At 74.3% G+C, this 55,947-nt stretch carries 54 protein-coding genes, 2 pseudogenes and 1 riboswitch (2 of these 57 running past the window's edge); of the genes and pseudogenes, 38 read left to right on the top strand and 18 right to left on the bottom strand.

The window, feature by feature from the left end; translation table 11 throughout:
- From secY to truA, 12 genes are all read left to right on the top strand, one after another.
- Window positions 1-661, top strand: partial view of a preprotein translocase subunit SecY gene (gene secY / locus ACFYPD_RS02725; protein ID WP_387108020.1) — the end only. The gene continues 665 nt to the left of window position 1, outside the view; the window shows 661 of its 1,326 coding nt (coding positions 666-1,326); its start codon lies off the left edge, out of view; its stop codon occupies window positions 659-661.
- Complete coding sequence (locus ACFYPD_RS02720; protein ID WP_151463666.1) at window positions 662-1,315, top strand: adenylate kinase; 654 nt, start codon at window positions 662-664, stop codon at window positions 1,313-1,315. It abuts the gene before it with no gap.
- 89 nt (window positions 1,316-1,404) lie between these two features.
- On the top strand, window positions 1,405-2,256 hold the full coding sequence (gene map, locus ACFYPD_RS02715) for a type I methionyl aminopeptidase (RefSeq protein WP_387108018.1): 852 nt from the start codon (window positions 1,405-1,407) through the stop codon (window positions 2,254-2,256).
- A 90-nt stretch (window positions 2,257-2,346) separates the two neighbouring features.
- Entirely contained in the window at window positions 2,347-2,850 is a 504-nt protein-coding gene (locus ACFYPD_RS02710; protein WP_387108015.1) for a DUF1707 domain-containing protein, read from the top strand.
- Between the two features lie 242 nt (window positions 2,851-3,092).
- Window positions 3,093-3,314, top strand: coding sequence for a translation initiation factor IF-1 (gene infA, locus ACFYPD_RS02705; protein ID WP_007073013.1), 222 nt, complete (start codon window positions 3,093-3,095; stop codon window positions 3,312-3,314).
- A gap of 92 nt (window positions 3,315-3,406) precedes the next feature.
- Entirely contained in the window at window positions 3,407-3,520 is a 114-nt protein-coding gene (gene rpmJ / locus ACFYPD_RS02700; protein ID WP_043965539.1) for a 50S ribosomal protein L36, read from the top strand.
- 262 nt (window positions 3,521-3,782) lie between these two features.
- Window positions 3,783-4,163, top strand: coding sequence for a 30S ribosomal protein S13 (gene rpsM / locus ACFYPD_RS02695; protein WP_148430068.1), 381 nt, complete (start codon window positions 3,783-3,785; stop codon window positions 4,161-4,163).
- A gap of 18 nt (window positions 4,164-4,181) precedes the next feature.
- On the top strand, window positions 4,182-4,589 hold the full coding sequence (rpsK, locus tag ACFYPD_RS02690) for a 30S ribosomal protein S11 (RefSeq protein WP_148430066.1): 408 nt from the start codon (window positions 4,182-4,184) through the stop codon (window positions 4,587-4,589).
- A gap of 13 nt (window positions 4,590-4,602) precedes the next feature.
- Complete coding sequence (rpsD, locus tag ACFYPD_RS02685; RefSeq protein WP_151463663.1) at window positions 4,603-5,229, top strand: 30S ribosomal protein S4; 627 nt, start codon at window positions 4,603-4,605, stop codon at window positions 5,227-5,229.
- Between the two features lie 96 nt (window positions 5,230-5,325).
- Entirely contained in the window at window positions 5,326-6,348 is a 1,023-nt protein-coding gene (locus ACFYPD_RS02680) for a DNA-directed RNA polymerase subunit alpha (protein WP_018784566.1), read from the top strand.
- A gap of 34 nt (window positions 6,349-6,382) precedes the next feature.
- Window positions 6,383-6,946, top strand: coding sequence for a 50S ribosomal protein L17 (gene rplQ, locus ACFYPD_RS02675; RefSeq protein WP_387108013.1), 564 nt, complete (start codon window positions 6,383-6,385; stop codon window positions 6,944-6,946).
- A 74-nt stretch (window positions 6,947-7,020) separates the two neighbouring features.
- Window positions 7,021-7,854 carry a tRNA pseudouridine(38-40) synthase TruA gene (gene truA, locus ACFYPD_RS02670; protein ID WP_387108010.1) on the top strand — a complete coding sequence of 278 codons (834 nt, stop codon included), beginning with the start codon at window positions 7,021-7,023 and terminating at the stop codon, window positions 7,852-7,854.
- Between the two features lie 58 nt (window positions 7,855-7,912).
- Here truA and ACFYPD_RS02665 read toward each other — a convergent pair whose 3' ends face one another.
- Window positions 7,913-9,097: a hypothetical protein gene (locus tag ACFYPD_RS02665; protein WP_387108008.1), complete on the bottom strand. Its 1,185-nt coding sequence runs from the start codon at window positions 9,095-9,097 to the stop codon at window positions 7,913-7,915.
- Between the two features lie 126 nt (window positions 9,098-9,223).
- Between ACFYPD_RS02665 and ACFYPD_RS02660 the strand changes: the two genes are divergently transcribed.
- From ACFYPD_RS02660 to thiC, 10 genes and pseudogenes are all read left to right on the top strand, one after another.
- A complete protein-coding gene (locus tag ACFYPD_RS02660) occupies window positions 9,224-9,829 on the top strand; it encodes a class I SAM-dependent methyltransferase (protein ID WP_387109158.1) in 606 nt (201 codons plus the stop codon).
- 41 nt (window positions 9,830-9,870) lie between these two features.
- On the top strand, window positions 9,871-11,550 hold the full coding sequence (locus ACFYPD_RS02655) for an ABC-F family ATP-binding cassette domain-containing protein (RefSeq protein ID WP_387108006.1): 1,680 nt from the start codon (window positions 9,871-9,873) through the stop codon (window positions 11,548-11,550).
- A 21-nt stretch (window positions 11,551-11,571) separates the two neighbouring features.
- Window positions 11,572-12,534 carry an aldo/keto reductase gene (locus ACFYPD_RS02650; RefSeq protein WP_387108004.1) on the top strand — a complete coding sequence of 321 codons (963 nt, stop codon included), beginning with the start codon at window positions 11,572-11,574 and terminating at the stop codon, window positions 12,532-12,534.
- Between the two features lie 200 nt (window positions 12,535-12,734).
- A riboswitch (TPP riboswitch) is annotated at window positions 12,735-12,844 on the top strand.
- Entirely contained in the window at window positions 12,839-13,465 is a 627-nt protein-coding gene (locus ACFYPD_RS02645; RefSeq protein ID WP_387108003.1) for a thiamine phosphate synthase, read from the top strand. (Overlaps the previous riboswitch by 6 nt.)
- Window positions 13,459-14,547 carry a glycine oxidase ThiO gene (gene thiO, locus ACFYPD_RS02640; RefSeq protein WP_387108000.1) on the top strand — a complete coding sequence of 363 codons (1,089 nt, stop codon included), beginning with the start codon at window positions 13,459-13,461 and terminating at the stop codon, window positions 14,545-14,547. The genes ACFYPD_RS02645 and thiO overlap by 7 nt, the downstream gene beginning before the upstream one ends.
- Window positions 14,538-14,738, top strand: coding sequence for a sulfur carrier protein ThiS (gene thiS, locus ACFYPD_RS02635; RefSeq protein ID WP_387107998.1), 201 nt, complete (start codon window positions 14,538-14,540; stop codon window positions 14,736-14,738). Before thiO ends, thiS begins: the two co-directional genes overlap by 10 nt.
- A complete protein-coding gene (locus tag ACFYPD_RS02630; RefSeq protein WP_387107996.1) occupies window positions 14,735-15,514 on the top strand; it encodes a thiazole synthase in 780 nt (259 codons plus the stop codon). Before thiS ends, ACFYPD_RS02630 begins: the two co-directional genes overlap by 4 nt.
- Before the next feature lie 74 nt (window positions 15,515-15,588).
- Window positions 15,589-16,182 (top strand): annotated as a pseudogene (locus ACFYPD_RS02625) (thiamine phosphate synthase); the annotation flags it as partial.
- Between the two features lie 200 nt (window positions 16,183-16,382).
- A complete protein-coding gene (gene thiD, locus ACFYPD_RS02620) occupies window positions 16,383-17,171 on the top strand; it encodes a bifunctional hydroxymethylpyrimidine kinase/phosphomethylpyrimidine kinase (RefSeq protein ID WP_387107993.1) in 789 nt (262 codons plus the stop codon).
- A 17-nt stretch (window positions 17,172-17,188) separates the two neighbouring features.
- Window positions 17,189-18,781: a phosphomethylpyrimidine synthase ThiC gene (thiC, locus tag ACFYPD_RS02615; protein WP_387107990.1), complete on the top strand. Its 1,593-nt coding sequence runs from the start codon at window positions 17,189-17,191 to the stop codon at window positions 18,779-18,781.
- Between the two features lie 45 nt (window positions 18,782-18,826).
- On the opposite strand, the gene ACFYPD_RS02610 is transcribed toward thiC, so the two are convergent.
- The 4 genes from ACFYPD_RS02610 to ACFYPD_RS02595 form a co-directional block, all read right to left on the bottom strand.
- Complete coding sequence (locus tag ACFYPD_RS02610; RefSeq protein ID WP_387107987.1) at window positions 18,827-22,480, bottom strand: hypothetical protein; 3,654 nt, start codon at window positions 22,478-22,480, stop codon at window positions 18,827-18,829.
- 75 nt (window positions 22,481-22,555) lie between these two features.
- Complete coding sequence (locus ACFYPD_RS02605) at window positions 22,556-22,864, bottom strand: cupin (protein WP_313724435.1); 309 nt, start codon at window positions 22,862-22,864, stop codon at window positions 22,556-22,558.
- The gene (locus ACFYPD_RS02600; protein WP_387107985.1) at window positions 22,861-23,811 is read right to left on the bottom strand and encodes an LLM class F420-dependent oxidoreductase; all 951 of its coding nucleotides are present in this window, start codon (window positions 23,809-23,811) and stop codon (window positions 22,861-22,863) included. The genes ACFYPD_RS02605 and ACFYPD_RS02600 overlap by 4 nt, the downstream gene beginning before the upstream one ends.
- Before the next feature lie 2 nt (window positions 23,812-23,813).
- Window positions 23,814-24,599 (bottom strand): ABC transporter ATP-binding protein, encoded by a 786-nt coding sequence (locus ACFYPD_RS02595; protein ID WP_387107982.1) that lies wholly within the window; start codon window positions 24,597-24,599, stop codon window positions 23,814-23,816.
- Window positions 24,600-24,886: 287 nt separating this feature from the next.
- On the opposite strand from ACFYPD_RS02595, the gene ACFYPD_RS02590 reads away from it, so the two are divergent.
- Together ACFYPD_RS02590 and ACFYPD_RS02585 are read left to right on the top strand one after the other, a co-directional pair.
- Window positions 24,887-25,918 carry an ABC transporter substrate-binding protein gene (locus ACFYPD_RS02590; protein WP_387107979.1) on the top strand — a complete coding sequence of 344 codons (1,032 nt, stop codon included), beginning with the start codon at window positions 24,887-24,889 and terminating at the stop codon, window positions 25,916-25,918.
- Window positions 25,919-26,018: 100 nt separating this feature from the next.
- Window positions 26,019-26,867: an ABC transporter permease gene (locus tag ACFYPD_RS02585; RefSeq protein ID WP_387107976.1), complete on the top strand. Its 849-nt coding sequence runs from the start codon at window positions 26,019-26,021 to the stop codon at window positions 26,865-26,867.
- 53 nt (window positions 26,868-26,920) lie between these two features.
- Here the strand turns inward: ACFYPD_RS02585 and ACFYPD_RS02580 are convergent, their stop codons facing one another.
- Window positions 26,921-28,102, bottom strand: coding sequence for an ABC transporter substrate-binding protein (locus ACFYPD_RS02580; RefSeq protein ID WP_387107974.1), 1,182 nt, complete (start codon window positions 28,100-28,102; stop codon window positions 26,921-26,923).
- Between the two features lie 448 nt (window positions 28,103-28,550).
- Between ACFYPD_RS02580 and ACFYPD_RS02575 the strand changes: the two genes are divergently transcribed.
- The 4 genes from ACFYPD_RS02575 to ACFYPD_RS02560 all read left to right on the top strand — a co-directional run bounded on the left by ACFYPD_RS02575 (window position 28,551) and on the right by ACFYPD_RS02560 (window position 33,014).
- Entirely contained in the window at window positions 28,551-31,583 is a 3,033-nt protein-coding gene (locus ACFYPD_RS02575) for a nitrate- and nitrite sensing domain-containing protein (protein WP_387107971.1), read from the top strand.
- Entirely contained in the window at window positions 31,580-31,987 is a 408-nt protein-coding gene (locus tag ACFYPD_RS02570) for a roadblock/LC7 domain-containing protein (protein WP_151463699.1), read from the top strand. The genes ACFYPD_RS02575 and ACFYPD_RS02570 overlap by 4 nt, the downstream gene beginning before the upstream one ends.
- A gap of 66 nt (window positions 31,988-32,053) precedes the next feature.
- Window positions 32,054-32,416 carry a DUF742 domain-containing protein gene (locus ACFYPD_RS02565; protein ID WP_091318039.1) on the top strand — a complete coding sequence of 121 codons (363 nt, stop codon included), beginning with the start codon at window positions 32,054-32,056 and terminating at the stop codon, window positions 32,414-32,416.
- Window positions 32,397-33,014 (top strand): ATP/GTP-binding protein, encoded by a 618-nt coding sequence (locus ACFYPD_RS02560; protein ID WP_151463698.1) that lies wholly within the window; start codon window positions 32,397-32,399, stop codon window positions 33,012-33,014. The genes ACFYPD_RS02565 and ACFYPD_RS02560 overlap by 20 nt, the downstream gene beginning before the upstream one ends.
- Before the next feature lie 21 nt (window positions 33,015-33,035).
- Here ACFYPD_RS02560 and ACFYPD_RS02555 read toward each other — a convergent pair whose 3' ends face one another.
- From ACFYPD_RS02555 to ACFYPD_RS02535, 5 genes are read right to left on the bottom strand one after another with little or no spacing between them, the layout of a single operon-like run.
- Window positions 33,036-34,124 carry a uroporphyrinogen-III synthase gene (locus ACFYPD_RS02555; protein ID WP_387107969.1) on the bottom strand — a complete coding sequence of 363 codons (1,089 nt, stop codon included), beginning with the start codon at window positions 34,122-34,124 and terminating at the stop codon, window positions 33,036-33,038.
- The gene (gene nirD / locus ACFYPD_RS02550; RefSeq protein WP_387107967.1) at window positions 34,124-34,462 is read right to left on the bottom strand and encodes a nitrite reductase small subunit NirD; all 339 of its coding nucleotides are present in this window, start codon (window positions 34,460-34,462) and stop codon (window positions 34,124-34,126) included. The genes ACFYPD_RS02555 and nirD overlap by 1 nt, the downstream gene beginning before the upstream one ends.
- Window positions 34,459-36,984 carry a nitrite reductase large subunit NirB gene (gene nirB / locus ACFYPD_RS02545; RefSeq protein ID WP_387109155.1) on the bottom strand — a complete coding sequence of 842 codons (2,526 nt, stop codon included), beginning with the start codon at window positions 36,982-36,984 and terminating at the stop codon, window positions 34,459-34,461. The genes nirD and nirB overlap by 4 nt, the downstream gene beginning before the upstream one ends.
- 56 nt (window positions 36,985-37,040) lie before the next feature.
- A complete protein-coding gene (locus ACFYPD_RS02540; protein WP_387107966.1) occupies window positions 37,041-38,534 on the bottom strand; it encodes an FAD-dependent oxidoreductase in 1,494 nt (497 codons plus the stop codon).
- The gene (locus ACFYPD_RS02535; RefSeq protein WP_387107964.1) at window positions 38,531-40,639 is read right to left on the bottom strand and encodes a molybdopterin oxidoreductase family protein; all 2,109 of its coding nucleotides are present in this window, start codon (window positions 40,637-40,639) and stop codon (window positions 38,531-38,533) included. Before ACFYPD_RS02535 ends, ACFYPD_RS02540 begins: the two co-directional genes overlap by 4 nt.
- A gap of 146 nt (window positions 40,640-40,785) precedes the next feature.
- On the opposite strand from ACFYPD_RS02535, the gene ACFYPD_RS02530 reads away from it, so the two are divergent.
- The 7 genes from ACFYPD_RS02530 to glmM all read left to right on the top strand — a co-directional run bounded on the left by ACFYPD_RS02530 (window position 40,786) and on the right by glmM (window position 46,211).
- On the top strand, window positions 40,786-41,481 hold the full coding sequence (locus tag ACFYPD_RS02530; RefSeq protein WP_387107962.1) for a class I SAM-dependent methyltransferase: 696 nt from the start codon (window positions 40,786-40,788) through the stop codon (window positions 41,479-41,481).
- Window positions 41,482-41,559: 78 nt separating this feature from the next.
- Window positions 41,560-41,820 (top strand): DUF6364 family protein, encoded by a 261-nt coding sequence (locus ACFYPD_RS02525; protein WP_387107959.1) that lies wholly within the window; start codon window positions 41,560-41,562, stop codon window positions 41,818-41,820.
- On the top strand, window positions 41,810-42,103 hold the full coding sequence (locus tag ACFYPD_RS02520) for a hypothetical protein (RefSeq protein WP_357938722.1): 294 nt from the start codon (window positions 41,810-41,812) through the stop codon (window positions 42,101-42,103). Before ACFYPD_RS02525 ends, ACFYPD_RS02520 begins: the two co-directional genes overlap by 11 nt.
- 123 nt (window positions 42,104-42,226) lie before the next feature.
- Complete coding sequence (locus ACFYPD_RS02515; RefSeq protein WP_387107957.1) at window positions 42,227-43,600, top strand: nitrate/nitrite transporter; 1,374 nt, start codon at window positions 42,227-42,229, stop codon at window positions 43,598-43,600.
- Window positions 43,601-43,810: 210 nt separating this feature from the next.
- Window positions 43,811-44,254, top strand: a complete 444-nt coding sequence (rplM, locus tag ACFYPD_RS02510; protein ID WP_387107955.1) for a 50S ribosomal protein L13 — start codon at window positions 43,811-43,813, stop codon at window positions 44,252-44,254.
- 20 nt (window positions 44,255-44,274) lie between these two features.
- The gene (rpsI, locus tag ACFYPD_RS02505) at window positions 44,275-44,739 is read left to right on the top strand and encodes a 30S ribosomal protein S9 (protein WP_387107954.1); all 465 of its coding nucleotides are present in this window, start codon (window positions 44,275-44,277) and stop codon (window positions 44,737-44,739) included.
- 116 nt (window positions 44,740-44,855) lie between these two features.
- On the top strand, window positions 44,856-46,211 hold the full coding sequence (glmM, locus tag ACFYPD_RS02500; RefSeq protein ID WP_387107951.1) for a phosphoglucosamine mutase: 1,356 nt from the start codon (window positions 44,856-44,858) through the stop codon (window positions 46,209-46,211).
- Between the two features lie 46 nt (window positions 46,212-46,257).
- Here the strand turns inward: glmM and ACFYPD_RS02495 are convergent.
- The 4 genes and pseudogenes from ACFYPD_RS02495 to ACFYPD_RS02480 form a co-directional block, all read right to left on the bottom strand.
- Window positions 46,258-46,614: pseudogene (locus ACFYPD_RS02495) on the bottom strand (ATP-binding cassette domain-containing protein); the annotation flags it as partial.
- Window positions 46,615-46,624: 10 nt separating this feature from the next.
- On the bottom strand, window positions 46,625-47,734 hold the full coding sequence (locus ACFYPD_RS02490) for a threonine aldolase family protein (protein WP_387107949.1): 1,110 nt from the start codon (window positions 47,732-47,734) through the stop codon (window positions 46,625-46,627).
- A complete protein-coding gene (locus ACFYPD_RS02485) occupies window positions 47,731-48,918 on the bottom strand; it encodes a pyridoxal phosphate-dependent aminotransferase (protein ID WP_387107947.1) in 1,188 nt (395 codons plus the stop codon). Before ACFYPD_RS02485 ends, ACFYPD_RS02490 begins: the two co-directional genes overlap by 4 nt.
- A gap of 60 nt (window positions 48,919-48,978) precedes the next feature.
- A complete protein-coding gene (locus ACFYPD_RS02480) occupies window positions 48,979-49,443 on the bottom strand; it encodes an MmpS family transport accessory protein (protein WP_387107944.1) in 465 nt (154 codons plus the stop codon).
- An 882-nt stretch (window positions 49,444-50,325) separates the two neighbouring features.
- Between ACFYPD_RS02480 and glmS the strand changes: the two genes are divergently transcribed.
- Entirely contained in the window at window positions 50,326-52,239 is a 1,914-nt protein-coding gene (gene glmS / locus ACFYPD_RS02475; RefSeq protein WP_387107943.1) for a glutamine--fructose-6-phosphate transaminase (isomerizing), read from the top strand.
- A 65-nt stretch (window positions 52,240-52,304) separates the two neighbouring features.
- On the opposite strand, the gene ACFYPD_RS02470 is transcribed toward glmS, so the two are convergent.
- From ACFYPD_RS02470 to ACFYPD_RS02460, 3 genes are read right to left on the bottom strand one after another with little or no spacing between them, the layout of a single operon-like run.
- The gene (locus ACFYPD_RS02470; RefSeq protein ID WP_387107941.1) at window positions 52,305-53,009 is read right to left on the bottom strand and encodes an alpha/beta hydrolase; all 705 of its coding nucleotides are present in this window, start codon (window positions 53,007-53,009) and stop codon (window positions 52,305-52,307) included.
- Window positions 52,970-53,980 carry a hypothetical protein gene (locus ACFYPD_RS02465; protein ID WP_387107939.1) on the bottom strand — a complete coding sequence of 337 codons (1,011 nt, stop codon included), beginning with the start codon at window positions 53,978-53,980 and terminating at the stop codon, window positions 52,970-52,972. Before ACFYPD_RS02465 ends, ACFYPD_RS02470 begins: the two co-directional genes overlap by 40 nt.
- Window positions 53,977-54,273 carry a hypothetical protein gene (locus ACFYPD_RS02460; RefSeq protein ID WP_387107937.1) on the bottom strand — a complete coding sequence of 99 codons (297 nt, stop codon included), beginning with the start codon at window positions 54,271-54,273 and terminating at the stop codon, window positions 53,977-53,979. The genes ACFYPD_RS02465 and ACFYPD_RS02460 overlap by 4 nt, the downstream gene beginning before the upstream one ends.
- A gap of 175 nt (window positions 54,274-54,448) precedes the next feature.
- On the opposite strand from ACFYPD_RS02460, the gene ACFYPD_RS02455 reads away from it, so the two are divergent.
- Together ACFYPD_RS02455 and ACFYPD_RS02450 are read left to right on the top strand one after the other, a co-directional pair.
- Window positions 54,449-54,817 (top strand): holo-ACP synthase, encoded by a 369-nt coding sequence (locus ACFYPD_RS02455; protein ID WP_387107934.1) that lies wholly within the window; start codon window positions 54,449-54,451, stop codon window positions 54,815-54,817.
- 64 nt (window positions 54,818-54,881) lie between these two features.
- Window positions 54,882-55,947: the 5' portion of an NAD(P)H-hydrate dehydratase gene (locus tag ACFYPD_RS02450; protein ID WP_387107932.1), read on the top strand. Its footprint extends 404 nt past the window's final position; 1,066 of the gene's 1,470 nt are visible here — the first part of the coding sequence; it begins with the start codon at window positions 54,882-54,884; its stop codon lies beyond the right edge, outside the window.

The following is a 55,947-nucleotide window of genomic DNA, read 5'->3' as shown; positions in this document are numbered from 1 at the left end:
TCTCCTCGTCATCGCCCTGGTCCTCCTGGTCATCACCGCGGTCACCTTCATCGAGCAGGCCCAGCGCCGGATCCCGGTGCAGTACGCCAAGCGCATGATCGGCCGGCGGATGTACGGCGGCACCTCCACCTACATCCCGCTCAAGGTGAACCAGGCCGGCGTCATCCCGGTCATCTTCGCCTCGTCGCTGCTCTACCTGCCGACGCTCGCCCTCCAGTTCTTCGACCAGAACAACCCGGGGAAGACCCAGGCCTGGATCCAGAACCACATCGTGAAGGCGGCCGCGCCGGAGCACATCGCGCTCTACTTCCTGCTGATCATCTTCTTCACGTACTTCTACGTGTCGATCACGTTCAACCCGACCGAGGTCGCGGACAACATGAAGAAGTACGGCGGCTTCGTGCCGGGCATCCGCCCCGGCAAGCCGACCGCCGAGTACCTCGACTTCATCCTCAGCCGGATCACCCTGCCGGGCGCGCTCTACCTGGGCATCGTCGCGGTCCTGCCGAACTTCTTCTTCATCTGGCTCGACAACCAGCAGTTCCAGAACTTCCCGTTCGGCGGCACCGCTGTGCTCATCATGGTCGGCGTCGGTCTGGAGACCGTGAAGCAGATCGAGAGCCAACTCATGCAGCGGAACTACGAAGGGTTCCTGCGGTAGATGCGACTCGTTCTGGTTGGCCCGCCGGGCGCGGGCAAGGGCACGCAGGCGGAGTTCATCGCCGCTCACCTCTCGGTGCCGAAGATCTCGACCGGTGACATCTTCCGGGCCAACGTCTCCCAGGGCACGCCCCTGGGGGTCGAGGCGAAGCGGTACATGGACGCCGGGAAGCTGGTGCCGGACGAGGTCACCATCAACATGGTGCGGGACCGGCTCGCCGAGCCGGACGCCGGCGAGGGCTTCCTCCTCGACGGCTTCCCGCGCACCACGCCGCAGGCGGCCGCGCTGGACAAGCTCCTCGCCGACCTCGGCACGGCGCTGGACCTGGTGCTGGAGCTGGTCGTCGACGACGACGAGGTGATCCGGCGGCTCTCCGGCCGGCGTACCTGCCGGGGCTGCGGCAAGATCTGGCACGTCGAGTTCGACGCCACCACTCGCGAGGGCGTCTGCGACCGCTGCGGCGCCGAGCTGTTCCAGCGCGACGACGACAAGCCGGAGACCATCGCGGCCCGGCTGCGGGAGTACGCCGAGAAGACCGCGCCGCTGGTCGACTACTACGGCGCCCAGGGCAAGCTCGTCGGCATCGACGCGACCGGCCCGGTGGAGGACGTCACCGTCCGCGCCATCGACGCCCTCCGCTCGTACGGCGGCTGACGTCCCGCCGAACTCCGGCGGATAGAGTGCGAACAGCGGGGTACGTGCGACGTGCCCCGCTGTTCCGCGCAACGAAAGGTATCGCCTCCATGCGTCGTCCCCAGCTGGACATCCAGCTGAAGACCCCCGAGCAGATCGAGCTGATGCGGGCCGCCGGTCTGGTGGTCGCCCGCGCGCTGCGCCGGATGCGGGAGGCGGTCGCTCCCGGCGTGAGCACCGCCGATCTCGACGCGATCGCCGAGGCCACCATCCGGGAGGCCGGCGGGGTCCCGTCGTTCAAGGGCTACCACGGCTTCCCGGCGTCGATCTGCTCGTCGGTCAACGAGCAGGTGGTGCATGCCATCCCGTCGTCGTCGCAGGTGCTCCGGGAGGGCGACCTGATCTCGATCGACTGCGGCGCGGTGCTCAACGGTTGGCACGGCGACGCGGCCATCACGGTCGGCGTGGGCGAGGTCGAGCCGGCCCTGCTGAAGATGGCCGCGGTCGCCGAGGACGCCATGTGGGCCGGCATCGCCGCCGCCGCCCGGGGCGCGGCGAGCGGCAAGGGCCGGCTCACCGACATCTCCCACGCCGTGGAGACCGCGGTCCGCAAGGGCGGCCGGTACGGCATCGTCGACGGCTACGGCGGGCACGGCATCGGCACCGAGATGCACCAGGACCCGCACGTGCTGAACCACGGACGGCCGGGCAAGGGCCCGCGTCTGGTGCCCGGCATGGCGCTGGCCATCGAGCCGATGATCACGATGGGGTCCCCGCGCACGACCGAGCTGCACGACGGCTGGACCGTGGTGACCCGCGACCGCTCGATGGCGGTGCACGTCGAGCATTCGATGGCGCTGCTGGATGACGGCGTCTGGGTGCTGACCGCCGAGGACGGCGGCCGGGCCCGGCTCGGCGACCTGGTCACCGCCCGCCAGCCCGCGGACTCCCCGGCCGTCTGACCGGAACCGTCCCGCTCGCGAGGTTCGCGCCCCGTCGTCCGGTCCAGGTGCGGTACCGCGCGCTGGCGGGGCGGTGGCATGCTTGCCGGCATGGACGGGCGGAGCGGGATGCGGGCGGCCGACGCCGACCGGGAGGCCACGGCGGAGCGGCTCCGGGTGGCCCTGGAGGAGGGCCGGCTCGGCCTGCACGAGTACGACGAGCGGCTGGTCCGGGCGTACGGCGCGAAGACCTACGCCGACCTGGACGAGGTGGTGGCCGACCTGCCCGGTCCGGCGCCGGCGCAGCGCGCCGCGGTGGCGCCCGCGCCGCCGCCCCCGTCCCCGGTAACCGCCGAGCACGGCGGGCCGGTGGTCGGGGCCGGGCGGTCCCGGCTGCTCGGGCTGTGGATGCCGTGGTTGCGGGTCGCCGGGATCGTGGTCCCGATCTGGCTCCTCGTCTCGATCGGCTCCCGGGAAGTGGCGTACTTCTGGCCGGCCTGGGTGCTCGGCCCGTGGGGCGCGCTGCTCGTGATGCAGTCGGTGGGGCTGCTCGGCGGCGGCCACCCGCGGCACCCCCGCCCACGGCGTCGCCGGGACCGGCGCCGGCGGCGCTGACCGCCGCTGTGGCGGCGGTCACAGCAGGTGCGGGATTTCCTCCAGCCGGGCGGCCGGTTTGGCGACGGCCCGCAGGCGGGCGTACACTTTCAGATCGGCGCACAGCGTCCACTCCGGCATGCCCACCCTGCGCTTCGGTGGGAGTCGGAGCCGCGGCTGGCTCGGGCTCGGCGATTTTCGCCGGAGCCCGTGTAAGACGTTGTGGGCCGTCCGGAGCAACCGACGTCAGGACAGCGGAGGACATGCCGAAAAAAGACGGAGCCATCGAGATCGAGGGTCGGGTCATCGAGCCCCTGCCGAACGCCATGTTCCGGGTGGAGCTCGCGAACGGCCACAAGGTGCTGGCTCACATCAGCGGCAAGATGCGGCAGCACTACATCCGCATCCTGCCGGAGGACCGGGTCGTCGTCGAGCTCTCGCCGTACGACCTGACCCGCGGGCGCATCGTCTACCGCTACAAGTAAGCCTGACGACGGCCGGGACGTCCCCGTGTCCGTCTTCGACGTCCGGGTCGCGCCTCGTCGCGTCTCCGGGCCAGATGGGAAGTAAGGCAACCGTGAAGGTCAAGCCGAGCGTCAAGAGGATCTGCAACAAGTGCCGGGTGATCCGCCGGCACGGCCGGGTCATGGTCATCTGCAGCGACCCGCGCCACAAGCAGCGCCAGGGCTGAACCCCTCCCACCGGTCGTGACACGGCCGGTCGGATCGGTTTGGGCCGCAGATCCCGACACACACATCACCAGCTCGTCCCAGCCGCGAGCGGTACGCAGCGCGTACCCCCTCGTGGTTGACCCCCGGTCGGAGGCCGGGGCCCGCTCGGGCAGCGACCGATCCCGGTCGCCGGCGCTGATCGCGCCGGAAGGACAGGGACGGTCGGTAGCGGGGTGGGACGGGTCCACACCTCCGCCACAACATCGAGGAGTACGCCCGCACATGGCACGTCTAGTCGGCGTGGACCTCCCCCGCGACAAGCGGATGGAGATCGCGCTCACCTACATCTTCGGGGTCGGTCGCACCCGCGCCCTGGAGACGCTCGCCGCCACCGGCATCTCGCCGGACAAGCGCGCTCGGGACCTCACGGACGAGGAGCTCGTGCAGCTCCGCGACCACATCGAGGGCAACTACCAGGTTGAAGGTGACCTTCGCCGCGAGGTCGCCGCCGACATCCGCCGCAAGGTCGAGATCGGCTGCTACGCGGGCATCCGGCACCGCCGGGGCCTGCCCGTCCGTGGCCAGCGGACCAAGACCAACGCGCGGACCCGCAAGGGCCCGAAGCGGACCGTGGCCGGCAAGAAGAAGCCCGGCAAGAAGTAACTAGGAGCGCACAGACTTATGCCACCGAAGGCTCGTGCCGGAGCCGCCGTCAAGAAGGTCCGGCGCAAGGAACGCAAGAACGTCGCCCACGGGCAGGCGCACATCAAGAGCACCTTCAACAACACCATCGTGTCCATCACGGACCCGACCGGTGCGGTCATCTCCTGGGCCTCCTCGGGCCAGGTGGGCTTCAAGGGCTCGCGCAAGTCGACCCCGTTCGCCGCGCAGCTGGCCGCCGAGGCCGCCGCGCGCCGGGCCATGGATCACGGCATGCGCAAGGTCGACGTGTTCGTCAAGGGCCCCGGCTCCGGCCGGGAGACCGCCATCCGTTCGCTGCAGGCCGCCGGGCTGGAGGTCGGGCAGATCTCCGACGTCACCCCGCAGCCGCACAACGGATGCCGTCCGCCGAAGCGTCGTCGGGTCTGAGAGGTAGAGAGAGATGGCTCGTTACACCGGTGCTGACTGCCGCCGTTGCCGGCGGGAGAAGATGAAGCTGTTCCTCAAGGGCAGCAAGTGCGATGGCCCGAAGTGCCCGTTCGAGTCCCGGCCGTTCCCGCCCGGACAGCACGGCCGCGGCCGCACGAAGGAGACGGAGTACCTGCTCCAGCTCCGTGAGAAGCAGAAGGCTCGCCGGGTCTACGGCGTGCTGGAGAAGCAGTTCCGCGGTTACTACGAGGAAGCCGTGGGCAAGCAGGCCAAGACCGGTGAGGTCCTCCTGCAGATCCTCGAGTCGCGGCTGGACAACGTGGTCTACCGGGCCGGCTACGCCGGTTCCCGGGACATGGCCCGCCAGCTGGTCAAGCACGGTCACTTCACGGTGAACGGCAAGAAGGTCGACATCCCGTCGTACCGGGTCAAGGAGCACGACATCATCGAGGTCCGGGAGAAGAGCAAGCAGCTCACCCCGTTCCTGGTGGCGCAGGCTCAGGCCGGTTCGCGGTCGGTTCCGGCCTGGCTCGAGGCGATCCCCAGCCAGATGAAGATCCTCGTGCACTCGCTCCCGGCCCGCCAGGTGATCGACACCCAGGTCCAGGAGCAGCTGATCGTCGAGCTCTACTCCAAGTAAGGGCTCGTTGCGGTGGCCCGCCCTCCGGGGCGGGCCACCGGAACAGTTTGTGTCGTGGGCGTCAAATAGCGGGCGCCCCGGAAGAGAAGAGAAAAGATGCTCATCAGCCAGCGACCGTCTCTCTCCGAAGAGTCGATCAACGAGACCCGCTCCCGGTTCACCATCGAGCCGCTGGAGCCGGGCTTCGGCTACACCCTGGGCAACTCGCTGCGGCGTACGCTGCTGTCGTCCATCCCGGGTGCGGCGGTCACCTCGATCAAGATCGACGGTGTCCTGCACGAGTTCACCACCATCCCCGGTGTCAAGGAGGACGTGGTCGAGCTCGTCATGAACATCAAGGAGCTCTGCGTCAGCTCCGAGCACGACGAGCCGGTCAGCATGTACCTGCGCAAGCAGGGCCCGGGCGACGTGACCGCCGGTGACATCCAGCCCCCGGCCGGTGTCTCGGTGCACAACCCGGACCTGAAGCTCGCCACCTTGAACGGCAAGGGCCGGCTCGACATGGAGCTGACCGTCGAGCGGGGTCGTGGCTACGTCACCGCGGCGCAGAACAAGCAGGCGGGCGCCGAGATCGGCCGGATCCCGGTCGACTCGATCTACTCGCCGGTGCTCAAGGTCACCTACCGCGTCGAGGCGACCCGTGTCGAGCAGCGGACCGACTTCGACCGGCTGATCATCGACGTCGAGACCAAGCCGTCCATGGGCCCGCGCACCGCGCTGGCCTCGGCCGGCTCGACGCTGGTGGAGCTGTTCGGGCTCGCCCGGGAGCTGGACGAGACCGCCGAGGGCATCGACATCGGGCCGTCCCCGCAGGACGCCCAGCTGGCGGCCGACCTGGCCCTGCCGATCGAGGAGCTGGACCTCACCGTCCGCTCCTACAACTGCCTCAAGCGCGAGGGCATCAACGCCGTTGGTGAGCTGATCGGGCGTACCGAGGCCGACCTCCTCGACATCCGCAACTTCGGTCAGAAGTCGATCGACGAGGTCAAGATGAAGCTCGCCGGGATGGGCCTGGGGCTGAAGGACTCGGCTCCGAACTTCGACCCGGCGCACGTCGTGGACGCCTTCGGCGAGGCCGACTACGACACCGACGACTACCGCGAGACCGAGCAGCTCTAGTCCGCGCTGCCGCCACACCTGAGGAGCACCAAGCATGCCCACGCCCACCAAGGGCCCCCGCCTCGGCGGCAGCCCCGCGCACGAGCGGCTGATGCTGGCCAACCTGGCCACTGCGCTGTTCCAGCACGGCAAGATCCAGACCACCGAGACGAAGGCCCGGCGGCTGCGTCCGCTGGCCGAGCAGCTCATCACCAAGGCCAAGCGCGGCGACCTCGCCGCGCGGCGGCGGGTGCTGGGCGTCGTCAAGGACAAGGACGTGGTCTACGCCCTGTTCGACCAGATCGCGCCCCGGTACGCCAACCGCAACGGTGGCTACACCCGGATCGTGAAGACCGGTCCGCGCAAGGGTGACGCCGCTCCGATGGCGATCATCGAGCTGGTGGAGGAGCTTCAGGTCGCCGAGCCGAAGGCGAACAAGAAGACCGCCGCCCGCAAGACCGCCCAGCAGGACAAGGTCGAGGCCCTGGCCCCGGCCGAGGAGGCCCCGCGCTCCAGCGAGGTCGCCGACCAGGACGCCGAGGCTCCGGTCTCGGCCTCCGGTGACACCGCCGAGGCCCGCGAGGACAGCGACGAGGCCACCGAGAACGAGAAGGCCTGAGCATAGGCAGCATCGTCGGGCCCGGCACCCCTTCCTGGGGTGCCGGGCCCGACGGCGTCAACGGGAGGTACGAGGTGGACGAGCGGTCCCGGCTGCGGCTGGACGTCTCGTACGACGGCACCGACTTCTCCGGCTGGGCCGCCCAGCCCACCCGCCGCACGGTCGCCGGGGTGCTCATGGAGACGCTGGACCTGGTCCTCGGCGCGGGCACCGCGACCGGGCTGACCGTGGCCGGCCGGACCGACGCCGGTGTGCACGCCACCGGGCAGGTGTGCCATCTCGACCTGCCCACCGAGGTGTGGCGGCAGCACGACGGGAGGCTGCTGCGCCGGCTGGCCCGGCTGCTTCCGCCGGACGTGCGGGTCCGGGCGATGACCGAGGTGCCGGCCGACTTCGACGCGCGGTTCTCAGCCACCTTCCGCCGCTACGAGTACCGGGTGACCGACGCCCCGTGGGGCGCCGAGCCGCTGCGCCGCACCGACACCCTGGCCTGGCCGAAGCCGCTGGACCTGGCGGCGCTGAACGCCGCCGCAGCCGGCCTGGTGGGGGAGCACGACTTCGCCGCGTACTGCCGGCGCAAGGAGAACGCCACCACGCTGCGCGAGGTGACCCGGCTGGACTGGCGGCGCGAGCCGGACGGGATCCTGGTCGCCACGGTGCAGGCCGACGCGTTCTGCCAGAACATGGTGCGCAGCCTGGTCGGCGCCATGCTGGTGGCCGGGGACGGCCGCCGGCCGGTCGAGTGGCCGGCCGGCCTGCTGAGCCGCCGGGAACGCGCCAGCGAGGTGACCGTGGCGCCCGCGCACGGGCTGGCCCTGGTCGAGGTCGGCTACCCGGACGACCCCTCCGAGTACGCCCGCCGCGCCGATCTCACCCGCCGCCTCCGGGTGCCGGTCGCCGAAGGCTGAGCACAGGGGAACGGCCCGCCGCCCCCGGTGCGGGGACGACGGGCCGTCGTGGTCGGGCTCAGTTCTTGGTGCCGTCCTGGCCGGCGGTGCCGCCGGTCGGGCCGTCCGTGGGCTGGCTGGCCACCCCGCCGCTGGCCCGGCGCTCCAGCACGCCCCGGTTCAGGTAGACCTCGATCATGTCGTACAGGATCTCCCCGGCTTTCGTGTCGCCGGAGCTGATCCGTTCCCCGTCGGCCCGGGTGACGACGCAGTAGGCGAGGTAGTGGCCGCGGACCTGCCAGCCGACCCGGGCGGCGGCCGTCGCCACCACGCCGGTGTCCTCGCTCGCCGCCATACCGCGGAACCGGCCCTGCCGTTCGTCCAGCATCGGCCGGATCCGGTCGCGCGCCCGCTGGGCGCTGGCCACGTCGGTCAGGTTGAACAGGCCGGCGGTGAGCAGGTGGTCGCCGTCGGCGGAGCGGAGGGTGGCCCGGACGACCTGGTTGCAGCCGAGGCGGACCAGCAGGTCGGCGATCTCGCCGGTGGCCGCGACCGCGCAGCTGCCGCTGGAGTGCGTCTTGAGCACCCGGTACGCCGGCTGCCCGTCGGTCACCACCAGTTGCTGGCCGGGGAAGACCTCCTTGGCGGTGAGCGCCGCCTGATCGGTGTCCCGGGAGTCCAGGTCGGTTCCGTCGGCCGCGGGGGACTGCTCCACCACCGGCTGGTTGCTCTGCTGGCCGGCCTGCGGCGTGGCGGTCCGGTCCTCCAGGAGCGCGGCGACGGCCAGCCCGGTGAGGGCGAGCAGCATCAGCACGGCGGCCCCGCCGATGAGCACCTGCCAGGCCCGGCCGCCGCTCCGGCGCGCGGGCCGGCGGGGGGACAGGTCCAGCGGATCGGTGGTCCGGGCGACGGGGTCGGCCGGGGTCGACGTTTCCGGCCTGGGCGCGGCGGCCGGCGTCGGCTGCGGCACCGGTGGCGCGGGCGGCGGCACCGCCGGCGTGGGCTGCGGCACGGGAGCGGGCTCCCGCGGCGGGGCGGGCCGGCTGGGCGCCGGGGCCGGTGCCGGGGGCGCCGGGGCCGGGGCCCGGGCGGCGCCGACGGTCGGTGGGGTGGGCCGGACCGGTGGCGGCAGCGACGGGGTGGGGAAGCGGGACGGCGAGGGACCCGCCGGCGGAGCCGCCACGTCGCCGGGCACGGACGGGTCCGACCCGGGCCGCGGGTACTCCAGGAAGGCGTCCTCACCGGACTCGTACCGATACACCATGTTGGCTACAGTAGGGGCCATTGTCCCTTTCGTGGGTAATATCGGCAAAATCCGGCGGAGTGGCGTCCCGTCCTGCCTGCCGCACCGTCGCGGGTGCCATTCCCGAGCGGTGCAACAATGCCCGACGTGACGGGCGACCACTACTTCACCGCTGAACCCACGACCCCCGCCCAGCCGCGCGAGGTCGAGTTCTCCGTCGCCGGGCGCGACTACACCCTCGCCTCGGCCGCCGGCGTCTTCTCCGCCGCCCGGCTGGACCCCGGCACGGCGGTGCTGCTGCGCAAGGCCCAACTGCCGGCGCACGACGCCACCGGCCCGCTCCTCGACGTCGGGTGCGGCTTCGGGCCGATCACCTGCGTGCTGGCCAGCAGCGCGCCGGCCGCCAGCGTCTGGGCGGTCGACGTCAACCAGCGGGCCCGCGACCTCACCGCCGCCAACGCCGCCCGGGTCGGGGCCGCCGACCGGGTCCGGGTGGCCGCGCCGGACGACGTACCCGCCGACCTCACCTTCGCCCAGATCTGGTCCAACCCGCCCATCCACATCGGAAAGCCGGAGCTGCACGAGCTGCTGCTGCGCTGGCTGCCCCGGCTCGCCCCGGACGGGGTGGCCTGGCTGGTCGTCGCACGGCACCTCGGCGGCGACTCGCTGCACCGCTGGCTGGTCGAGCAGGGCTGGCAGGTCGAGCGGCACGCCAGCCAGAAGGGCTACCGGGTGCTGCGGGTCACCCGGTAATCGGGTGTCGCCCGCGCCCACCCCTCGGGCAGGATGCCCGCGTGGGATACGTGGACGTGGCAGGGGTCGGGCACATCCTCCCGGACGGCCGGGAACTCTTCGCCGAGGTGTCGTTCCGGGTCGGTGAGGGCGCCAAGGTGGCCCTCGTCGGCCCCAACGGCGCCGGCAAGACCACCCTGCTGCGCATGGTCGCCGGCGACCTGCCGGTGAAGACCGGCGCCGTCGCCCGCGCCGGCGGGCTCGGCGTGATGCGCCAGTTCATCGGCATGATCGGTGACGAGTCGACCCTCGCCGACCTGGCCCTGTCGCTCGCCCCGCCCGCGCTGCGCGACGCCGGCCGCCGCCTCGCCGACACCGAGGCGGCCATGCGCGCAGCCGAGGTCCGCGGCAAGTACAGCAGCGCCGCCGGCAAGGCCCAGCTCGCGTACGCGGACGCCCTGGCCGCCTGGGGTGAGTCCGGCGGGTACGACGCCGAGGTGCTCTTCGACACCGTCGCCACCATCGTCCTCGGCCTGCCCTGGGACGCCGCCCGGGACCGGCCGGTGCGGACCCTCTCCGGCGGCCAGCAGAAGCGGTTCGCGCTGGAACTGCTGCTCCGCGGCCCGGACGAGGTGCTCCTCCTCGACGAGCCGGACAACTTCCTCGACGTGCCCGGCAAGCGCTGGCTGGAGGCCCGGCTGCGCGAGTCGGGCAAGTCCGTGCTCTACGTCTCGCACGACCGGGAGTTGCTCGCCCAGACCGCCGACCGGGTGGTCGCCGTCGAGGGCGGCAGCGCGTGGGTGCACCCGGGCGGCTTCGCCAGCTGGCACGAGGCCCGGGTGGCCCGGCACGCCCGCCTCGACGAGCTGCGGCGCCGCTGGGACGAGGAGCACCAGAAGCTGCGCGAGCTGATGCTCATGTACAAGCAGAAGGCCGCGTACAACGACGGGATGGCCTCCCGCTACCAGGCCGCGCAGACCCGGCTCCGCAAGTTCGAGGAGGCCGGGCCGCCGCCCGTACCCCCGAAGGAGCAGGACATCCGGATGCGCCTGACCGGCGGGCGGACCGGCAAGCGCGCGGTGATCGCCGAGCAGCTCGAACTCGACGGCCTGACCTACCCCTTCGACCTCGAACTCTGGTACGGCGACCGGGTCGCGGTGCTCGGCGCGAACGGGACCGGGAAGTCGCACTTCCTGCGCCTGCTCGCCCGCGGCGGCACCGACCCCGACCCGGCCAACACCCCCGTCGACGGCGCCGCGGCGCTCACCCCCGTCGCGCACGACGGCCAGGTACGCCTCGGCGCCCGCGTCCGGCCCGGCCACTTCTCCCAGACCCACGACCGGCCGGAGCTGATGGCGAAGACGCTGGTCGACATCCTGTGGCGGGGCGACGAGCACCGGGCCGGCATGGACCGGCACGCGGCCATGGCGGCGCTGTCCCGGTACGAGCTGGCCGGGCAGGGCGACCAGCGGTTCGGCACCCTCTCCGGCGGCCAGCAGGCGCGCTTCCTGGTGCTGCTGCTGGAGCTGTCCGGGGCGACCCTGCTGCTGCTCGACGAGCCGACCGACAACCTCGACCTGGCCTCCGCCGAGGCCCTCGAAGCCGGGCTGGACGCCTTCGCCGGGACGGTCGTCGCGGTCACCCACGACCGGTGGTTCACCCGCTCCTTCGACCGGTTCGTGCTGTTCCGCGGTGACGGCGAGGTGGTGGAGACCTCGGAGCCGGTCTGGGACGTCGGGTGACCGCCCGCGCGGCGGCATAGGGTGGATCTCGTGACTGAGATGACCTACCGCCGGCTCGGCGACTCCGGACTCGTGGTGTCCGTCGTCGGCATCGGCTGCAACAACTTCGGCCGCAAGCTCGACCTCGACGGCACCCGCGCGGTGGTGGACGCCGCGCTCGACGCCGGGATCAACTTCTTCGACACCGCCGACATCTACGGAGAGCCGCAGGGCGGCTCCGAGGAACTGCTCGGGCAGGCGCTCAAGGGGCGCCGGGACGACGTGGTGGTCGCCACCAAGTTCGGCATGGACATGCACGGTCTGAACGGGCCCGACCACGGCGCCCGGGGCGCCCGCCGCTACATCGCCCGGGCGGTCGAGGCGTCCCTGCGCCGCCTCGACACCGACCACATCGACCTCTACCAGATGCACGAGCCCGACCCGGGCACCCCGATCGACGAGACCCTCGCCGCGCTGGACGACCTGGTCACCGCCGGCAAGGTGCGCTACCTCGGCAACTCGAACTTCGCCGGCTGGCAGATCGCCGACGCCGACTGGACCGCCTCCTCCCAGGGCCGCGCGCGCTTCATCTCCGCGCAGAACCACTACTCGCTGCTGGAGCGGAGCGTGGAGGCCGAGGTGATCCCGGCGTGCGAGCGGTTCGGCCTGGGCATGCTGCCGTTCTTCCCGCTCGCGAACGGCCTGCTCACCGGCAAGTACAAGCGGGACGAGGCCCCGCCCGCGGGCAGCCGGCTCTCCGGCGGCGGCCGGTACGCCGAGCGCCTCGCCGCCGCCGACTGGGACACCATCGAGGCCATCGAGGCGTACGCGGCTGAGCGCGGTATCAGCATGCTCCAGGTGGCCATCGGCGGGCTCGCCGCCCGGCCGGCGGTGACCTCGGTGATCGCCGGCGCCACCACGCCCGAGCAGGTACGCGCCAACGCCGAGGCGGGCACCTGGCAGCCCTACGACGCGGATCTCGACACCCTCGACGCCATCCTCTGACCGACCCTGCCCACTGCCCCGGCACCTCCTTCAGGTGCCGGGGCAGCGTGCTGTCCACCCCGGCTCCGACGCGGCCCATCCGGACAGCATGACGTGATCGGGGGGTCACCCGCTGTCCCCGTCCTCCACCTGGGACAGTCGGTGGGAAATTCCCCATCGGCGCTTGGCGGATCGGCGCGCACGTCGTACGGTAGGCCCGCAAGTGACCCACGGGAGCCCGGTGCCACCGGGCTGAGAGGGGGGCTGGAAGCCCCCGACCGTCGAACCTGATCCGGGTAATGCCGGCGCAGGGAGGAGAGTTGCCGTGCCGTCCCTGGGACGACTGCATCTGATCACCGACACCCGGCCCGGGCGGGACCCCCTCGCCGTGCTGCGCGCCGCCCTGCCGGTGGCCCGCGCCGAGCTGGTCGTCCAGGTCCGGGTCGAGGACGACGCCAGCGACCGGGAGGCGTACGAGCTGGCCCGGCGGGTGGTCGGGCTGTGCCGGCCGTGCGGGGCGACCTGCCTGGTCAACGACCGGCTGCACGTGGCGCTGGCGGTCGACGCCGCCGGCGGGCACGTCGGCGCGGAGGACCTGCCGGTGGCGGCCGCCCGACGGGTGCTCGGCGCCGACGCCGTGCTCGGCGCGACCGCGCGGGAGCCGGGCAGCGCCGCCGCGGCGGTCGCCGCCGGGGCCAGCTACCTGGGCGTGGGCCCGTGTCACGCCACCACCACCAAGTCGGGCCTGCCCGACCCGATCGGCTCCGCGGGCCTGAGCGCGGTGGCCGGTGCGGTGGACGTGCCGGTGATCGCGATCGGCGGGGTGACCGCCGCGTCGGTGCCGGCGCTGCGGGCCGCCGGGGCGTACGGGGTGGCGGTGGTGGGTGCGCTGTCCGCCAGCCCCGATCCCGCGCGCACGACCGCCGAGCTGATCGAGGCCCTGACGTGCTGACCCGACCGGACGTCGCCATCGTGGGGGCGGGACCGGTCGGGCTGGCGATCGCGTGGCGGTGCGCGTCCCGGGGGCTGCGCGTGAGCGTCCACGACCCGGCACCCGGTTCCGGGGCCTCGCACGTCGCCGCCGGGATGCTCTCCCCGGTCGCCGAGGCCTACTTCGGCGAGCACGAGCTGACCGGGCTGCTCACCGAGTCCGCCGCCCGCTGGCCCCGCTTCGCCGCCGACCTGGCCGAGGCGGCCGGCGCCGACGTCGGGTTCCGCGCCGACGGGACCCTGGTGGTCGGGCTCACCGCCGACGACCTGGCCGAGGCGCGGCGGCTCTGGTCGTACCAGCAGGGGTTGGGGCTGCCGATCACGCCGCTGCGCCCCTCGGAGCTGCGCGACCGCGAGCCGGCGCTGGCCCCGCGGGTGCGCGGCGGCGCGGTCGCCCCCGGCGACCATCAGGTCGACCCGCGCCGGCTGGTTCCCGCGCTGCGGGCGGCGGCCGAGCGCGCCGGCGCGGTGCTGCGCCCGGCGCAAGTCGGCGCGCTGTCCGAGGTGGACGCCGGGCTCACCGTGGTCGCGGCCGGCTGCGGCGCCGCCGCGCTGACCGGGCTGCCGATCCGACCGGTCAAGGGCCAGGTGCTCCGGCTCCGCGCGCCCGGTCGCGGCGCGCCGGACTTCCGGCACGTGATCCGGGGGTACGCCGACGGCGAGTCGATCTACCTGGTGCCCCGGGACAGCGGCGAGGTGGTGGTCGGGGCGACCGTCGAGGAGCGCGCCGACACCGAGGTGACCGCCGGGGCGGTGCTCCGGCTGCTCCGCGCCGCCGTCGATCTGGTCCCGGAGCTGGCCGAGTACGACCTGGTCGAGGCGATCGCCGGGCTGCGCCCCGGTACGCCGGACAACGCGCCGATCATCGGTCCGCTGCCCGGCCGGCCCGGCGTGCTCGTCGCCACCGGACACCACCGGCACGGCATCGTGCTCACCCCGGTCACCGCCGACCTGGTCACCGAGCTGATCGTCACCGGCGAGCCGGACCCGCTGCTCGCCCCCTTCACCCCGGACCGGTTCGGGAAGGAGCCCAGGTGGAGCTGATCGTCAACGGCGCGGGACGGGACCTGCCCGGCGGCTCGACCGTCGCCGACGTGGTCCGCGCGGTCACCGCCCAGGACCGCGGCCTGGCGGTCGCGGTGAACGGCGAGGTGGTGCCGCGCGGCGGCTGGTCGGCGACCGTGCTGCGCGACGGCGACCGGGTCGAGGTGCTCAGCGCCGCCCAGGGCGGGTGAGCCCGATGTCCTTCGAGATCGGTGGGGTCGGCTTCGGCTCCCGGCTCATCCTCGGCACCGGTGGCGCGGCCAACCTGCACGTGCTGGAGCAGGCCATCCGCGCCTCCGGCACCGAGCTGGTAACCCTCGCGCTGCGCCGGGTGGACACCGCCCCGGGCGCCGCCGGTGGCCTGCTCGACCTGCTGGACCGGTGCGGCGTACGGCTGTTGCCGAACACGGCCGGCTGCTACACCGCGTCCGAGGCGGTGAAGGCGGCGCAGCTGGCCCGGGAGGCGTTCGACACCGACTGGGTGAAGCTGGAGGTGATCGGCGACGAGCGCACGCTGCTGCCCGACGGGGTGGAGCTGCTGCGCGCCGCCGAGGAGCTGGTGGCCGACGGGTTCACGGTGCTGCCGTACACCTCGGACGACCCGATCCTGGCCCGACGGCTGGCCGATGTGGGCTGCGCGGCCGTGATGCCGGCCGGCGCGCCGATCGGCTCCGGGCTGGGGGTGAGCAACCCGCACCACATCCGGCTGATCCGGCAGGGCGTGGACGTGCCGGTGATCCTCGACGCCGGGATCGGCACCGCCTCCGACGCCGCGCTCGCCATGGAGCTGGGCTGCGACGCCGTGCTGCTGGCCAGCGCGGTCACCCGGGCCGCCGACCCGGTGGCGATGGCCACCGCCATGCGGCACGCCGTCGAGGCGGGGCGGCTGGCGTACGGGGCGGGCCGGATCGCCCGCCGCTTCCACGCCCTCGCCTCCACCCCCGACGAGGGAAGGCCGGACCTGTGACCCCGCCGCTCGGCACCGGGATCCCGGTCCGCTCCGCAGGTCTTGACGGGAAAGGGCCCGCCTCGGGCGAGGCCGTGCCGTCGGGCGTGGTGCTGCTCACCGACCGCTGGCAGGCGCGGCGACCGCTGGCCGAGGTCGTCCGGGCGGCCGTGGCCGGGGGAGTGCGCTGGGTGGTGCTGCGGGAGAAGGACCTGGCCCGGGCCGAGCGGGCCAGCCTGGCCGCCGAGCTGCGCGCGATCCTCGCCGACGCCGACGGCACGCTGATCGTCGCCGGGCCCGACCCGCTCGGCGGGGACGCCGTCCACCTGCCGGCCGCCGGCCCGTACCCGCCGCCGGCCGTCGGACTGGTCGGCCGCTCCTGCCACGACGCCACCGAACTGGCCCGACTCGCCACGGAGGACTACGCGACCCTGTCGCCGGTCTTCCCGACGAGAACCAAACCCGGCTACGGGCCACCCCTGCATCCGGCCGGGCTCCGCGAGCTGACCGCGGCCAGCCCCGTGCCGGTGCTCGCGCTCGGCGGCATCGAAACCCCGGGACAGGTGCGGGAGTGCCTCGCGGCGGGCGCCGCCGGGGTGGCGGTGCTCGGCGCGCTCATGCGCGCCGGAGACCCCACCGAGGTCGCCGCCACGCTCACGGCGGCCCACGAATCCGCTGGTCGGGCCGGCCACGGCCCGACCCGACCAGCCCCCACCCCGGCGGCAGCCGTCCCAACGGCGGTCACCCCGGTGATGACAAGCCCCAGCCTTCGCGCGGACGTCCCCACGTCAGGGCTGCGGCCGACCGTGCCCACGCAGGGATCAAGCCTGACCGCCCGGAGTGGGCACGGTCGGCCGCAGCCCTCAACCGCAACCACCGAGGAAGAACAGTGACCCCGAGGACCACACTCACCATCGCCGGATCAGACTCCGGCGGCGGCGCCGGCATCCAGGCCGACCTCAAGGTCTTCGCCGCCCTCGGGGCCTACGGCACCAGCGTGATCACCGCGGTCACCGCGCAGAACACCCGGGGCGTGGACGCCGTGCTGCCCCTGCCCCCGCAGACCGTGCGCGACCAGCTCGACAGCGTGCTCGGCGACTTCGACGTACGCGCCGTGAAGACCGGCATGCTCGGCACCCCCGCGGTCGCCGACGCGGTGGCCGAGGCGGCGAAGGCCGGCCGGCTGCCCCGCCTGGTCGTCGACCCGGTGCTGGTCGCCACCAGCGGCCACCGGCTCGGCGTGGTGACGGCGGTCGAGCGGCTGCTCCCGTACGCCGAGGTGGCGACGCCGAACTGCGCGGAGGCCGCAGCCCTCACCGGACGCCCGGTGACCACGGTCGAGGAGATGGTCGCGGCGGCCGAGGCGCTGGCCGCCGCCGGCCCGGCGCACGTGGTGGTGACCGGCGGCGACGTCGACGCGGCCGGCGAGTCGGTGGACGTGCTGGCCGGCGGCGGCTCGACCACGCTGCTGCGCGCGCCCCGGGTGGCCACCCGGCACAACCACGGCACCGGCTGCTCGTTCTCGGCGGCGATCACCGTCCGGTTGGCGGCGGGCGACCCGGTGCCGGTCGCGGTGGCCGCCGCCAAGGAGTACGTGACCCGCGCGCTGACCGGCGCGCGGCACTGGGAGCTGGGCACGGGACGCGGCCCGCTGGACCACTTCGGCTGGTCCGCTTGAGCGACAGGGAGGCTGTCATGCACGCACGTCGCAAGGTCTGGATCGAGGGGTCACGCCCGGACATCCGGGTGCCGTTCGCCGAGGTGGCGCTGACCGGGGACAACCCGCCGGTCCGGCTCTACGACACGTCCGGCCCGGGATCCGAGCCGGAAGTGGGGCTGCCGCCGCTGCGCGGACCGTGGATCGCGGCGCGCGGGGACGTCGCCCCGGTGCGCGGCGCCGGCACCCCACTCGCCGGGGTCGACGGGAAGCGGCCAACCCAGCTCGCGTACGCCCGGGCCGGGATCGTGACGCCGGAGATGGAGTTCGTGGCGATCCGGGAGGGGGCCGCGCCGGAGTTCGTCCGCGACGAGATCGCGGCCGGGCGGGCCGTGCTGCCGCTCAACGTCAACCACCCGGAGTGCGAGCCGGCGATCATCGGCAAGGCGTTCCTGGTCAAGGTCAACGCCAACATCGGCACCTCGGCCGTGACCTCCTCGGTCGCCGAGGAGGTGGAGAAGCTGACCTGGGCCACCCGGTGGGGCGCGGACACCGTGATGGACCTGTCCACCGGCAGGCGGATCCACGAGACCCGCGAGGCGATCGTGCGGAACTCGCCGGTGCCGATCGGCACCGTGCCGATCTACCAGGCGCTGGAGAAGGTCGGCGGCGACCCGGTGAAGCTGAGCTGGGAGGTGTTCCGCGAGACGGTGGTCGAGCAGGCCGAGCAGGGCGTCGACTACATGACGGTGCACGCCGGGGTGCTGCTGCCGTACGTGCCGCTGGCAGTGGACCGGGTGACCGGGATCGTCTCCCGCGGTGGCTCGATCATGGCGGCCTGGTGCCTGGCGCATCACGAGGAGAACTTCCTCTACACCCACTTCGAGGAGCTGTGCGCGCTGCTCGCCAGGTACGACGTGACGTTCTCGCTCGGCGACGGGCTGCGGCCCGGCTCGATCGCGGACGCCAACGACGAGGCGCAGTTCGCCGAGCTGCGCACCCTGGGCGAGCTGACGAAGGTCGCCTGGGCGTACGACGTGCAGGTGATGATCGAGGGCCCCGGCCACGTGCCGATGCACAAGATCAAGGAGAACGTGGACCTCCAGCAGGAGTGGTGCCACGAGGCCCCGTTCTACACGCTCGGCCCGCTGACCACCGACATCGCGCCCGCGTACGACCACATCACCTCGGCCATCGGCGCCGCGATGATCGGCATGTTCGGCACCGCGATGCTCTGCTACGTCACCCCGAAGGAGCACCTCGGACTGCCCGACCGGGACGACGTGAAGGCGGGCGTGATCGCGTACAAGATCGCGGCGCACGCGGCCGACCTGGCCAAGGGGCACCCGGGGGCGCAGGCCTGGGACGACGCGCTCTCCAAGGCGCGGTTCGAGTTCCGCTGGGAGGACCAGTTCAACCTGGCGCTGGACCCGGAGACCGCCCGGTCGTACCACGACGCGACGCTGCCGGCCGAGCCGGCGAAGACCGCCCACTTCTGCTCGATGTGCGGGCCGAAGTTCTGCTCCATGAAGATCACTCAGGAGCTGAAGGACTACGCGGCGCGCGGCATGAAGGACAAGTCCGAGGAGTTCGTGGCCGGCGGCTCGCGGGTCTACCTGCCGCTGTCCTGAACACCGCCGGGGGCCGGGCCGCTGGTCGACCCGGCCCCGGCGGGCTCAGTCGCGGTGGTGCCGGCCGGTACGCAGCGACCGGGCGTCGTCCGCGTTGTCGTCCGAGGCTAGGCCGGCGACCCAGTCGACGTACTCCTCGTCCTGCGCGGCGAGCGGCTCGGAGTCGCGGTCAACCTCGCCCGGCTCACCGCCCTTGCCCCGGTTACGCCGGAACAGGCTACGACGCGCCTTCGACTTCCCGCCGGCCGCCTCGGGGGTCGCGTCGGCCCCGGACACGTCGGCGTGCCGGCCGCCGGATGCGCTGCCGGCCGCCTCCGGTGCCTGAGCCTCCCAGGCCGGGAGGATCGGGCCGGTGGTTTCCGGGACGGGGCCGGTGGCTTCCGGGGCCCGGGCGGTCCCCGGCGCCTGGCCGATGGGGGCGGTGGTCTCCGGGATCGGGCTTCGGCCGGCGGTTTCCGGGGCCCGGCCGGTGGGGGCGGTGGTCTCCGGGATCGAGCCGGCGGTTTCTGGGGACCGGCCGGTGGTGTCGGTGGTCTCCGGGGTGCGGCCGGTGGTGCCGGTGGTCTCCGGGGTGCGGCCGGTGGTGCCGGTGGTCTCCGGGACCGGGCCGGTGGGGGCGGTGGTCTCCGGGGTGCGGCCGGTGGTCCCGGTGGTCTCCGGGACCGGGCCGGTGGTGTCGATGGTCTCCGGGGTGCGGCCGGTGGGCGGCGGGGCGGTCGGGCCGGCGGGGCGGGCGTTGGCGAGGGCGTCCCAGCCGGTGCTCCGGCCCAGGTCGGGCAGGGCGCGGTGCCGGGGGCGCGGCGCTGGCTCCGGCCGGGCGGCGCCGGCTGTCCCGGTGCCGTCGGGGTCAGCGTCCCGGCCGGCGGTCGGGCCGCCCGGTGCGGACGGCTCGGCGCCGCCGCGCGGCGTGACCGGCCAGTTCGCGGCGGGTGCGATCGGCCAGGCCGGCCGGACGTTGCCCGGGGTCACGTCCTCGAACATCGGGTTCCGCGGTCGGGGCGACGCCGGGGGCTCGGGCAGGTCGGTCGGCGCCGGCGCCGGGTCGAAGAAGAAGCTCCGCCGCTCGCCGACGGTCGGCGTGCTGCCGCCGCTCGGGTCGGCGTCGGCCAACGGTGCCGGCCGCGCTTCCGGCACGTCCGCGGCCCGCGCCGCGCCGGCCGGGTCGGTGCCGGTCGACGGGGTGTGCGCGGTGGTGGCGACCGGTGCGGCGGTGGCCGGCTCAGAAGTATTGTCCGGCGTGCTTCCGGCTCGTTCGGAGGTGCTGTCCGGCTTGGTGGTGGCCGGCTCGGCCGTGGTGCCCGCTGTGGTCGCGGGCGGCTCGGCGGTGCCGTCCGATGTCGTGGTGGCCGGCTCGGCGGCGGCCCGGCCCGGGGCGGTCCGGGTGGTACGCGGCTTGCGGGTCCGCTTGGCGCGACCGGCCGGAGCCGGTGCGGCCGGGGTGGGCTCACCGGCCTCGGCCGCCGGCTCCGCGGCGGGGGCGCCCGCCAGGGTGGGATTGTCCGCCGACGGAGCGTCGTCCACCGGCCGGGTCGTCGGGAGCGCATCGCCGAGCGCCCCGGCCTGCGGCACATCCTTCGCCGATCGGCTCTTCGAGCGCGTGCCGTCCGCCGAGCGGGTCTTCGTGGGCGCGTCCTCCGCCGAGCGGGTCTCTTGGGGCGCGTCGTCCGACGGCCGGGGGGTGGGTGTCGGGGTGCTGGCCCGGCTCCGCTTGGATCGCGTCGCCCGCGTCGGGGCCGCCTCCGTCGTCGGCTCGGCGGGGGCGGCTTCGGCCACCTCGCGTTCCGCCGCCGACACCGGGGCGGCCGCTTCTGTCCGGTCCAGCGCCGGGCGCGGCGTGACGGACTGAGTTGCCGTCCGGCCGGTGGCCCTCGTGGCCTCGGGCTGCGCCGGGTGTGCCGGCTCGGCCCTCGGGGCCGGACGTGTGACGGGGTCCGGCGCGACCGATGGGGCTTCGGCCGGGCCGGTGGCCCGTGTGGCCTTGGCGTGCGCTGCCGCCGGTTCCGCCGTCGGCGCGGGACGTGAGACCAGGTCCGGCGCGACGGATGGGGCTTCGGTCCGGCCGGTGGCGCTCGTGGTCTCGGCGTGCGGTGCTGCCGGGTGCGTCGGCTTCGCCGTCGGCGCGCGACGCGTGACCGGGTCCGGCGCGGCCGGTGGGGTCGGGCGGCCGGCGGCGAGCACGTCGATGGCCGAGGTGCGCCGCCCCGGGGGAGGCGATCCGGGGAGCTGACCAAGGCTGGTGTCGTCGGACGGCCAGTCCGGACGCGCGACGTCCGAACCCTGCTCCGGCGAGAAGGCCGACGGTGTCGGCGGGTCGAACCGGTGGCCCTCCGACGCCACCTCGTGGGCCATTACCGGCACCGCGGCCGGGCCGTCGAGGTCCGAGGCCACGTGCCTCGCGGTGATCTCGTCCGCCGTGCCCGGCCTCGCCGGGGAACCCGGCTCGGCAGCCGGCCTGTCCGCACCGTGCGCCTCCGAGGCCAGATCGGTCGCTTCACCGGCGACGGAGAAAGGTGCGGCGTCGAACCGGTGCCGGATCGCGCCCGTCCCGCTCGCCTCCCGCTCGCCGGCGAGACCCGACCCGTACACCCGGGTCGGCTCGTCCCGGTCCGCAGGCCGCTCGGGGGCGGGGCGACCGAGCGGCCGGCGGGTGAGTCCGGCCGGTACGGGCGCCGGGGTGAGCCCGCCGGCGGCCGGCCAGTCCCAGTGGGCGGGGCTGGGTGCTCCCGCGGGGCGCACGGCAACCGGGGCGGCGGGAGCCGGGTCGGCCGGGCCGGGGGCGGCGGGCGACGACGGCAGGGGCTGGAGGATGTCGGTCGGTTCGATGGCGTCCGGCTCGGCGGCCGTGGTCACCGGTCGGGGCAGCACCGTCGTGGCGGTCGAACCGAGCGCCCCGGCGACGACCGCGATGAGCGCGCCGTAGTAGGGCGCGAGCTGGTAGCGGTCAGCCGCGGTGCCGGGGCCGGCGGTCAGATAGGCGAAGGCCAGCAGGGCCGGGCCGGCCGCGCCGGCCGCGCCGCCGACCAGCGGGAGGTAGCCGGCGCGGCGGGCCAGCGCGCCGACCGCCGCGCCGGCCAGCAGGGCCAGGGTGGGCAGCAGGAGCATGGCCAGGCGCTGGGCCGCGGCCGGGTCCAGCCAGGACGGTTCGAGGACGCCCAAACGTGCGGTGGGCAGCGTGCCGGCCGACGCGACCGACGGCGCGACGGAGACCAGGGCGAGCAGCCAGACGGCCGTGCCGGTGAGCGCGATGTTCCAGCCGAACGGCGGCTTGAGCAGCACGGCGATCGCCGCGCCCGCCCCGATCACCGCGCCGAGGATGGCGCAGATGCCGACCGCCCACACCGGGTCGACGGTGCCGCCCAGCTCGGCGGCGCGGGCCGGCTGCATGCAGAGCGGGGCGACCACGAGGGCGCCCAGCCCGCTGACGCCGGCGATGGAGAGCAGCTCGGTGGTGCCGACCGGGGAGGCGTCCCCCCGGCGGGCGAGGCGTTCGGTGAGGACGGCCCCGGCGACCGTGGCAACCGCGGCGAACCAGCCGACCCAGGCGAGCTGGGCGGGCCACCGGTTCACCGAGTCGTCGACGAACGCGCCGTCGAGGCGTACGACGCCGAAGCCGTACGCGATGCCCAGCTGGCCGGCCCCGGCCAGCACGCTCACCCCGAGCGCCGTGAGCAGCAGCCTGCCCCACGTCCGAAAGGCCATGTCGGGCACGTTACGGCCCGGTGCACCCGATCGCCACCTTGCCACCCGTGGCGCGGCGAGTCGGCGTCGGCGTGGCTACTTCAGCTCGACGAGGCGGGCCAGGTACGTGGTGTCACCGACGTTGGTCAGCATGTGCACGGCGCCGGGGTCGCGGTAGACCACCCCGCCGGTCGGCTCGTCGGCGTCGATCGTCGTGCCGTCGATCGTCTGCACCACGTTCTTCGCGCCCTGGATGGCCACCACCAGGTACGGGTGGTCGTGCCGGTGCAGCGGCTGCCGCTCGCCCGGCTCCAGCCGGATGTGCCAGACGCGTACCCGGTCGTTCTCGAAGACGATCTCCTGGCCCACCGGGCCGAGTTCGAGGTCGGCGGAGAGGTCGGTCATCGTGGTCCGTCCAGTTGGGGGAGCACCTCGGCGGCGATGAGCTCCACGTGGTCGAGGTCGTCGAAGTCGATCAGCCGCAGGTGCACCCGGGTGGCCCCGATCGCGGCGAACTCGCCGAGCCGGTCGACGAGCTGGGCGGGGGAGCCGACCACCGGGTCCTCCGGCGGGAGCGCGCTCTTGACGTGCAGCGGCGCGGACCGGCGCTGCGCCTCCGCGTCCGTGCGCCCGATCGCCACCACGATCCCGGCGGAGAGCACCAGCGGCGCCCGCCCCGACTCGGCGCGTCCGGTCCGGTCGCACGCCTCGCGGACCCGCTCGTAAGCGGCTGCCGTCTCGGCGACGGTCTTGAACGGCATGTTGAACTCGTCGGCGTACCGGGCGGCCAGTTCGGGGGTGCGCTTCGGGCCCCGGCCGCCGACGATCACCGGCGGGCCGGGCTGTTGCACCGGCTTGGGCAGCGCGGGCGCGTCGACCAGCCGGTAGTGGTCCCCGGTGAAGCTGTAGGTCTCGCCGAGCGGGGTGCGCCACAGCCCGGTGACGATCTCCAACTGCTCGGCCAGCCGGTCGAACCGCTCGGTGACCGCCGGGAACGGGATGCCGTAGGCGGTGTGCTCGCGCTCGTACCAGCCGGCGCCGATGCCCAGCTCGATCCGGCCGCCGCTCATCTGGTCGACCTGGGCGACCATCACCGCCAGCGGCCCGGGCAGCCGGAAGGTGGCCGAGGTGACCAGGGTGCCGAGCCGGATCCGGGAGGTCTCGCGGGCCAGCGCGGCGAGCGTCAGCCAGGCGTCGGTGGGGCCGGGCAGCCCGGGCTCGTCACCCATTGCGCGGTAGTGGTCGGCGCGGAAGAAGCCCTCGAAGCCGGTCTCCTCGACCAGCCGGGCGAACCGGAGCTGGTCGTCGTAGCTCGCCCCGCGGTGCGGCTCGGTGAAGACGGACACCCGCATGGTCACCGCCCTCCCGCGCCCACGCCACCGGCGGCGTCCCGCTCCATCAGCAGTTCGTGCAGTTCGGCGCTGATCCGGGCCACGTCGGCCAGGTGCGCGTGGCGGCCCAGGGTGCGGGGCCGGGGCACGGCCACCTCGACCACCTCGCGGATCCGGCCGGGGCGCGGGCTGAGTACGACGACCCGGTCGGCGAGCAGCACCGCCTCGTCGATCGAGTGGGTGACGAAGACGATCGTCGCCTTCGTCTCCATGTGCACCCGCTGGAGTTCGCCGGAGAGTTCCTCGCGGGTGAGCGCGTCGAGCGCGGAGAAGGGTTCGTCCATGAGCATCACCCGGGGCTCGCCGATCAGCGACCGGCAGAGCGAGACCCGCTGCTGCATGCCGCCGGAGAGCTCGTGCGGGAGGCGCTTCTCGAAGCCGCCCAGCCCGGCCATCTCCAGCAGCTCGCGGGCCCGGTCGCGGTGCTTGGCCCGGCTCCAGCCGAAGATCTCCACCGGCAGCAGGACGTTGTCCAGCACGGTGCGCCAGGGCAGCAGCGCGGGCCGCTGGAACAGCATGGCGATGTCCCGGCGGGGCTTGGTGATCGGCGTGCCGGCCACGGTGATCTCGCCCTCGGTGACCGGGAGCAGGCCGGCGATCATGCGGAGCAGGGTGGACTTGCCGCACCCGGAGCGGCCGAGGACTGCGACGAACTCGCCCTCCGCGACGTCGAGGTCGATGCCGCGCAGCGCCTCGACTCGGCCCGAGCGGCCGTCGAAGGTGCGGGACACCCCGGACAGTCGGATCATCTCCCGCCGGCTCCCTTCCACAGTCGCGATCGCGAGCCGGGCTAGCGTAGCGGGCGGCCGTCCTTATAGCACCATCCACCGTGGACGTCAGTCTCCTTTCCGTCAGGCAACTTCGTTTCCGTTCCGCAACGCGGACGCCCGCCTGACGTCATCGGCCTTCTCGTACGCTGTTGCGCGCGAAGAGTCCCCTCACGACGGTCCCGTCGGCTGCCCCCTCCTGCCGACACCGTCGGACCCACGACCCGACCGGGCGAACGTGCCCTGGTCGGAAAGGACATGGTGCACTGATGAGAAGGCTGACCCGTACGGTCGCCGCCGCCGCGCTTGCCACCGCCCTCGCCCTCGTCGGCGGTTGCAGCAGCGACTCGGACAAGTCGGAGGACGCCAAGACCGGCAACGGTGCGGCGCTGGAGAAGGTGACCTACCTCACCTCCTTCGGCAACTTCGGCCGTGACTCCTACGCCTGGGTGGCGAAGGAGAAGGGCTTCTTCAAGGAGGCCGGCTTCGACGTCGACATCAAGCCCGGGCAGGGCACCGGTTCGGTCATCCAGACCATCACCGGCGGCCAGGCCGACTTCGGCCCGATCGACCTGACCGGCGGCATCCTCCAGCTCGGCAACGGCCAGGCCAAGGACTTCGTCGCGGTGGCGGCGATCCAGCAGCGCACCATGGCCGCCATCGTCTCGGTCGAGGGCAAGAACATCGCCACGCCGAAGGACCTCGAGGGCAAGAAGCTCGCCGACACCCCCACCTCGGTCGTGCGCAACCTCTTCCCGACGTACGCCCGGCTGGCCGGCATCGACGGCAGCAAGGTGACCTGGGTCAACGGTGAGGCGCAGGGCCTGATCGGCATGCTGGGTTCCGGCGCGGTCGACGGCATCGGCCAGTTCGTGGTCGGCCAGCCCACCGTCGAGGCGGTGGCCAAGAAGAAGCCGGTCGTGCTGCCGTACAGCAACGTGATGCAGGACCTCTACGGCAACGTGCTGATCACCTCCAGCAAGATCGCCAAGGAGAAGCCGGAGATGGTCAAGCGCTTCACGGCGGCGCTGCTCAAGGGCCTGGAATACTCGCTGGCCCACCCGGACGAGGCGGGCGAGCTCCTGAAGAAGAACGTGCCGGCCGCCAACCCGGCCGCGTCGGCCGCGGAGCTTCAGCTGATGGCCGCGTACGTCCGCTCCAGCAACTCCGGCACCGCGATCGGCACCCTGGACAGCGGCCGGGTCGCCAAGAGCATCGCCCTGCTCCAGGGCGCGGGCGCGCTCAAGCAGAACCTCACCCCCGACCAGATCATCGACTTCAACCTCGCGCCGAAGGCCTGACCGGTCGGCTCGGGCAACGGGGGTGCGGCCCGCCGGGACACCCGGTGGGGCGCACCCCCTTCGCGTGCCGGTCGTCGGCCGGCCGAGAGAGGAGGACACGTTGACGCAGTTGACCGGGGCCCGGGCCGAAGCGCCCGCGCCGGGGGAACCGGCGGAGCCCGCCGCCGCTCCGCGCCGGCTCGTCGTACGCCCGGCGGCGGTGGGCCTGCCGGCGCTCGGGCTGGTCATCGCGGTGGCCGCCTGGTGGCTGGTCACGTCGGGACTGCACCTGGTGCACCCGGCCGCCCTGCCGCCGCCGCAGGCGGTGTTCCGCTCGCTGACCGGCACCACCGAGGTGCTGCTGCCGGCGCTGGGCATCACCACCTGGATGACCCTGCTCGGCTTCCTGCTCTCGACGCTCGCCGGGGTGCTGATCGGGATGGCGCTGGCCGCCTCCAGCCGGGTGGAGCGGATGTTCGCCCCGCTGCTGGTGGCGGTCAACGCGGTGCCGAAGATCGCCTTCGGCCCGCTGCTGGTGGTCGCGGTGGGCTGGGGGCAGAAACCCATCCTGACCATGGTGTTCCTGCTCTGTTTCTTCCCGATCGTGCTCTCCACGGCGACCGGGCTCACCACCACTCCGGCGGACCTGGCGGAGCTGGGTCGCTCGTTGAACGCGTCCTGGTGGCAGGCGTTCCGGAAGGTGCGCTTCCCGGCCGCGCTGCCGCAGATCTTCGTCGGGCTGAAGGTGGCCATGCCGCTGGCCGCGATCGGCGCGGTGATCGGGGAGTTCTACTCGGACCGGCCGGGGCTGGGCTACCAGATCCTCCAGTACAACGGCGTGGGCGATACCGCGACGGCGTGGGCGGCGATCGTGCTGGTGGCGGTGATGAGCATCCTGCTCTACTCGGCCCTCAGCCTGGTCGAGCGCCTGGCCCTGCCCTGGGTCCGCGCCACCACCTCGGCCCGCTGACCGGCTGCTCCCGGCAGGAAGCGTCCCGCCTCCTGCCGGGGCACCCACGGCGACTAGCCGGCCAGACGCCAGCGGCCGCCACGTGCCACCAGGGTGGTCAGCGCCTGCGGCATCAGGCCGGAGTGGTTGTCCGGGGTCATCCGGATCGGCCCGGAGAGGCCGTCGAGCTGCGCGGTCTCCAGGACCTCACGCAGGGCGCCCCGGTCCACCTGGCCCGGCTCGCCGCCGGCCCGCAGCTCGGCGTCGGCGATGAGCTGGACGGCGTCCGCGGCGAACGAGGAGAAGCCGTTGTAGCCGCCGAACCGGGCGGTGTATTCCTGGAACCACTGCCGCCGGGCGGCCTTCGCCGGGGTGGTGGCGATGACGTCGTCGATCACCATGGTCTGGGTGAAGATGAGCGTGGTCCGCTCGGTGGATCGTGCGGAGGCGCCCAGGAACAGGTCGCCGGCCGCCGAGGCGTCGAAGAAGAGCGCGCCGGCGAAGCGGTTCTGCCGGGCGGTGGCGGCCGCCAGCGACGCCTGCTCCGGCGGGGTCCAGACGATCAGTGCCTCGGGCTTCTTGGCGACCAGGTTGCCGATCTGGGTGCTGACCTCGGTGTCGGTGGTCCGCACCGACGCGGCGCGGGACAGCCGGATGCCGGCCTTGGCGAACTCGCTGTTCAACGCGTCCAGCCCCTCCTGGCCGTACTTGTCGGCGCTGTGCAGCACGGCCACCTTGCGGATCTTGCGGCGGGTCAGCTCGGTGGTGAGCGCGGCGGCGCTGTCCGCCGCATTCGGCGCCAACTTGAAGACGTAGCGGCGCTCGGCGACCGGTTCCGTGACCTCGCCGGAGGAGGCGAGCGCGATGGTGGGAATGCGCTTCTCACCGATCGTGCGGACGGCGCCGACCGCACATTCGTTGCAGCCGCCCATGATGATGGCGGTTACCCGCGAGTCACTGCTGAAATCGTTGATGTTCCGCAACGATTCCGCGGCGTCGGAGCGGTTGTCCTTCACCTTCAGTTCGATCTTCCGGCCACCCAGCGCGCCGGAGGAGTTCAACTGCGCGATCTTCAGTTCCAGGGCCCGCTGGTACACCTTGCCGATCGACGCGGAGGCGCCGGACAGTTCGAGGTCCGCGGCGATCACGATCGGACTGGTGTCCTGCGGCTCCCCACCGATCCTGCAGCCGGTGAGCGTGGTGGCCAGCAGGGCCGATGCGAGCACCGCGATGCTCGCGGAGCGGATGGGGCTCAACTCAGTCCTCCAGATGCGGCAGGGCCAGCGCCCGATCACCGCAGCTCGTTCGTCCTCAGTAGAGGAACGGGATTGGCGTGCCGTACGGTGTGCGCGAAGCCTGCAAAACCTTGCCAATGCCGGGCCCTGTGGTCAAGCGCGGATGTCGGGAGTCGTTTCGGGACAGCCGTCCCACATGTTGGCGACACGGAACGTTAACCGACAATTACCGCGTAGATACGACCGGCCACTCTGGAGAGTTACATGCCCTGTTCAGGGGGCTGGAGAAAAGAAGGTATTAGGTGATCGGATCACGGGTTGCGTCAGGCCCGACCGTTTTCGGCCTCACTGCCGCTTCCCAAACAGGATCTCGTCTGATGAAATCGCGGCCGTGCCGCGCGTGGCGCTGGCCGCTGCACCTGGCACGGGTCGGCGGGTCAAGCGTGGAAGAAACGACGGAGGCGATGTCGTGAGCACCGGACCTACGACCCTGCCCGAGAGCCCCGACGCCGATCAGCGAAACCGGCGACGGCGACTGCCTCGGCTGCGTGACGCGCGGATCCGCTCCAAGCTCGCCCTCATCCTCGTCGTTCCGGTGGCGGCTGTCATCGCACTGGCAACTATCCGACTCGTCTCGGTCGGCGAGGGCGCGTACGAGGCGAACCAGATCCGGTCGCTGACCTCGCTGTCGATCGACGTCTCGGCACTCACCCAGGACCTGCACAAGGAGCGGATGGCGGCGGCCTCCTTCCTGGTCGCGCCGAACCAGAAGCCGGACGCCTACAACCTGCGGGTCCGCAGCACCGACGAGCGGATCGCGGCCTACCGGGACGAGCGGGGGAAGATCGGCGACGTGCCGGCCTCGGTGCGCGACCGGCTCAAGGTGATCGACGACCACCTGGAGACGCTCAACGGCACCCGCCAGGAGGTGCTGGACCGGCAGCAGATGCCGGTCTCCGAGGCGAGCCTGCGCTACGGCATCATCCTCGACGACCTCGTGGCGTACGGCGACGCGCTGGCCCAGCAGCCCGGCGCGGAGGGCCTCGCCGACGCCCGCCGCGCGGTGGCCGCCTTCGCCCACGCCAAGGCGGAGGTCGCCGAGGAGGAGGCGGTCGCCTACACCGCGCTCTCCACCGGCCGGATCGACGAGGAGCAGTTCTCCTCCTTCGTGGCCACCCTGACCGGCCAGCAGGAAGCCCTGCTCTCCTTCTCCCGGGCCGCCGAGCCGGCCCAGCGGTCCCTGGTGGACCGCACCGTCTCCGGTGACGCCGTGCAGCTCGCCGACCGGGTCTCCAACGACGTGTCCCGCTCGGTCGGGCAGGTCCCGCTGGTCACGCGGGACGAGGCCGCCGCGGCCATCGGCGCGGTCGGCGACCTGATGCGGTGGGCGGAGATCCAGCTCCAGGACCAGCTGCTCGCCGACGCGGACGCGGTGCGCACCGACGTCATCCGGCAGGCCGTCATGGAGAGCCTGCTGGTGCTGCTCACCCTGGCCATCGCCGTGACGCTGGCCGTGGTGCTGGCCCGCTCGCTCAACGACTCGCTGCGCCGGCTGCGCGAGGGCGCGCTGGCGGTGGCGAACCACGACCTGCCCGAGGCGGTGAGCCGGCTGCAGAACGTCAACGCCATCGGCGACGGCGGCGTCGACGAGATCGTCCAGCAGGTCCGGGACCCGATCAGGCTGACCAACCGCGACGAGGTCGGCCAGGTGGCGTCGGCCTTCAACGTGGTCCACCGGGAGGCGGTCCGGGTGGCGGCCGAGCAGGCCGCGCTGCGGACCAGCGTCTCGGCGATGTTCCTCAACCTGGCCCGCCGCTCGCAGAGCCTGGTCGACCGGATGATCGGCGAGCTGGACGCGATCGAGCGCGGCGAGGAGGACCCGAAGCGGCTGGCCCAGCTCTTCGAGCTGGACCACCTGGCCACCCGGATGCGCCGCAACGACGAGAACCTGCTGGTGCTCGCCGGGGCCGACTCGGCCGTGCCGCGCCGCGACGACGCGCTCCTGGTCGACGTGCTGCGCGCCGCCCAGTCCGAGGTGGAGCTCTACAACCGGATCGAGTTCGGCACCGTCGACACCGACATCTCGGTCGCCGCGCACGCGGTCAACGACGTGGTCCGCCTGGTCGCCGAGCTGCTCGACAACGCCACCCGGTTCTCGCCGCCGAACACCATCGTGGTGGCCGACGGCCGCCGGATCCGCGACTACGTGCTCATCCAGGTCGAGGACCGCGGCCTCGGGCTCAGCGACGAACAGCTCGACTCGCTCAACCGCCGGCTGGCCGCCCCACCCACGGTCGACGTGGCCGCGTTCCGGCTGATGGGCCTGGCCGTGGTCAGCCGGCTCGCCTCCCGCTACGGGATCCGGGTCGAGCTGCGCCGCAACGTCGAGGGCGGCACCGTCGCCCAGGTCACCCTGCCGAACGCCACCGTGGTGCTGCCGGCGAACCGGGGCCAGGCCCCGCTGGCCCGCCCGCGCCAGCCGCTCGCCGTCGAGCAGTCCCCGCTCAGCCAGGTCGGCGCCGCCGACGCGCTGGCCGGCGCGGGCCGGGCCGGCACGGCCACGCTGGCCGACCAGTGGCGCAGCACCGCCACCCCGCCGCCCGCCCGCTGGCAGGCACCCGCCGAGGCGCGGGACACCGCCCCGGCCGTGCAGTTCGGCACGACCGGCGCGCTGCCCACCGTGCCGGCTCCCGCGCCGGTCGCCTCCGCGCCGCCCGTCCCCGCCGCCCCGGCCCCGATCTCCGGCGCCGGTTGGTCGGCGGGTGGGCCGACGGTCGCGCACCCCGCCCGCGATCCGCTGCCCCACCGGACCCCGGGCGGCGAGGCGGCGACCGGCGCCCCGGCCCCGGCGGCGCCGCCGGCCTACCAGCCGGCCGCACCCGCCCCGGCGGTCGAGCCCGCTCCGGCGGCCCCGGTGGTGGCCCGGTCGGCCCGCCCGGCCGAGGCGCCGATCTTCCGGGAGATGGAGGCGGTCTGGTTCCGCTCGCACGGCGAGGACGAGACCACCATCTTCACCCGCCCCCGGTTCGACGACGAGCCGCCGGCCCCGGCGCAGCCCGCCGCGACCGCGCAGCCCGCCGGCGCGCCGCCGCTGCCGACCCGCACCCCGGGCGCCCAGTCGGCGGGGCTGGCCACACCGCCGCCGTACACCCCGCCGGCGGTCCCGTCCCCGCCACCCGCCGCGGCCGTACCCCCGCCGGCACCGACACCGCCGGCGATCGACCCGGAAGCCTGGCGCACGGCGGCCGACGAGGGGTGGACGCGGGCCAGCAAGGCCGCGGAGCCCAGCAACGCCGGCACCACCCGTTCTGGCCTGCCCAAGCGGGTGCCGCAGGCCCAGCTCGTGCCCGGCGGCATCGAGCCGAAGGGCAGCCGGGCCGCCGCCCGGCGCACCCCGGACGAAGTACGCGGCCTGCTGTCGGCCTACCACCGCGGTGTGCAGCGGGGTCGGACGGCCGGCGCGGATCTGAACAGCACCTCGACCAAGGAGACGAACCGATGAACAGGCCAGCGGCCATGCAGGACATGGGTTGGCTGCTCACCAACTTCGCCGACAGCGTGGCGGGCATCGCCCACGTGGTGGCGGTGTCCGCGGACGGGCTGCTGCTCGCCTCCTCCCGCGACCTGCCGACGGATCGGGCCGACCAGCTCGCCGCGATCACGTCCGGTGTGGTGAGCCTGACCGAGGGCGCGGCCCGGATGTTCAGCGCCGGCGGAGTGCTCCAGACCGTCATCGAGATGGACAGCGGATACCTCTTCCTCATGTCGATCAGCGACGGCTCGTCGATGGCCGTGCTGGCCGCGCGGAGCTGCGACGTCGGTCAGGTGGGCTACGAGATGGCGCTGCTGGTGGAACGGGTCGGCCAGGCGCTGGTCCCGCTGCCGAGGGACGCCGTCCGGCCCTGACCGGCCGCCCGGTGAGCTGGTGACCCGGAGCCCGTCGGCTCCGTGACGAGGGGAGGTGATCGCGAGATGGAACCACGACGAGATCCGCGTGGCGCGCTGGTGCGGCCGTACGCGGTCACCCGTGGCCGCACCGAGCCGTTGCAGAACATCGCGCTCGAGGCGGTGCTGTCGTGCACGCCCACCCAGTCGGCCGAGGCGCGGTTCGCCGGGCACGACAAGTACCGCATCGCCTCGGTCTGCGAGGGCCGGGCACAGTCGCTGGCGGAGATCGCCGCTTACACCCGGATGCCGCTGGGCGTCACCCGGGTGCTGGTCGCCGACCTGGTGGCCGAGGGCCTGCTGACGCTACACACTGCCGCTCCCGCGACGGGGTTCGCGGCGCGGATGAACCTGCTTGGAAGGGTGCTAAGTGGACTTCGCGAACTATGACCCCGCCGGGGCGAACCGCAGCCGGGAGATCATCTCCGCGAAGATCGTCATCGCGGGCGGCTTCGGGGTGGGCAAGACGACCCTGGTCGGCGCGATCTCCGAGATCCAGCCGCTGACCACCGAGGCGCTGATGACCGCGGCGGGCGTCGGCATCGACGACCCGTCGAAGGTGCCCGGCAAGGAGACCACCACGGTCGCCATGGACTTCGGCCGGATCACCATGGCCGAGGACCTGATCCTCTATCTCTTCGGCACGCCGGGCCAGACCCGCTTCTGGTTCATGTGGGACGAGATCATCCGGGGCGCCGTCGGCGCCGCCGTGCTGGTCGACACCCGCCGGATCACCGACGCCTTCGCGCCGCTGGACTACTTCGAGAACCGCAACCTGCCGTACGTGGTGGCGCTGAACCGGTTCGACGACGCGCCGCAGTACGAGCTGGAGGAGGTCCGCGAGGCGCTGGCGATCTCACCGGACGTGCCGCTGGTGATGTGCGACGCGCGGCGGCGCGAGTCGGTCAAGCAGGTGCTGGTGACCGTGGTCGAGCACGCCATGCTCCGGCTCCAGGCCGAGCACGGCTTCGCGGCCCCGGTCGGCTGACTTCTCCGTGGGGGTGGCGGGTCAGTCGACCCGCAGCCGGTAGCCGCGCTTGACCACGGTCTGCACCACGCGGGGGGCGTCGAGCCCGACCCGCAGGCGGGCGACCGCCATCTCCACCGCGTGCTCGTCCGCGCCCCGGGGCAGGGTACGCAGCAGGGCGGTACGGGAGAGCACCTTCCCCGGCGCGGCCGCGAGCGCCCGCAGCACCGCCATCGGGGCCGGCGCGAGCGGGCGCAGCTCGCCGTCCACGACCGCGGCGTGGCCGCGCAGGGTCAGCAGGTGCCCGCCGGCCTTCACGGTCACCGTCCGGCGGGGCAGCTCGTCGACGATCGTCCGCACCAGTGCCCCGAGCCGGGCCCGGTGCGGGGCACTCACCGGCACCCCCCGCCGCACCAGCGGCTCGGCGGTGACCGCGCCGACGCAACTGGCCAGCACGTCCCCGCGCAGCGCCGCCAGCACGGTCTCGGTCCGGTCCCCGGCCGCCCGCAGCAGCGCCTCGGCCGCCGGGGCGGAGGTGAACGTGACCGCGTCGACCATCCGCCCGGCGACCAGGTCGATCAGCCGGTGCAGCGGCGCCGGGTCGGTCGGCGGCGCCCAGCGGTAGACCGGCACCTCGATCACCGTGGCTCCGGCCGACTCCAGCGCCTCCGTGCACTGCGGCTGCCGCTCGCCGTGCAGTTGCAGCGCGACGACCTGGCCGGCCACCCCGCGCCGGACCAGGTGCTCGACCACCTCGTCGCAGCTCTCCGAGGCGGGGGACCAGTGCTCGCGCAGCCCGGCGGCGCGGATCGCCCCGGTCGCCTTGGGGCCGCGGGCCACCACGTACGACCGGGACAGGACGCCGCGCAGCGGCTCGGCCAGTCCCCAGCCCTCGGCCGCCTCCAGCCAGCCGCGCATCCCGATGCCGGTGTTGGCCATCAGCACGTCCGGCGGGGCCTCCAGGCAGGTCCGGGTGGCCTCGCGGAGGTCGGTGTCGTCGGCCAGCGGCACGATCCGCAGCGCCGGGGCGAGCACCACCCGCGCACCCCGCCGCTGGAGCAGCGCGGCCAGCTCGTCGCGCCGCCGGTCCGCGGTGACCCCGATGGTGAAGCCGGCCAGTTCCTCCCGCATCACTCCTCCTGTCGCAACCGCACCTCGACCAGGCCGTCCCGGCAGCGCACCTCGTGCCGCCGCAGCGCCACGTCGGGAAGGTCCAGGCACCGGCCGGTGGTCAGGTCGTAGACCTGCTTGTGCAGCGGGGAGGCGAGCGTCGGCAGGCCGCCGCGGCTGCCCACGATCCCCCGGGACATCACCTGCGCGCCGCCGACCGGGTCGAGGTTGTCGACCGCGTACAGCTCGCCGCCGGTGCGGAAGAGGGCCACCTGCACCCCGTCGACCAGGGCGGCCACGCCCCGGTCCGGGTCCAGCCGGTGTAGCGGGCAGACCGCCGTCCAGTCCAGCGTCCTCATCGCCGTACCTCCGGGAGGCCGAGCGCGACCGGCCGGCGGCGACCGTCGGCGCCCGGCGGGGCGCCGCGGGCGGGCACCGGTTGGCCGCGCTCGACGGCGAACGTGATGGACGGGTCGGGCACGTCGGGTGCGTTGACGAAGGAGGTGAAGCGGCGCAGCCGCTCCGGGTCCTCCAGGACGTCCCGCCACTCGTCGGAATATCCGGCGACGTGGCGGGCCATGGCCGCGTCGAGGTCGGCGCAGAGCCCCAGGGAGTCGTCCACGAGCACCGCCCGGAGGTGGTCGAGGCCGCCGTCCATCGCCTCGATCCAGGCCGCGGTGCGCTGCAACCGGTCGGCGGTGCGGACGTAGAACATCAGGAACCGGTCGATGAGCGTGACCAGTTCCGCGGTGCTCAGGTCGGTGGCGAACAGGTCGGCGTGGCGGGGCCGGAAGCCGCCGTTGCCGCCGACGTAGAGGTTCCAGCCGGTGTCGGTGGCGATGACGCCGAAGTCCTTGCTACGGGCCTCGGCGCACTCCCGGGCGCAGCCGGACACCGCCGACTTCAGCTTGTGCGGCGCGCGCAGCCCCCGGTAGCGCAGCTCCAGCGCGACGGCCAGCCCGACCGAGTCCTGCACCCCGTACCGGCACCAGGTCTCGCCGACGCAGGACTTCACCGTGCGCAGCGCCTTGCCGTACGCGTGGCCGGACTCGAAGCCGGCGTCCACCAGCCGGCGCCAGATCTGCGGGAGCTGCTCGACCCGGGCGCCGAACAGGTCGATCCGCTGCCCACCGGTGATCTTGGTGTAGAGCCGGAAGTCCCGGGCCACCTCGCCGATCACAATCAGCTTCTCCGGAGTGATCTCGCCGCCGGGGATCCGCGGCACCACCGAGTAGCTGCCGTCGCGTTGCAGGTTGGCCAGGAAGTGGTCGTTGGTGTCCTGGAGGGACGCCTGCTCGCCGTCGAGCACGTGTCCGGTGCCGAGCGAGGCGAGGATCGAGGCCACCACCGGCTTGCAGATGTCGCAGCCGCGCCCGCGCCCGTGCTCGGCGATGAGCTGGGAGAAGGTGCGGATGCCCCGGACCCGGACGATGTCGAAGAGTTCCTGCCGGCCGGCGTCGAAGTGCTCGCAGAGCGCGCGGGACTGCCGCACCCCGGCCGCGTCGAGGAGTTGCTTGAGCATCGGCACGCAGGAGCCACAGCTCGTCCCGGCCCGGGTGCACGCCTTGAGCGCCGGCACGTCGGTCGCCCCGCCGGCGATGGCCGCGTCCAGGTCCGCCCGGGTCACCGCGTTGCAGGAGCAGACCTGCGCGGCGGCCGGCAGCGCGCCGGCCCCGGCGCCCGCACCGCCCGCCGGGGCCAGCAGCGCCAGCGGGGGAGCGGGCAGCGGCCCCCCGACACTCGCCCGCAGCGTCGGGTACGCGCTCGCGTCGCCCACCAGCACGCCGCCGAGCAGCGTCTTCGCGTCGTCGGAGAGGACCAGCTTCGCGTACGCGCGGGTGGCCGGGTCGGTGAAGGTGACGTCGAGGCAGCCCGGTGTCACGCCGTGCGCGTCGCCGAACGAGGCCACGTCCACCCCGAGCAGCTTGAGCTTGGTGGCGGTGTCCGCGCCGGGGAAGGTGGCCGCCCCGCCGAGCAGCCGGTCGGCGGCCACCTCGGCGGTCGCGTACCCGGGGGCGACCAGGCCGTGACAGGTGCCGTCCACGGCGGCGCACTCGCCGACCGCCCAGATCCGCGCGTCCGCCGTCCGGCAGCCCGCGTCGACCAGCACCCCGCCGCGCGGGCCGAGCGGCAGCCCGGCCGACCGGGCCAGCTCGTCCCGGGGCCGGATGCCGGCGGCCACCACGACCAGGTCCGCGTCGACCGTGCGCCCGTCGGAGAGTTCCAGCGCGCCGACCGTCCCGTCCGGGCCGGGGCGCACCGCGCTGGTGGCCACCCCGAGGTACGTCCTGACGCCCAGTTCCTCGACGTAGCGGCGGAGCATCGCCCCGCCCGCCTCGTCCACCTGCACCGGCATGAGCCGGGGCGCGAACTCGACCACGCTGGTGTCCAGGCCCAGCAGGCGCAGCGCGTTCGCCGCCTCCAGGCCGAGCAGCCCGCCCCCGATCACCGCCCCGGCGCGCCGGCCCGCGGCGTGCGCCCGGATCGCCGCCAGGTCGTCCAGCGTCCGGTAGACGAAGACCCCCGGCAGGTCCGTGCCGTCGACCGGGGGCACGAACGCCGACGAGCCGGTGGCCAGCACCAGCGCGTCGTACGGGTGCTCGCCGGCGGCGGTCCGCACCACCCGCCGCGCCCGGTCGACGGCCAGCGCCGGCTCGCCCAGCCGCAGCTCCACCCCGTCGTCGGGGGTGTGCAGGTTCAGCTCCTCGGCGCTCACCCCGTCGAAGAAGGCCGAGAGCCGCACCCGGTCGTACGCCGGCCGCCGCTCCTCGGCGAGCACCGTGACCCGCCAGCGCCGCTCCTGGTCCCGGGCCCGCAACGCCTCGACGAAGCGCTGCCCGACCATGCCGTTGCCGACGACCACCAGCCGGCCGCCACTCATGCGGCGCTGCGTGCCGTCATGAGGCACCGTCACACTGAGCCTGCTGATTCGCTCGCTCATCGCGTCACCTCCACCGCGTCGCGGTCCATCCCCGCACTCCGTTGTTCCTGGCGTCCCGCCACCGGATCGACCTCGGCCAGCCACCCGGCGATCCCGGCCACCGCGTCCCGGCAGCCGCCACAGCCCGTCGCGGCCCGGGTCGCCGCGGACAGTTCCGCGACGGTCCGGGCGCCGGCACGCCAGCACGCCACCAGCGCGCCCTTGCTCACGTCGTTGCACTGGCACACCGTGGCCGCGTCCGGCATGAGCGCCGGGGACGCGGCGGGGGTGGCCGGGGCGGCGCCGAACGCCCGCCCGAGCAGCAGCGAGCGCCGGTCCGCCGGCACCGGCGCGCCCCGGTCGAAGAGCTGCACCACGGTGCCGACCGCCGGGTTGTCGCCGAGCAGGATCGCCCCGGTCAGCCGCTCGTCGCGGATGCGCAGCCGGGCGTACGTGCCCCGGGCCGGGTCGGCGAAGGTCAGCTCCTCGACCGGCCCGCCCCCGTCCGGCGCGCCGGCGGCGTCGCCCATCGCGGCCAGGTCGATCCCGGCCGCCTTGAGCCGGGTCACCACCGGTCGCGGCCGGTAGCGGACCAGCGGGTCGTCGCCGGTCAGCACCTCGGCCACCACCCGGGCCTGCGCCCAGGCCGGGGCGACCAGCCCGGTCAGCGTCCCGTCGTGCTGGGCGCAGTCGCCGACGGCGGAGATCCGCCGGTCGCTGGTGCGCATCCGGTCGTCCACCACCACGCCCCGGTCCACGGCCAGCCCGGCGGCGGTGGCCAGCGCGGTGTCGGGGCGTACGCCGCAGGAGAGGACCAGCAGGTCGGCCGCGAGCGGGTCGCCGTCGCCGAGGTCGAGGCGGACCCCGTGAGCGTCGGCGGCCACCCCGGTCGCCGTGACCCCCAGCCGGGTGCGTACCCCGAGTCCGGCGAGGGTGCCGGCGAGGACGGCGCCGGCCGGCTCGTCGAGCTGCCGTTCCATCAGGTGCTCGACGGGATGGACGACGGTCACGTCGAGGCCCCGGGCGGCGAGTCCGCGGGCCGCCTCCAGCCCGAGCAGCCCGCCGCCGAGCACCAGCGCGCTGCGGGCGCCCCGGGCGGCGGCGAGGATCCGCCGGCAGTCGTCCAGGGTGCGGAACGGGACGACCCGGTCGGGGAGCGGGTCGAGTCCGGGCAGCGGCGGCACCAGGGCCCGGCTGCCGGTGGCGAGCACCAGGTGGTCGTAGCCGTGCCGGTCGCCGTCGGCGGTGCGTACCTCCCGGGCGGCCCGGTCGACGGCGGTGACCGCGGTCCCGGTGCGCACGTCCGCGCCCTGCCCGGCGACTTCGACCAGCTCCACGTCCGGCTCGTCGATCTTCCCGGCGAGCAGGGTGGAGAGCAGGATCCGGTTGTACGCCCGGTGCGGCTCCGCCCCGAGCACGGTCACCTTCCGGTCCCCGCCCCGGGCGTGCAGCTCGGCGGCGAGGCGGGCGCCCGCCATGCCGTACCCCACGATCACGATGCGCTCGGTCATGCCTTCTCCACCCGGACGGCGCAGATCTTGAACTCGGGCATCCCGGAGACCGGGTCGACGGCGTCGTTGGTGACCGAGTTGGCCCGGGCCGCGCCGGGCCAGTGGAACGGCGCGAAGACGGTGTCCGGCCGGATCGCGGGGCTCAGCCGGGCCGGCGCGCGCAGCTCGCCCCGGCGGGAGACCACCCGGATCTCCTCGCCCTCGGCCACGCCGAGCCGGCCGGCCAGGTCGGGGTGCAGCTCCACGAAGCCGCCGGGGGCGGCCCGGCGCAGCGCGGCGACCCGCCGGGTCTGCGCGCCGGACTGGTAGTGGGCGAGCACCCGGCCGGTGGTGAAGTGCAGCGGGTAGTCGGCGCAGACCGGCTCGGCGGCCGGGCGGTGGGTCACCGCGCGGAACCGGGCCCGGCCGTCCGGGAAGGGGAAGCGGTCGGCGAAGAGGCGCGGGGTGTCCGGCCCGTCCTCGTCGGGGCAGGGCCAGAAGACGCCGGTGTCGGCGTCGATCCGGTCCCAGCTGACCCCGGCGTAGTCGGCCGGTCCGCCGGCCGAGGCGCGGCGCAGCTCCTCGAACACCGCCGCCGGGTCGGTGGGGAACGCGCCGGGCGCGTGGAGACGGGCCGCCAGCCCGGCGAGGACGGCCAGGTCGGTGCGGACGCCCGGGGGCGGTTCGCGCAGCGCGCGGCGGCGCAGCACCCGGCCCTCCAGGTTGGTCATCGTGCCGTCCTCCTCGGCCCACTGGGCGACGGGCAGCACCACGTCGGCCAGGTCGGCGGTCTCCGAGCGCAGGAAGTCGGCCACCACCAGCAGGTCCAGGTCGCGCAGCCGGGACTCGACCCGGGCCGCGCGGGGCGCGGACACCACCGGGTTGGAGCCGAAGACCAGCAGCGCCCGGGGGCCGTGCGCGGTGCCGAGCGAGTCGAGGAGCTGATAGGCCGGTACGCCCGGTCCGGGCAGCGCAGCGGGGTCGACGCCCCAGACCCGGGCCACGTGCTCCCGGGCCGCCGGGTCGTCGATCCGCCGGTAGCCGGGGAGCTGGTCGGCCTTCTGCCCGTGTTCCCGGCCGCCCTGCCCGTTGCCCTGTCCGGTGAGGCAGCCGTACCCGGAGCCGGGGCGACCGGGCAGGCCCAGGGCGAGCGCCAGGTTGATGAACGCGGTGACCGTGTCGACGCCCTTGGCGTGCTGCTCGGCGCCTCTGGCGGTGAGGATGACCGCGCGGTCCACGGTGGCCAGGGCCCGGGCGGTCGCCTCCAGGTCGGCCACCGGCACCCCGGAGAGGCGTTCCACCTCGGCCGGCCAGCAGCCCGCCACGGTCCGCCGGACCTCGTCGAAGCCGGTGGTCCGGTCGGCCACGTACGCCCGGTCGAGCCAGCCCTCGGTGAGCGCGATGTGCAGCAGCGCGTTGGCCACCGCCAGGTCGGTGCCGGGCAGCGGTTGCAGGTGCAGGTCCGCCTGGCGGGCGGTGGCGGTGAGCCGGGGGTCGAGCACGATCAGCCGGCCGCCCCGCTCGCGCTGGTCCGCGAGGTGGCGCATCAGCGGCGGCATGGTCTCGGCCGGGTTGGCGCCGACCAGCAGCAGGGTGTCCGCCCGGCCCAGGTCGGCGAGGGGGAAGGGGAGCCCCCGGTCGATGCCGAAGGCGCGCATTCCGGCCGCGGCGGCCGAGGACATGCACCAGCGTCCGTTGTAGTCGATGTGCCGGGTGCCCAGCGCGACCCGGGCGAACTTGCCGAGCGCGTACGCCTTCTCGTTGGTCAGCCCGCCGCCGCCGAAGACCGCGACGGCGTCCCGCCCGTGCCGCTCCTGGATGGCCCGCAGCCCGGCGGCGACCCGGTCGAGCGCCTCGTCCCAGCTCGCCGGCCGTAGCTCGGCGCCGGGCCGGTCGCGCAGCAGCGGAGTGGTCAGCCGGTCCGGATGGTCGAGCAGGTCGGCGGCGGTCCAGCCCTTCTGGCAGAGGCCGCCGCGGTTCGTGGGGAAGTCCCGGGGCGCGACCTCGATCCGCTCCCCGGTGTCGCGCAGCACCATGCCGCACTGGAGCGCGCAGTACGGGCAGTGCGTGGCCGCCTCCCGGGGTCGCACCCCTGGCTGCGTCGCGAGCCGTGCACCGTCTGTCATGCCGGGAAAGCGTGCCGGCGGGCGGTTTCCGCGCCGGGTCCCTTCTGTTTCGGTCCTGTCAAGAGCAGCTCACACCGCACGGGAGTGACGGGCCGGTCGGCAGGACTTAGAATGTGGGACAGATATCTCGAATATTGGGAGACACGATGAGTGTTGCGGACGCGTTCGACGCGGTGGCGGGCAGCTACGACGCGGCCCGGCGCCGGCTGGTGCCCTGCTTCGACGCCTTCTACGGCACGGCGGTCGAGGTGGCCGCGCCGCCGCTGCGGGCGGCGCTCGCCGCGGGGCGTACCCCGGAGGTGCTGGACCTGGGCGCGGGCACCGGCCTGCTCTCCCTGCTGCTGACCGCGGCGGTCCCCGGGGTCCGGCTGACGCTGGTCGACGGGGCGCCCGGCATGCTGGCGGTGGCCACCGGCCACCTGGCGGCGCGCGGGGTGCCGCACCGCACCGTGCTCGCCGACCTGGCCGACCCGCTGCCCGCCGGCCGCTACGACGCGGTGATCTCCGCGCTGGCCATCCACCACCTGGATGACGACGGCAAGCGGGCGCTCTACCGGCGGGCGGCCGAGGTGCTGGCGCCGGGCGGCGTCTTCGTCAACGCCGAGCAGGTGGCCGGCCCGACCCCCACTCTGGACCGGCGCTACGACGAGGTCTGGACCGCCCGGATCACCGAGTTGGGCTCGGACGCCGCGGAGATCGCCGGGGCCCGGGAGCGGATGCGGCACGACCGGCCCGTGCCGGTGGCCGACCAGTGCCGCTGGCTCGCCGACGCCGGCCTGGTCGACGTGGACTGCTTCTTCAAGGAGTGGCGGTTCGCGGTGTTCGGGGGCCGCCGCCCCTGAGCGCGGACCGGTGTCCGGTTCGGCGACCGGTGCGAGCGGGGATGACTGGCGGTCATACCAGTGGGTAATCTGTCCGGCATGACCGCCAAGGTGACACTGTCGTTCTCCGACGAGACCATCGAGGAGGCGCGCCGGTTCGCCAAGCGGGAGGGGCTCTCCCTCTCCGCCTGGATGGACCAGGCCGCCCGGGAGAAGGCGCTGCGCGAGGTCTTCACCGCGCACGCCGAGGCGGTCGCCCGTGCCGGCATCGACCTGGAGTCCGCCGCGCTGGCCGACGCCCAGGAGGCCGCGCTGGTCGACGACGCGCTGTTCGGCGGCGGGCGCCCGCGTGCTGCGTAGGGGAGAGGTCTGGCGCATCTCCGGCGCCCGGGAACGGCTCGGCCTGGTCATCAGCTCCGACGTCTACAACTCCACCGCGGTGCCGATCGTGATCGTGGTCGAAGTGGTCGAGGAGTCGCTGCTGCGCGACTCGCCCCTGGCCGTGTCGATGGGCGGCTACGTGGTGATGCCCGACCGGCTCTCCTCGCCCATGAAGAAGTGGTTCACCGAGTGCGTGGACGTGGCCGACACCGAGACCATGCAGCGGGTCGGCCGGGCGCTGCGCATCCTCCAGGAGATCTGACCGCTTTCACCGTCGCCCGCCGGCGAACGTGCGATCTCCGTTTCCCGACCGACCCGCGACGGGCACGGCCGGGAAACCGCCCGTTCCTAGCGTCCCCCTCGTCACCGACGAGGAGGAGTCGCCGTGAGCACGCTTGCTTCCCCCACCACCCGGGCCCCGGCCGCCGCCGGGCGCCCGGGACGGATCACCGAATGGCGCCCGGAGGACCCGGAATTCTGGGCCACGACCGGTGCGCCGGTCGCCCGCCGCAACCTGTACGTCTCGATCTTCGCCGAGCACGTCGGCTTCTCCGTGTGGAGCCTGTGGTCGGTGATGGTGCTCTTCCTGGGCCCCGAGTACGGCATCGACCCGGCCGGGAAGTTCCTGCTCACCGCCGTGCCGGCCGCGCTGGGTGCGGTGCTGCGGCTGCCGTACACCCTGGCGGTGGCCCGGTTCGGCGGGCGGAACTGGACCGTCGTGAGCGCGCTGCTGCTGCTGGTGCCGGCGGTGCCCATGGCGGTGCTGATCGAGCCCGGGGTGTCGTACGCCACGCTGATGGTGCTCGCCTGCCTGACCGGCGTCGGCGGCGGCAACTTCGCCTCCTCCATGGCGAACATCAACCTGTTCTTCCCCGAGCGGCTCAAGGGCCGGGCGCTCGGGCTCAACGCCGGCGGCGGGAACCTCGGCGTGCCGGCCGTGCAGCTCGTCGGCCTGGCGGTGCTGGCCACCGCCGGCGCCGCGTACCCCCGGCTGGTGCCGGCGGTCTACCTGCCGCTGATCGTGCTCGCGGCGCTGGCCGCGGCGCGCGGGCTGGACAACCTCCCGGGGGCGCGCAACGAGCCCGGCGCGCTGCGCGCGGCGGCCCGCGACCCGCACACCTGGGTGATGTCCCTGCTCTACATCGGCACCTTCGGCTCGTTCATCGGCTTCGGCTTCGCCTTCGGCCAGGTGCTCCAGCTCCAGTTCCACGACCGGTTCCTGACCCCGGTCGACGCCGCCTGGCTGACCTTCCTCGGACCGTTGATCGGTTCGCTGGTCCGGCCGTTCGGCGGCCACCTCGCCGACCGGCTCGGCGGGGCCCGCGTCACCTTCGGGAACTTCGTGGCGATGGCCACCGGCGCCGGCCTGGTGCTGTACGCCGCCCGGGACCGGTCCTTCCCGCTCTACCTGACCGGGTTCCTGGCGCTCTTCGTCTTCTCCGGCATCGGCAACGGGTCGACGTACAAGATGATCCCGGCGATCTTCCGGGCCCGGGCCGCCGCCGAGACGGAGCTGACCGGGGACCGGGAGGCGGCCGAGCGGCGGGCCCGGCGGCTCTCCGGGGCGCTGATCGGGATCGCCGGGGCGGTCGGCGCCTCGGGCGGGGTGCTGGTGAACGTGGCGTTCCGGCAGTCGTTCCTGGCCTCCGGCACCGCCGACGCCGCCTACCTGGCATTCCTCGGCTGGTACGCGCTCTGTTTCGTGGTGACCTGGGCGGTGTACCTGCGGCCGGGGTCGCGTAAGCTGTCCGGCGTGTGACCTCCGCCATGGGAAAAGGCGCAGGCCACGCGGGGCGACACCCCGTTTTGACCTGCCGCCGCACGGCCGGGTATCGTTGCCTGCTGTTGTACGACATTCTTAGGCGTGCCGCATCAGGTACGCTTGGTCGTTCGTGCGCGCTGGCCCGGCCTGCAAGATCTGGTCACCTCGGCGCGCGACCCCAGACCGACGACGAGACAAGGTAGACCTGTGCGTACGTACAGCCCGAAGCCGGGTGAGATCGAGCGTCAGTGGCACGTCATCGACGCCTCTGATGTCGTGCTGGGCCGCCTCGCGACCCACGCCGCCACGCTCCTGCGTGGCAAGCACAAGCCGACTTTCGCGCCGCACGTCGACACGGGCGACTTCGTCGTCATCGTGAACGCGGGCAAGGTCGCGCTGACCGGCAACAAGCGGCAGACCAAGATCGCTTACCGCCACTCCGGTTACCCGGGTGGTCTGAAGCGGGTCGGCTACGACGAGCTGCTGACCAAGCGGCCCGAGCGGGCCATCGAGCTGGCCGTGAAGGGCATGCTGCCGCACAACAAGCTGGGCCGTCAGATTCTCAAGAAGCTGAAGGTCTACGCCGGTGCCGAGCACCCGCACAGCGCGCAGCAGCCGGTGCCGTTCGAGATCAAGCAGATCGCGCAGTGAGCGCGGGCGAAGGAAGCAGCATGACCGACATCACCGCCACCGAGGTCGCCCCCGAGGCCACCGAGGCGCCGGCGCCCGTCGCGCGCGCGCCTCGTGGCGACCGCCCGATCCAGACCGTGGGTCGGCGCAAGGAGGCCATCGTCCGGGTCCGCATCGTCCCGGGCAGCGGCAAGATCACCTGCAACGGCCGCGACCTCGAGGCCTACTTCCCGAGCAAGGTGCACCAGCAGCTCATCAAGGACCCGCTGGTCACCGCCGAGAAGCCCGAGGCCTTCGACGTGATCGCCAACCTGCGGGGCGGCGGCATCACCGGCCAGGCCGGCGCGCTGCGGCTCGCCATCGCCCGGGCGCTGATCGTCAACGAGCCCGACGACCGCCCGGCCCTGAAGAAGGCCGGCTTCCTGACCCGTGACGCCCGGGTCAAGGAGAGCAAGAAGTACGGCCTCAAGAAGGCCCGTAAGGCTCCCCAGTACTCGAAGCGCTGATCATCAGCAGCGCCTTGTACTTCTGACGGACGGCCGGGTCCCCCTCCCACACCGGGAGGTGGCCCGGCCGTTCCGCTTTCTCCTCTCAACGGCAGTTCCATCGGAGGTTGGCGGGTATGGGCCGGTTGTTCGGCACGGACGGCGTACGCGGGCGGGCGAACGCGGATCTCACCCCGGAGTTGGCGCTCGCGGTGGCGGTGGCCGCCGCCCACACGCTGGCCGAGACCGACAAGAGCCATCCGCCGCTCGCCGTGGTGGGCCGGGACACCCGGGCCAGCGGCGAGATGCTGGAGGCCGCCGTGGTCGCCGGGTTGACCAGCGCCGGCGCCAACGTGGTCCGGGTCGGTGTGCTGCCCACCCCCGCGGTGGCGTTCCTCACCGCCGAGGCCAAGGCCGACCTGGGCGTCATGCTCTCCGCCTCGCACAACCCGATGCCGGACAACGGGATCAAGCTCTTCGCCGCCGGCGGGCACAAGCTGCCCGACGAGATCGAGATGCGGATCGAGGCCGCCGTCGAGGCGAACGCCACCACCGCCTGGGAGCGCCCGATCGGCGCCGGCGTCGGCCGGGTGCACGACCTGCTCGACGGCGCCGACCACTACGTCCAGCACCTGGTCGGCACCGTGCCGCACCGGCTGGACGGGATCAAGGTCGTGGTCGACTGCGCCAACGGCGCGGCCGCCGAGGTCGCCCCGGTGGCGTACCGGGAGGCCGGCGCCGACGTGATCGCGATCTACGCCGAGCCGGACGGCCTGAACATCAACGACGACTGCGGCTCCAACCACATCGACGCGCTGCGCGCCGCCGTGGTCGAGCACGGCGCGCACCTCGGCATCGCCCACGACGGCGACGCCGACCGCTGCGTCGCCGTCACGGCCGACGGCGAGGAGGTCGACGGCGACCAGCTCATGGCGATCCTCGCCCTGGCCATGCGGGAGGCCGGCGAGCTGACCCAGGACACCCTGGTCGCCACCGTGATGAGCAACCTCGGCCTGCGGCTGGCCATGTCCGCGCAGGGCATCCGGCTGGTCGAGACCAAGGTCGGCGACCGGTACGTGCTGGAGGAGCTGCGCGCCTCCGGCCTGGCGCTCGGCGGCGAGCAGAGTGGACACATCGTGATGCCGGCGTACGCGACCACCGGCGACGGCGTGCTCACCGGCCTGCACCTCATGTCGCGGATGGCCGCCACCGGCAAGTCCCTCGCCGACCTGGCCGCCGTGGTCACCAAGCTGCCCCAGGTGCTGATCAACGTGCCGGTCGGGGACCGCACCGTCGGCGCCGCCGCGCCGGCCGTCCGCGCCGAGGTCGATCGGGCCGAGGCCGAGCTGGGCGAGACCGGCCGCGTGCTGCTCCGCCCGTCGGGCACCGAACCGCTGGTCCGGGTCATGGTCGAGGCGGCCACCGAGTCGACCGCCCGATCGGTGGCCGAGCGCATCGCGGATCAGGTCCGCAGCGCCAGCCCGGTCGACTGACCGGGCTCGCGGCCGCCGGCTGAACGCGCCCGGCGCGCGGCGCCGGTCAGAGCCGCAGCCGGCCGGCGCGGTCGAAGGTGTCGGCCGGGTCCTCGCCGTCGGTCAGGTCGACGTCCTCGACGATCCGCCCATCGCCGAGCCGGATCAGCCGGTCGCAACGGGCGGCGATGGCCCGCTCGTGCGTGGCCAGCAGGATCGTCATCCCGTGCCGGTTGCGCAGCTCCAGCACCAGATCGAGGATCTGCGCGCCGGTGGCGGAGTCCAGGTTGCCGGTCGGCTCGTCGGCGAGCAGCAGGCGCGGCCCGCCCATCAACGCCCTGGCGATGGCGACCCGCTGCTGCTGGCCGCCCGAGAGCTGGGCCGGCAGCGCCCGTTCCCGTCCGGCGAGCCCGACGGCGTCCAGCGCGCCGGGGTCAGCGGGGCGCCACCCGGCGCAGGAAGCGGTCGGCCAGTTCGACGATCTGGTCGGGGTCCAGCTCCAGCGCCGGGCCGGCCACGGTCACCTCGGTCAGCGCCAGGCCGGGCACCTCCGTGTCCCGCCAGCCACCCGCGAACCACGCCTTCTCCTCCTCGGCGAGCGCGAGGTTGGCGGCGTCCAGCGCTTCGGCCGGATGCGGCAGCCAGAGCCGGAACTGGTGGGTGTGCGGCGGGGTCGGGTGGACCCGGGCACCCGGCAGGGTGCCCAGCGCCTCGGCCACCACCTTCGCGTGCGCCACGTAGCCGGCCAGCCGCGGCAGCTCCCGCTCCAGGCCGGCGAGCGCCGCGAGGGCGGCCGGCCACTGCTGGAACAGGGTGCCCCCGTAACGGTGCCGCCAGGCGCGGGCGTACCGGACCAGCTCGGCGTCACCCGCCAGCGCCGCGCCGGAATGGCCGCCCAGGGACTTGTAGAACGAGACGTACGTGCTGTCGGCCAGGGCCGCGATCTCGGCCGCCGAGTGCCCCAGGTGGACGGTGGACTCCCAGAGTCGGGCGCCGTCCAGGTGCACCCGGACGCCCCGCTCCCGGGCCGCGCCGACCACCGCCACCAGCTCGTCCCACGTCGGCAGCACGAATCCGGCGTCCCGCAGCGGCAGCTCCAGGAAAAGCGTGCCGACCGGCTCGTCGAGCGCGGCCACCTCCTCCGCCGTCGGGTTGCGCGGCGCCGCCGTGGTCCGCACCGCCCGCAGCCCGCCGAGCACCGCGTACGCGTCGCGCTCGTGCACCAGCGGGTGGCTGAGCGGGTGCAGGCCGACGGCGTCCCGGCCGGTCAGCTCGGCGCCGTAGCGCATCGCTACCTGCTGGGCCATGGTCCCGGTGGGGAAGACGGCCGCCGCCTCCACGCCGAGCAGCTCGGCGACCCGCCGTTCGAGCTGCTCCACCGCCCCGCCCTCGCCGTAGAAGTCGGGCAGCAGGTCCTCCGGGATCGCCGCCCCGAGCGCCGCGAGCTGCTCCCGCACCGAGGCCGGCCGGACGCCGGAGAGCACCGTGTCGCAGTCGCGCTGGGCGGCGAGCCGGCGCATCCGCTCGGCGTACGCGTCGGTCATCCGTCCTCCTTGAGCCGGCGCAGCCGGGTGACCGCCTCGGTGAGCACCTCGGGTCGCTTGCAGAACGCGAACCGGACCAGCCGCCGGCCCGCCTCCGCGTCGTCGTAGAACACCTGGGTCGGCACCGCCACCACGCCGCAGCGTTCCGGCAGCGAGCGGCAGAACTGCACCCCGTCCCACCCGCCGAGCGGGGTGACGTCGGCGGTGACGAAGTACGTCCCCTCCGGCGCGAGCACTCCGAACCCGGCGTCGGTGAGCCCGGCGACGAGCTGGTCCCGCCGCCGCTGCATCCCGTCCCGGAATTCGGCGAAGTACGCGTCCGGCAGGCCGAGCGCGACCGCCACGGCCGGTTGCAGCGGCCCGGCGTTGACGAAGGTGAGGAACTGCTTCACCCGCAGGACCGCGGCGACCAGCGGCGCCGGGCCGCTCACCCAGCCGACCTTCCAGCCGGTGCAGGAGAACGTCTTGCCCGCTGAGGAGATGCGCAGCGTCCGCTCGCGCATGCCGGGGAGCGTCGCCAGCGGCAGGTGCGGGGCGGCGGCGTCGGTGAAGACCAGGTGCTCGTAGACCTCGTCGGTGACCGCGTACGCGTCGTGCTCCTGGCACAGCTCGGCGACCAGGGCCAGCTCGTCGGCGGTGAACACCTTGCCGGTCGGGTTGTGCGGGGTGTTCAGCAGCACCAGCCGGGTCCGCGGCCCGAACGCGGCGCGCAGCTCCGCGGGGTCGACGGCGTACCGGCCGTCGGCGGCGGGACGCAGGGTCACCGGGCGGCGGACCGCGCCGGCCAGGGCGATCGAGGCCGCGTACGAGTCGTAGTAGGGCTCGAAGCAGACCACCTCGTCGCCCGGCTCGCAGAGGGCGAGGATGCTCGCCGCGATCGCCTCGGTGGCGCCCGCGGTCACCACGATCTCGCCGTCCGGGTCGTACTCCAGGCCCCAGAACCGCCGCTGGTGGGCCGCGACGGCCGCGCGCAGCGCCGGGATGCCCGGGCCCGGCGGGTACTGGTTGTGGCCGGAGCGCAGCGCCTCGGCGGCCGCGGCGAGCATCTCCGGCGGGCCGTCCGTGTCGGGAAAGCCCTGCCCGAGGTTGACCGCGCCGGTGCGCACGGCCAGCGCGGACATCTCGGCGAAGATGGTGGTGCCGAACGGCCGCATCCGGGCCACCAGCGGATCGGTCGTCGTCACGCCGGCCAGCCTACGGCCCGGTGCCGACGCCGCAAGACCGCCCGCGTCCGGCCGCCCGCGTCACCAGCCGAAGCAGGTCGCCCCGTACTCGCCCGAGTCCTGCGAGACGACCTTCCCGTTGATGGTGATCCGGCAGCTCGCCTCGCCCGAGCCGGTGGGCGAGGCGATGACCTGCACCCGCTCCCGGTCGTTGGCGGTGAACGCCAGCCGCCACGGAGACCGCATCCCGTCGAATTGGAAGAAGTCGGCGTTGGCGTCGTAGAACTGCACGTCGACGGTGCCGGTGCCGGTCGCCTCGTAGACCACGCTGAACCGGCCGGGCCCGCCGGACGGGGTGGCGGCGGGGACCAGGGGCGCGGCGTCCGTGGGTTCCCCGCCGAGGCCGCCGTCCGGCTCGCCGAATTCCGGGTCGTAGGGCTGCCCCGAGGTGGTCGAGTCGTCGACGAAGCTGCCGAGCACGCCGAAGCCCACGCAGCCGCAGAAGGCGAGCACCAGGGCGACGACCACGGTCACCACGACGGCCACGATCCACCCGCCCGTCGACCGGCGCGGCGGCGCCCCCGCGGGGTAGGCGTACGGCGGCGGGTAGCCGGCCGGGGGCCATCCCGGCGCGGGAGGGCCGCCGGGCCAGGGCGGTGCGGGTGCGGCCCCCGGGGCGGGGGCCGGGTGGGGCGTGCCGCCCGGGACGTTCGGACCGGAGGGCGGCGGCGCTGCTCCCGGCGTGGCCCAGCCGGCCGGTCCCGGCGCTGCTCCCGCGGTGGCCCAGCTGGCCGGTCCCGGCGCTGCTCCCGGCGTCGTCCAGCCGGCCGGGCCGGGTGCGGTCGTCGGGTCCGCGCCCCGCCCGGGCGGCGGGGGTGTCCCGGCGGCGCCCGGCGCGGCGGGGCCGGGCTGGGGCCACGCGCCCGGCGACCCGGCCGGCGGGGCGGATCCGGGCGGAGCCCACGGGGCCGGAGTCCAGGGCGTGGGGGCCCAGGGGGCGGGTGGCGCCCAGGGCTGCGGCGCGGCGAGCGGGTCCGGCGGGGTCCAGGTCGTGGGTTCCGGAGCGGTCGGGTCGCTCGGGCCGCCGCTGTTCCCGGGTTCGGGGGTGGGGGTCGTCTCGGACATCGTTCAGCTCGCAGGGGACGGCGCGGACGACCGCGGGACGGGCGGGGTCGGGGGCGTCGCCCCGACCGGGGCCCTCAATGTACGGCCCGGCGACCAGACCGCGCGCCCCCCGCGTGCGGATGCACTCGCAGGTCCCGCCCGACTCGTCCGCCGTCGATGCGGCGTCTCGGCCCTGGTGGGGCCGCACCGTGTGCGAGGTTTGTCCGATCCTCGCCATCCGCTCACCGGTTCGCTCAAATTCAGTGATCGTTTACCCGAGTTCCGAGCACACGTGATGAGCGAAACTGGGTTAGGCTGCGGACCATGTGTGGAATCGTGGGTTACGCCGGTGCGCGCCCGGCGCTCGGCATCGTGCTGGACGGACTGCGGCGGCTGGAGTACCGCGGCTACGACTCGGCGGGCGTCGCCGTCGTCTGCGACGACGAGTTGCTGATCGAGAAGAAGGCCGGCAAGTTGGCCAACCTGGAGAAGGTCCTCGCCGAGCGCGCCGCCTCCGACCCCGAGTCCTGCGCCGCCAGCCCGATCGGCATCGGCGACGGCACCACCAGCATCGGCCACACCCGGTGGGCCACCCACGGCGGCCCGACCGACCGCAACGCCCACCCGCACCTCTCCCCGGACAACCGGGTCGCCGTGATCCACAACGGCATCATCGAGAACTTCGCGAAGCTCCGCGCCGAGCTGGAGGCCGACGGCGTCGAGTTCACCAGCGACACCGACACCGAGTGCGCCGCGCACCTGCTCGCCCGTTCGCTGGCCGACCTGCGCTCGGCCGGTGAGGTCGACAGCCCGCAGCTGCTCGCCTCCGCCATGCGGCTGGTCTGTCAGCGGCTGGAGGGCGCCTTCACGCTGCTCGCCGTCGACGCCGGCATCCCCGGCGCGGTGGTCGGCGCCCGGCGCAACTCGCCCCTCGTGGTCGGCCGCGGTGACGGCGAGAACTACCTGGCCAGCGACGTGGCCGCGTTCATCGAGCACACCCGCGACGCGGTCGAGCTGGGCCAGGACCAGATCGTCCTGATCACCCCGGAGAGCATCGAGATCACCGACTTCGCCGGCCAGCCCGCGACCGGCAAGGACTTCCACATCGACTGGGACTCGTCGGCCGCCGAGAAGGGTGGCTACGACTGGTTCATGCTCAAGGAGATCGAGGAGCAGCCGCAGGCGATCGCCGACACGCTGCTCGGCCGGCTCACCGAGAGCGGCGAGATCGCCCTCGACGAGGTCCGCCTCAGCGAGCAGGACCTGCGCGACGTCGACAAGATCTTCATCGTGGCCTGCGGCACCGCCTACCACGCCGGTCTGGTCGCCAAGTACGCCATCGAGCACTGGACCCGGATCCCCTGCGAGGTGGAGCTGGCCAGCGAGTTCCGCTACCGCGACCCGGTGCTGGACCGGTCCACGCTGATCGTGGTGATCTCGCAGTCCGGCGAGACCATGGACACCCTGATGGCGCTGCGCCACGCCAAGGAGCAGAAGGCCCGGGTGCTGGCCATCTGCAACACCAACGGCTCGACCATCCCGCGCGAGTCCGACGCCGTGCTCTACACGCACGGCGGCCCGGAGATCGCGGTCGCCTCCACCAAGGCCTTCCTCACCCAGGTGGTCGCCTGCTACCTGATCGGCCTGCACCTGGCCCAGGTGCGCGGGATCAAGTTCGCCGACGAGGTGGGCGCGGTGGTGGCCCAGCTCCAGGAGATGCCGGGCAAGCTGCGCGAGCTGCTCGGCCGCATCGAGCCGGTACGCGAGCTGGCCCGCGACCTGAAGTCGGAGCCGACCGTGCTGTTCATCGGCCGGCACGTCGGCTACCCGGTGGCCCTGGAAGGCGCGTTGAAGCTCAAGGAGCTGGCGTACATGCACGCCGAGGGCTTCGCCGCCGGCGAGCTGAAGCACGGCCCGATCGCCCTGATCGACAAGGGCACCCCGGTCATCTGCATCGTGCCGTCGCCGGTCGGCCGGGGCATGCTGCACGACAAGGTCGTCTCCAACATCCAGGAGGTGCGCGCCCGCGGCGCCCGCACCATCGTGATCGCGGAGGAGGGCGACGAGGCGGTCGTCCGCTACGCCGACCACCTGATCTACGTGCCGCGCACGCCGACGCTGCTCGCGCCGCTGGTGACCACGGTGCCGCTGCAGGTGCTCGCCGCCGAGATCGCCGCCGCCCGCGGGCACGACGTCGACCAGCCCCGGAACCTGGCCAAGTCGGTCACCGTCGAGTAGTCGCCCCGGTCGCGGCCCCTCCGTCCCACGGCGGAGGGGCCGCGCCGTCTCCGGCCCCGGTGCGGTCATCGGCCCAGCACGATCCGGGCCATCCCGTCCAGCGCGGGGTTGGCGGAGTCCCAGTAGCCGGCGTGCCCGTGGCGCCCGCTGGGGAAGCGCCGGCCGCCGAAGCCGGGAGAGCTCGGGTCCGCGCCGAACCAGAGCCGGTCGTCGTGCGGATCGAGCAGCGCGGCCGCCGGTCCGAGCGGCGTGCCGGCCAGCACCGCCCGGCGGGCCAGCTCGTCGGGCGGCCGGGCCAGCCGGATCACGTCGTCCGGCGCCGTGGCGGCCCAGACCTGGCCGGGCGGCATCCGTAGCTCGGCCGCGTGGTCGACGCCCACTCCGGGAGAGCCCACGAAGACCAGGGCGTCCGCGCTCAACCCGTGGTCCCGGGCCGCGGTGCCGACCACCACCGAGCCGTAGCTGTGCCCCAGCACGGTCTGCCGGGCGGGCGGCCCCTCGTGCGAGGCGCGCAGCCCCTCCTGGAACCGGTGCAGGCCCGGCCCGGCGTCCTCGGCCTGCCGCCCGCGCGCCGCCTCGGGCAGGAAGTCCGGGGCGTCGTAGTCCAGCCACAGCACGGCCGCCGCCTCCGTACCCGGTTCGAGCGCCGCGCACCGGCCCAGCACCCGGGCGGCCCGGCCCAGCTCGCCCGGTGCGTCGGCGAGGTCCGCGGTCATCCCCGGCACGTACGTCAGCACCGCCCCCGCCCGGTCCGGGTTGCCGAGCGCCACCACCGCCCGCCCGTCCCCGGCCGGGTCCAGCCCGAGCAGGTACGCCCGGGCGCCCCGGGCGCGGCCAGCCGCTCGCCGAGCCCGTCGAGGCCGCGCAGCGCCGCCTCCACCGCGGCGAGCCGGGCCAGCCGGGCCAGTTCGAGCGGCCCGGCCGGCCGTGGGCGCAGCAGTCCATTGCGCCGCTGCACCAGCTCCGCCCGCCACCGGGCCAGCAGCAGGCGGTTGGCCTGGTCGCGGGCCGCCACCGGCACCCCGTCGAGGCGCCCGACCCGGTCCGGCTCGCGGCTGACCAGCCACCGGCGCTCGGCCGGGGTGAGGCCGGCCCACCACCGGCTCACCTCGGCCGGCCCGGCCCCGGGTGACGGTCGCCCGGCCGGCGGGACGCTCACCCAGCCGGTCACGGCCGCCGTCGTCAGCTCCGCCAGCCGGTCGGCCGCCTCCCGGTCCGCCGCGCCGGCCAGCGCCAGCGCGCCCCGGATCTCGGTGCCCACCTGCGCCACCGCCGGGCCGACCACAACGGCGGGCCGGGGGCGGGCCGGATCGGGCCGTACCGCCCCGGCCCGGTCCACGAGCAGGCCGCCGGCGTCGGCGTGCGCCACGGCGGCACCGAGCCGGGCCCTGGCCGCGGCCACGCGGGCGGCGAACTCGGCGAGCACCTGGTCGACCTCGACGAGCGCGGGTAGCACGTCGGTCAACTCGGTGCGCAGCTCGCCGATCCGCCCCTGGGCGGTGGCCGAGGCCGCGCCCGACCAGCCGGGACGCAACCCGCCGATCCGGGCGCCCAGCCCGTCGGCCCGGCGCCGGATCGGGCCGGTCAGACCCCGCCAGGCCGCCCCGGCGGCAGCCCAGGCGCCGGGGTCGGCCCGCCAGAGCTGCGCGTAGCCGATCGGGGGCACATCGGCCGCCCGCTCGCGGAGCCGGTCCGGCCGATGCGCTCGCCCGGACGGGCGGAAGCCGGCGGCCGTGCTCACCGGGGGAGCCCGGCGAGACGACGGGCGGCCCGCTCGTCCACCGCCTCGTAGCCGTCGGCCGCGGCCCGGACCGCCTCGGCGGTGGCCGCCACCCGGGCGGCCAGCGACCCGCACCAGCGCTGCACCGACGCCTCCAGCTCGGCCAGCGCCACCCCGGCCCGCCAGCCGTCGGCCGGCACCACCAGCCCCGGCTCCGCGACCGGCCCGCGGGCCAGCCGGTAGGCGTCGTCGGTCAGCTCCCGGGCCACCCCACGCAACAGCTCCGGCTCGACGCTGAACGGCTCCTCGCCCATCGGTGACCTCCCTGCGACCCGGCGAACGGACAGCGGGGACGCTACGACTCGGCAGAACACCCGCGCCGGGCCTGTGGACAACGGGCGGTGGGCGTACGCCGGGTTTTCCACAGGCGGTCCCCACCGCGTGGCCGCTGGCCGATCCGCGGCCCGGAGCGCCGGTAGGGTGAGGTCCGTGATCGTGGCTGTCGGCATCGACGTCGTGCTGGTGGACCGGTTCGCCCGGTCCCTGGCGCGCACGCCGCTGCTCGCCGACCGCCTCTTCACCGAGGCCGAGCGCTCCACCCGCTCCGGCACCCCGCGCTCGCCGGAGTCGTTGGCCGCCCGGTTCGCGGCCAAGGAGGCGGTGGCCAAGGCGCTCGGCGCGCCGGCCGGGCTCAACTGGCACGACTGTGAGGTCGTGGCCGATCCGGACGGCCGCCCCTGGCTGACCGTCTCCGGCACGGTGGCCGCCGTGGCGGTCGAGCGCGGGATCAACCGCTGGCACCTGTCGTTGTCACACGACGGCGGGATCGCGTCGGCCATGGTGGTCGCGGAACGGTGAGCCGACCCGGCGGGTCGGTCGGCCGGTCCGGGACGAACGGGACGAACGGACGGGACGGGGTGGCATGAGACCGGTGTGGCGGGTCGCGGACGTACGCGCGGCGGAGGCGGGCCTGATGGCCACCCTGCCGCCCGGGGCGCTGATGCAGCGGGCCGCCGCCGGGCTGGCCCGCCGCTGCGCGCTGCTGCTCGGCGAGCGGGGCGGCGTCTACGGCGGCGGGGTGCTGCTGCTGGTCGGCTCCGGCGACAACGGCGGCGACGCGCTCTACGCGGGCGCGCACCTGGCCCGCCGGGGCGCGGCGGTCGCCGCGCTGCTGCTCACGCCGGGTCGGGCGCACGCCGAGGGGCTGGCCGCGCTGCGGGCCGCCGGCGGGCGCGTCGTCGACCGGCCGCCGGCCGTGGTGGATCTGGTGCTCGACGGGATCGTCGGGATCGGCGGCACCGGCGGGCTGCGGGAGACCGCCGACCAGCTCGCCGCGAGCCTGGCCGAGCGGATCGGGCGGGACGGCACGCGGGCCACCGTGGTCGCGGTGGACGTGCCGAGCGGCGTCGCGGTGGACACCGGGCATGTGCCGCTGACCGCCTCCGGTCGGCCCTGCGCGGTCCGCGCCGACGTGACGGTCACCTTCGGCGCGCTGAAGCCGGCCCTGGTGGTCGGTCCGGCCGCGCCGCTCGCCGGGCACGTCGAGCTGGTCGACATCGGGCTGGAGCCGTGGCTGCGCGGCACCCCGGCGCTGCGCCTCACCGACTGGTCCGACCTGGTCGACTGGTGGCCCCGGCTCGGCCCGTCCTCGGAGAAATACAGCCGGGGCGTGGTCGGGGTGGCGACCGGCTCGGCCACCTACCCGGGCGCGGCGGTGCTCTCGGTGAGCGGCGCGCTGGCCGGCCCCACCGGCATGGTCCGCTACGCGGGCGGCGCCCGCGCGGAGGTGCTGCACCAGCACCCGTCGGTGATCGCCACCGACCGGGTCGGCGCCGCCGGCCGGGTGCAGGCCTGGGTCTGCGGGTCGGGGCTGGGCACCGGTGACGAGTCCGCCGCCGAACTGCGCGCGGTGCTCGCCGCGCCGGTGCCGGCGGTGCTCGACGCCGACGCGCTCACCCTGCTGATCGACGGCAAGCTGGCGGACCGGC

The sequence above is a fragment of the Micromonospora sp. NPDC005299 genome (assembly GCF_042872345.1).
Taxonomy (GTDB): Bacteria; Actinomycetota; Actinomycetes; order Mycobacteriales; family Micromonosporaceae; genus Micromonospora.
Note: the sequence above shows the minus strand (reverse complement) of the source record. Positions and strands in the feature narration are given on the sequence as shown.

Bases quoted from the DNA above. Each gene is read 5' to 3' on its own strand.
- ACFYPD_RS02720 (WP_151463666.1), top strand. From the start codon at position 662: ATGCGACTCGTTCTGGTTGGCCCGCCGGGCGCGGGCAAGGGCACGCAG.
- map (WP_387108018.1), top strand. From the start codon at position 1,405: ATGCGTCGTCCCCAGCTGGACATCCAGCTGAAGACCCCCGAGCAGATC.
- ACFYPD_RS02710 (WP_387108015.1), top strand. From the start codon at position 2,347: ATGGACGGGCGGAGCGGGATGCGGGCGGCCGACGCCGACCGGGAGGCC.
- infA (WP_007073013.1), top strand. From the start codon at position 3,093: ATGCCGAAAAAAGACGGAGCCATCGAGATCGAGGGTCGGGTCATCGAG.
- rpsM (WP_148430068.1), top strand. From the start codon at position 3,783: ATGGCACGTCTAGTCGGCGTGGACCTCCCCCGCGACAAGCGGATGGAG.
- rpsK (WP_148430066.1), top strand. From the start codon at position 4,182: ATGCCACCGAAGGCTCGTGCCGGAGCCGCCGTCAAGAAGGTCCGGCGC.
- rpsD (WP_151463663.1), top strand. From the start codon at position 4,603: ATGGCTCGTTACACCGGTGCTGACTGCCGCCGTTGCCGGCGGGAGAAG.
- ACFYPD_RS02680 (WP_018784566.1), top strand. From the start codon at position 5,326: ATGCTCATCAGCCAGCGACCGTCTCTCTCCGAAGAGTCGATCAACGAG.
- rplQ (WP_387108013.1), top strand. From the start codon at position 6,383: ATGCCCACGCCCACCAAGGGCCCCCGCCTCGGCGGCAGCCCCGCGCAC.
- ACFYPD_RS02665 (WP_387108008.1), bottom strand. From the start codon at position 9,097: ATGGTGTATCGGTACGAGTCCGGTGAGGACGCCTTCCTGGAGTACCCG.
- thiC (WP_387107990.1), top strand. From the start codon at position 17,189: ATGCACGCACGTCGCAAGGTCTGGATCGAGGGGTCACGCCCGGACATC.
- ACFYPD_RS02610 (WP_387107987.1), bottom strand. From the start codon at position 22,480: ATGGCCTTTCGGACGTGGGGCAGGCTGCTGCTCACGGCGCTCGGGGTG.
- ACFYPD_RS02605 (WP_313724435.1), bottom strand. From the start codon at position 22,864: ATGACCGACCTCTCCGCCGACCTCGAACTCGGCCCGGTGGGCCAGGAG.
- ACFYPD_RS02600 (WP_387107985.1), bottom strand. From the start codon at position 23,811: ATGCGGGTGTCCGTCTTCACCGAGCCGCACCGCGGGGCGAGCTACGAC.
- ACFYPD_RS02595 (WP_387107982.1), bottom strand. From the start codon at position 24,599: ATGATCCGACTGTCCGGGGTGTCCCGCACCTTCGACGGCCGCTCGGGC.
- ACFYPD_RS02590 (WP_387107979.1), top strand. From the start codon at position 24,887: ATGAGAAGGCTGACCCGTACGGTCGCCGCCGCCGCGCTTGCCACCGCC.
- ACFYPD_RS02570 (WP_151463699.1), top strand. From the start codon at position 31,580: ATGAACAGGCCAGCGGCCATGCAGGACATGGGTTGGCTGCTCACCAAC.
- ACFYPD_RS02565 (WP_091318039.1), top strand. From the start codon at position 32,054: ATGGAACCACGACGAGATCCGCGTGGCGCGCTGGTGCGGCCGTACGCG.
- ACFYPD_RS02555 (WP_387107969.1), bottom strand. From the start codon at position 34,124: ATGCGGGAGGAACTGGCCGGCTTCACCATCGGGGTCACCGCGGACCGG.
- nirD (WP_387107967.1), bottom strand. From the start codon at position 34,462: ATGAGGACGCTGGACTGGACGGCGGTCTGCCCGCTACACCGGCTGGAC.
- nirB (WP_387109155.1), bottom strand. From the start codon at position 36,984: ATGAGTGGCGGCCGGCTGGTGGTCGTCGGCAACGGCATGGTCGGGCAG.
- ACFYPD_RS02540 (WP_387107966.1), bottom strand. From the start codon at position 38,534: ATGACCGAGCGCATCGTGATCGTGGGGTACGGCATGGCGGGCGCCCGC.
- ACFYPD_RS02535 (WP_387107964.1), bottom strand. From the start codon at position 40,639: ATGACAGACGGTGCACGGCTCGCGACGCAGCCAGGGGTGCGACCCCGG.
- ACFYPD_RS02530 (WP_387107962.1), top strand. From the start codon at position 40,786: ATGAGTGTTGCGGACGCGTTCGACGCGGTGGCGGGCAGCTACGACGCG.
- ACFYPD_RS02525 (WP_387107959.1), top strand. From the start codon at position 41,560: ATGACCGCCAAGGTGACACTGTCGTTCTCCGACGAGACCATCGAGGAG.
- rpsI (WP_387107954.1), top strand. From the start codon at position 44,275: ATGACCGACATCACCGCCACCGAGGTCGCCCCCGAGGCCACCGAGGCG.
- glmM (WP_387107951.1), top strand. From the start codon at position 44,856: ATGGGCCGGTTGTTCGGCACGGACGGCGTACGCGGGCGGGCGAACGCG.
- ACFYPD_RS02490 (WP_387107949.1), bottom strand. From the start codon at position 47,734: ATGACCGACGCGTACGCCGAGCGGATGCGCCGGCTCGCCGCCCAGCGC.
- glmS (WP_387107943.1), top strand. From the start codon at position 50,326: ATGTGTGGAATCGTGGGTTACGCCGGTGCGCGCCCGGCGCTCGGCATC.
- ACFYPD_RS02460 (WP_387107937.1), bottom strand. From the start codon at position 54,273: ATGGGCGAGGAGCCGTTCAGCGTCGAGCCGGAGCTGTTGCGTGGGGTG.